At 61.2% G+C, this 56,343-nt stretch carries 52 protein-coding genes (1 of these 52 running past the window's edge); 32 read left to right on the top strand and 20 right to left on the bottom strand.

Annotated elements, in window-relative coordinates; genetic code table 11:
• From MEFOE_RS02580 to MEFOE_RS02575, 3 genes are all read left to right on the top strand, one after another.
• On the top strand, nt 1-351 hold the end of the coding sequence (locus MEFOE_RS02580) for a hypothetical protein (protein ID WP_153015847.1). 867 nt of this gene lie to the left of the window's left edge; 351 of the gene's 1,218 nt are visible here — the last part of the coding sequence; its start codon lies beyond the left edge, outside the window; its stop codon occupies nt 349-351.
• Nucleotides 333-599 (top strand): hypothetical protein, encoded by a 267-nt coding sequence (locus MEFOE_RS13590; RefSeq protein ID WP_235809540.1) that lies wholly within the window; start codon nt 333-335, stop codon nt 597-599. The genes MEFOE_RS02580 and MEFOE_RS13590 overlap by 19 nt, the downstream gene beginning before the upstream one ends.
• Nucleotides 600-704: 105 nt before the next feature.
• Complete coding sequence (locus tag MEFOE_RS02575; protein ID WP_067047824.1) at nt 705-1,691, top strand: hypothetical protein; 987 nt, start codon at nt 705-707, stop codon at nt 1,689-1,691.
• A 228-nt stretch (nt 1,692-1,919) separates the two neighbouring features.
• On the opposite strand, the gene MEFOE_RS02570 is transcribed toward MEFOE_RS02575, so the two are convergent.
• Genes MEFOE_RS02570 through MEFOE_RS02560 form a run of 3 tightly spaced genes read right to left on the bottom strand, consistent with a single transcriptional unit; the run spans nt 1,920 to nt 5,206 of the window.
• Entirely contained in the window at nt 1,920-4,112 is a 2,193-nt protein-coding gene (locus MEFOE_RS02570; protein WP_067047822.1) for an elongation factor EF-2, read from the bottom strand.
• A 30-nt stretch (nt 4,113-4,142) separates the two neighbouring features.
• Nucleotides 4,143-4,775, bottom strand: a complete 633-nt coding sequence (locus tag MEFOE_RS02565) for a 30S ribosomal protein S7 (protein ID WP_083523293.1) — start codon at nt 4,773-4,775, stop codon at nt 4,143-4,145.
• A gap of 2 nt (nt 4,776-4,777) precedes the next feature.
• Nucleotides 4,778-5,206 (bottom strand): 30S ribosomal protein S12, encoded by a 429-nt coding sequence (locus MEFOE_RS02560; protein ID WP_067047818.1) that lies wholly within the window; start codon nt 5,204-5,206, stop codon nt 4,778-4,780.
• Nucleotides 5,207-5,372: 166 nt separating this feature from the next.
• Here MEFOE_RS02560 and MEFOE_RS02555 point away from each other — a divergent pair, with 166 nt between their 5' ends.
• The 9 genes from MEFOE_RS02555 to sepS are packed head-to-tail and all read left to right on the top strand — an operon-like array spanning nt 5,373 to nt 13,905.
• Entirely contained in the window at nt 5,373-5,786 is a 414-nt protein-coding gene (locus MEFOE_RS02555) for a 6-carboxytetrahydropterin synthase (RefSeq protein ID WP_067047816.1), read from the top strand.
• The gene (locus MEFOE_RS02550) at nt 5,773-6,387 is read left to right on the top strand and encodes a 7-carboxy-7-deazaguanine synthase QueE (protein WP_067047814.1); all 615 of its coding nucleotides are present in this window, start codon (nt 5,773-5,775) and stop codon (nt 6,385-6,387) included. The genes MEFOE_RS02555 and MEFOE_RS02550 overlap by 14 nt, the downstream gene beginning before the upstream one ends.
• 2 nt (nt 6,388-6,389) lie before the next feature.
• A complete protein-coding gene (gene queC, locus MEFOE_RS02545; RefSeq protein WP_067047812.1) occupies nt 6,390-7,061 on the top strand; it encodes a 7-cyano-7-deazaguanine synthase QueC in 672 nt (223 codons plus the stop codon).
• Nucleotides 7,058-7,555, top strand: coding sequence for an NUDIX hydrolase (locus tag MEFOE_RS02540; protein ID WP_067047810.1), 498 nt, complete (start codon nt 7,058-7,060; stop codon nt 7,553-7,555). The genes queC and MEFOE_RS02540 overlap by 4 nt, the downstream gene beginning before the upstream one ends.
• Entirely contained in the window at nt 7,552-8,394 is an 843-nt protein-coding gene (locus MEFOE_RS02535; protein WP_067047808.1) for an alpha/beta hydrolase, read from the top strand. Before MEFOE_RS02540 ends, MEFOE_RS02535 begins: the two co-directional genes overlap by 4 nt.
• A 54-nt stretch (nt 8,395-8,448) precedes the next feature.
• Nucleotides 8,449-9,732 (top strand): peptide chain release factor aRF-1, encoded by a 1,284-nt coding sequence (prf1, locus tag MEFOE_RS02530; protein ID WP_067047806.1) that lies wholly within the window; start codon nt 8,449-8,451, stop codon nt 9,730-9,732.
• Entirely contained in the window at nt 9,733-11,397 is a 1,665-nt protein-coding gene (argS, locus tag MEFOE_RS02525) for an arginine--tRNA ligase (RefSeq protein ID WP_067047803.1), read from the top strand.
• The gene (gene twy1 / locus MEFOE_RS02520; protein WP_067047801.1) at nt 11,378-12,307 is read left to right on the top strand and encodes a 4-demethylwyosine synthase TYW1; all 930 of its coding nucleotides are present in this window, start codon (nt 11,378-11,380) and stop codon (nt 12,305-12,307) included. The genes argS and twy1 overlap by 20 nt, the downstream gene beginning before the upstream one ends.
• Nucleotides 12,304-13,905, top strand: coding sequence for an O-phosphoserine--tRNA ligase (sepS, locus tag MEFOE_RS02515; protein WP_067047800.1), 1,602 nt, complete (start codon nt 12,304-12,306; stop codon nt 13,903-13,905). Before twy1 ends, sepS begins: the two co-directional genes overlap by 4 nt.
• A gap of 41 nt (nt 13,906-13,946) precedes the next feature.
• On the opposite strand, the gene MEFOE_RS02510 is transcribed toward sepS, so the two are convergent.
• On the bottom strand, nt 13,947-14,174 hold the full coding sequence (locus MEFOE_RS02510) for a hypothetical protein (RefSeq protein WP_067047796.1): 228 nt from the start codon (nt 14,172-14,174) through the stop codon (nt 13,947-13,949).
• 167 nt (nt 14,175-14,341) lie between these two features.
• Between MEFOE_RS02510 and MEFOE_RS02505 the strand changes: the two genes are divergently transcribed.
• From MEFOE_RS02505 to MEFOE_RS02480, 6 genes are all read left to right on the top strand, one after another.
• Entirely contained in the window at nt 14,342-14,533 is a 192-nt protein-coding gene (locus MEFOE_RS02505; protein WP_067047789.1) for a hypothetical protein, read from the top strand.
• Nucleotides 14,530-14,859, top strand: coding sequence for a type II toxin-antitoxin system PemK/MazF family toxin (locus MEFOE_RS02500; RefSeq protein WP_067047785.1), 330 nt, complete (start codon nt 14,530-14,532; stop codon nt 14,857-14,859). Before MEFOE_RS02505 ends, MEFOE_RS02500 begins: the two co-directional genes overlap by 4 nt.
• Nucleotides 14,860-14,989: 130 nt before the next feature.
• The gene (locus tag MEFOE_RS02495; RefSeq protein ID WP_067047782.1) at nt 14,990-15,283 is read left to right on the top strand and encodes a nucleotidyltransferase family protein; all 294 of its coding nucleotides are present in this window, start codon (nt 14,990-14,992) and stop codon (nt 15,281-15,283) included.
• A complete protein-coding gene (locus MEFOE_RS02490) occupies nt 15,276-15,620 on the top strand; it encodes a HepT-like ribonuclease domain-containing protein (protein WP_067047779.1) in 345 nt (114 codons plus the stop codon). Before MEFOE_RS02495 ends, MEFOE_RS02490 begins: the two co-directional genes overlap by 8 nt.
• Before the next feature lie 420 nt (nt 15,621-16,040).
• On the top strand, nt 16,041-16,580 hold the full coding sequence (locus MEFOE_RS02485) for a cache domain-containing protein (RefSeq protein ID WP_067047776.1): 540 nt from the start codon (nt 16,041-16,043) through the stop codon (nt 16,578-16,580).
• Between the two features lie 121 nt (nt 16,581-16,701).
• A complete protein-coding gene (locus tag MEFOE_RS02480) occupies nt 16,702-19,074 on the top strand; it encodes a hypothetical protein (RefSeq protein ID WP_394326507.1) in 2,373 nt (790 codons plus the stop codon).
• 332 nt (nt 19,075-19,406) lie between these two features.
• Here MEFOE_RS02480 and MEFOE_RS02475 read toward each other — a convergent pair whose 3' ends face one another.
• Nucleotides 19,407-20,690: an ABC transporter substrate-binding protein gene (locus tag MEFOE_RS02475; protein WP_067047768.1), complete on the bottom strand. Its 1,284-nt coding sequence runs from the start codon at nt 20,688-20,690 to the stop codon at nt 19,407-19,409.
• 154 nt (nt 20,691-20,844) lie between these two features.
• Here MEFOE_RS02475 and MEFOE_RS02470 point away from each other — a divergent pair, with 154 nt between their 5' ends.
• From MEFOE_RS02470 to MEFOE_RS02460, 3 genes are all read left to right on the top strand, one after another.
• Nucleotides 20,845-22,299 (top strand): RNB domain-containing ribonuclease, encoded by a 1,455-nt coding sequence (locus MEFOE_RS02470; RefSeq protein WP_067052854.1) that lies wholly within the window; start codon nt 20,845-20,847, stop codon nt 22,297-22,299.
• Between the two features lie 41 nt (nt 22,300-22,340).
• The gene (locus MEFOE_RS02465; protein WP_067047765.1) at nt 22,341-23,459 is read left to right on the top strand and encodes a deoxyguanosinetriphosphate triphosphohydrolase family protein; all 1,119 of its coding nucleotides are present in this window, start codon (nt 22,341-22,343) and stop codon (nt 23,457-23,459) included.
• 104 nt (nt 23,460-23,563) lie between these two features.
• Nucleotides 23,564-25,552, top strand: coding sequence for a magnesium chelatase subunit D family protein (locus MEFOE_RS02460; RefSeq protein ID WP_067047762.1), 1,989 nt, complete (start codon nt 23,564-23,566; stop codon nt 25,550-25,552).
• A 10-nt stretch (nt 25,553-25,562) separates the two neighbouring features.
• Here the strand turns inward: MEFOE_RS02460 and MEFOE_RS02455 are convergent, their stop codons facing one another.
• From MEFOE_RS02455 to MEFOE_RS02440, 4 genes are read right to left on the bottom strand one after another with little or no spacing between them, the layout of a single operon-like run.
• Nucleotides 25,563-26,288, bottom strand: a complete 726-nt coding sequence (locus MEFOE_RS02455) for an ABC transporter permease (protein ID WP_067047754.1) — start codon at nt 26,286-26,288, stop codon at nt 25,563-25,565.
• Nucleotides 26,285-27,241, bottom strand: a complete 957-nt coding sequence (locus MEFOE_RS02450) for an ATP-binding cassette domain-containing protein (RefSeq protein ID WP_067052852.1) — start codon at nt 27,239-27,241, stop codon at nt 26,285-26,287. Before MEFOE_RS02450 ends, MEFOE_RS02455 begins: the two co-directional genes overlap by 4 nt.
• Before the next feature lie 13 nt (nt 27,242-27,254).
• Nucleotides 27,255-30,908, bottom strand: a complete 3,654-nt coding sequence (locus MEFOE_RS02445; RefSeq protein WP_067047753.1) for a cobaltochelatase subunit CobN — start codon at nt 30,906-30,908, stop codon at nt 27,255-27,257.
• Nucleotides 30,905-31,087 (bottom strand): hypothetical protein, encoded by a 183-nt coding sequence (locus MEFOE_RS02440; protein WP_067047752.1) that lies wholly within the window; start codon nt 31,085-31,087, stop codon nt 30,905-30,907. The genes MEFOE_RS02445 and MEFOE_RS02440 overlap by 4 nt, the downstream gene beginning before the upstream one ends.
• A gap of 252 nt (nt 31,088-31,339) precedes the next feature.
• Here MEFOE_RS02440 and MEFOE_RS02435 point away from each other — a divergent pair, with 252 nt between their 5' ends.
• Together MEFOE_RS02435 and MEFOE_RS02430 are read left to right on the top strand one after the other, a co-directional pair.
• Entirely contained in the window at nt 31,340-31,765 is a 426-nt protein-coding gene (locus MEFOE_RS02435) for a pyridoxamine 5'-phosphate oxidase family protein (RefSeq protein WP_067047751.1), read from the top strand.
• A gap of 117 nt (nt 31,766-31,882) precedes the next feature.
• Entirely contained in the window at nt 31,883-32,281 is a 399-nt protein-coding gene (locus MEFOE_RS02430) for a hypothetical protein (protein ID WP_067047748.1), read from the top strand.
• An 18-nt stretch (nt 32,282-32,299) separates the two neighbouring features.
• Here MEFOE_RS02430 and MEFOE_RS02425 read toward each other — a convergent pair whose 3' ends face one another.
• On the bottom strand, nt 32,300-32,569 hold the full coding sequence (locus MEFOE_RS02425) for a hypothetical protein (RefSeq protein WP_067047746.1): 270 nt from the start codon (nt 32,567-32,569) through the stop codon (nt 32,300-32,302).
• Between the two features lie 175 nt (nt 32,570-32,744).
• Here MEFOE_RS02425 and MEFOE_RS02420 point away from each other — a divergent pair, with 175 nt between their 5' ends.
• From MEFOE_RS02420 to MEFOE_RS02410, 3 genes are read left to right on the top strand one after another with little or no spacing between them, the layout of a single operon-like run.
• Nucleotides 32,745-32,957, top strand: coding sequence for a hypothetical protein (locus MEFOE_RS02420; RefSeq protein WP_067047744.1), 213 nt, complete (start codon nt 32,745-32,747; stop codon nt 32,955-32,957).
• Nucleotides 32,954-34,336, top strand: a complete 1,383-nt coding sequence (locus MEFOE_RS02415; protein WP_067047742.1) for a hypothetical protein — start codon at nt 32,954-32,956, stop codon at nt 34,334-34,336. Before MEFOE_RS02420 ends, MEFOE_RS02415 begins: the two co-directional genes overlap by 4 nt.
• Nucleotides 34,337-34,344: 8 nt before the next feature.
• Nucleotides 34,345-36,498, top strand: a complete 2,154-nt coding sequence (locus tag MEFOE_RS02410; RefSeq protein WP_067047740.1) for a sulfatase-like hydrolase/transferase — start codon at nt 34,345-34,347, stop codon at nt 36,496-36,498.
• 118 nt (nt 36,499-36,616) lie between these two features.
• On the opposite strand, the gene MEFOE_RS02405 is transcribed toward MEFOE_RS02410, so the two are convergent.
• On the bottom strand, nt 36,617-37,507 hold the full coding sequence (locus tag MEFOE_RS02405; RefSeq protein ID WP_201785168.1) for a glycosyltransferase family 4 protein: 891 nt from the start codon (nt 37,505-37,507) through the stop codon (nt 36,617-36,619).
• A gap of 21 nt (nt 37,508-37,528) precedes the next feature.
• On the opposite strand from MEFOE_RS02405, the gene MEFOE_RS14135 reads away from it, so the two are divergent.
• Nucleotides 37,529-37,894, top strand: coding sequence for a hypothetical protein (locus MEFOE_RS14135; RefSeq protein ID WP_235809539.1), 366 nt, complete (start codon nt 37,529-37,531; stop codon nt 37,892-37,894).
• Nucleotides 37,895-38,556: 662 nt separating this feature from the next.
• Here MEFOE_RS14135 and MEFOE_RS02400 read toward each other — a convergent pair.
• Entirely contained in the window at nt 38,557-39,612 is a 1,056-nt protein-coding gene (locus tag MEFOE_RS02400) for a glycosyltransferase family 4 protein (RefSeq protein ID WP_067047735.1), read from the bottom strand.
• Between the two features lie 90 nt (nt 39,613-39,702).
• Between MEFOE_RS02400 and MEFOE_RS02395 the strand changes: the two genes are divergently transcribed.
• Nucleotides 39,703-40,806 carry an RNA-guided endonuclease TnpB family protein gene (locus MEFOE_RS02395; RefSeq protein WP_067047733.1) on the top strand — a complete coding sequence of 368 codons (1,104 nt, stop codon included), beginning with the start codon at nt 39,703-39,705 and terminating at the stop codon, nt 40,804-40,806.
• A gap of 46 nt (nt 40,807-40,852) precedes the next feature.
• Here the strand turns inward: MEFOE_RS02395 and MEFOE_RS02390 are convergent, their stop codons facing one another.
• From MEFOE_RS02390 to MEFOE_RS02360, 7 genes are all read right to left on the bottom strand, one after another.
• On the bottom strand, nt 40,853-42,022 hold the full coding sequence (locus tag MEFOE_RS02390) for a glycosyltransferase family 4 protein (protein ID WP_067047731.1): 1,170 nt from the start codon (nt 42,020-42,022) through the stop codon (nt 40,853-40,855).
• Nucleotides 42,023-42,085: 63 nt separating this feature from the next.
• Nucleotides 42,086-43,627, bottom strand: a complete 1,542-nt coding sequence (locus MEFOE_RS02385; protein WP_160329475.1) for a methionine biosynthesis protein MetW — start codon at nt 43,625-43,627, stop codon at nt 42,086-42,088.
• Between the two features lie 5 nt (nt 43,628-43,632).
• Nucleotides 43,633-44,829 (bottom strand): ABC transporter ATP-binding protein, encoded by a 1,197-nt coding sequence (locus MEFOE_RS02380; protein ID WP_067047727.1) that lies wholly within the window; start codon nt 44,827-44,829, stop codon nt 43,633-43,635.
• On the bottom strand, nt 44,829-45,608 hold the full coding sequence (locus tag MEFOE_RS02375; protein WP_201785166.1) for an ABC transporter permease: 780 nt from the start codon (nt 45,606-45,608) through the stop codon (nt 44,829-44,831). The genes MEFOE_RS02380 and MEFOE_RS02375 overlap by 1 nt, the downstream gene beginning before the upstream one ends.
• On the bottom strand, nt 45,598-46,668 hold the full coding sequence (locus MEFOE_RS02370) for a glycosyltransferase (RefSeq protein WP_067047722.1): 1,071 nt from the start codon (nt 46,666-46,668) through the stop codon (nt 45,598-45,600). The genes MEFOE_RS02375 and MEFOE_RS02370 overlap by 11 nt, the downstream gene beginning before the upstream one ends.
• The gene (locus MEFOE_RS02365; protein ID WP_067047721.1) at nt 46,665-47,894 is read right to left on the bottom strand and encodes a GDP-mannose 4,6-dehydratase; all 1,230 of its coding nucleotides are present in this window, start codon (nt 47,892-47,894) and stop codon (nt 46,665-46,667) included. Before MEFOE_RS02365 ends, MEFOE_RS02370 begins: the two co-directional genes overlap by 4 nt.
• Nucleotides 47,895-47,929: 35 nt before the next feature.
• Complete coding sequence (locus MEFOE_RS02360) at nt 47,930-49,081, bottom strand: glycosyltransferase family 4 protein (protein WP_235809538.1); 1,152 nt, start codon at nt 49,079-49,081, stop codon at nt 47,930-47,932.
• 105 nt (nt 49,082-49,186) lie between these two features.
• On the opposite strand from MEFOE_RS02360, the gene MEFOE_RS02355 reads away from it, so the two are divergent.
• Nucleotides 49,187-51,715, top strand: a complete 2,529-nt coding sequence (locus MEFOE_RS02355) for an oligosaccharyl transferase, archaeosortase A system-associated (protein ID WP_067047719.1) — start codon at nt 49,187-49,189, stop codon at nt 51,713-51,715.
• Between the two features lie 9 nt (nt 51,716-51,724).
• Here MEFOE_RS02355 and MEFOE_RS02350 read toward each other — a convergent pair whose 3' ends face one another.
• A complete protein-coding gene (locus MEFOE_RS02350; protein ID WP_067047716.1) occupies nt 51,725-52,867 on the bottom strand; it encodes a glycosyltransferase family 2 protein in 1,143 nt (380 codons plus the stop codon).
• 265 nt (nt 52,868-53,132) lie between these two features.
• On the opposite strand from MEFOE_RS02350, the gene MEFOE_RS02345 reads away from it, so the two are divergent.
• From MEFOE_RS02345 to MEFOE_RS02335, 3 genes are all read left to right on the top strand, one after another.
• The gene (locus MEFOE_RS02345) at nt 53,133-53,801 is read left to right on the top strand and encodes a glycosyltransferase (protein ID WP_160329474.1); all 669 of its coding nucleotides are present in this window, start codon (nt 53,133-53,135) and stop codon (nt 53,799-53,801) included.
• 13 nt (nt 53,802-53,814) lie between these two features.
• Nucleotides 53,815-54,390 carry a DUF2115 domain-containing protein gene (locus MEFOE_RS02340; protein WP_067047714.1) on the top strand — a complete coding sequence of 192 codons (576 nt, stop codon included), beginning with the start codon at nt 53,815-53,817 and terminating at the stop codon, nt 54,388-54,390.
• A 337-nt stretch (nt 54,391-54,727) separates the two neighbouring features.
• On the top strand, nt 54,728-56,254 hold the full coding sequence (locus tag MEFOE_RS02335; RefSeq protein ID WP_067047712.1) for an MFS transporter: 1,527 nt from the start codon (nt 54,728-54,730) through the stop codon (nt 56,252-56,254).
• Nucleotides 56,255-56,343: the final 89 nt, after the last annotated feature.

The following is a 56,343-nucleotide window of genomic DNA, read 5'->3' as shown; positions in this document are numbered from 1 at the left end:
CTGGCCACAGATCCGTTGCACTTTTTCACGACCCTTGAGATCATAGGCATCCAGCCGCTGGAGAATGAGACCCAGTGGCATCTGCTTACAAGAACCAGGATAGACATGGACGGCGGTTGGGCAAGGATCGGGTGGCTGGTGTACGAGACGACGCCGGCGTCGCCCGAACGCTGGGGCCACGCCCTCCTCGTCCGCACGGTGCCTGAAGAGAGCATGCACCCGACTAATGAGACGACCGATCTCAATACCACGACAAAGACTGAGGTGATCCGGATCGCCCTTGCGAACGCCACCGTGCAGGACTATCTCCCTGAAAACGACGAGATCACGGCGTGGACTATACCACCATAACACGCGCCTCCAGAGGCGTGGAAACGTCGGACACCGTGCTGACCGTCGCAATAGAAACAAAAGACGCACAACTCCGGGTGTACGTGGACCTGGAGACGGAGACGGTGAGCGCAATCGCAAAGAATTACCTGCGGACGCCGGTCATCATGCCTTCGGCAACGCAGCCGACATCGACGCCGCCGGGAGGCGAAACACCCACGGTACCACCCACGGTGCCTCTCCCCACCCCCGCCGGGACGCACCGGTAGAACGCAGGGGCACATCAGGAGATCGTCGAGCCCCGAAGAGACGACGACAGGACTCGCCATAACAAACCCGGACAACCCTATATATGTTCCGGGCACACGGGAACTATGACCGGATGCTCCAGGTATGCAGTCCTCATCCTCTTCCTTCTCGTATTGATCCCTCCTTCGTCGGCCGTTCTCTTTTTCTCAGGCTCAGACGTCGTGATCACCGAACCCTCCGATGACGACGTCGTCGCCTCTGGGGGCCGCGTCACCGTGGAGGCGCCTGTCGAAAGCCTGGTCGCCGCCGGCGGAGAGGTCGTCGTCCGCGCCCCGGTCAGGGGAGACGTGATCCTCGCAGGGGGCACGGTCACCATCGACGCCGACGTGGGCGGAAAGGTGGTCGCCGCAGGCGGCATGATCGACATCAACTCCCCGGTCGGGAGGAACGTCGTCTGCACCGGCGACACGGTAACGATCGGGAAGAACGCCTCGGTCGGCAGGGACGCCCATATATCGGGGCGAACCGTCTCGAACGCCGGAGCGGTCGCCGGCGTGTTGAGCGTCAGTGCGGAAAGTCTTGAAAACAGCGGCACCGCAGGTTCGGTCGAGTTCCAGCGGCAAGAGCCTGACGACTCCCTGATCCCTGGACCGGTCTCGATCATCACGGCCATCGGTTTTCTGCTCCTCGGCCTGGCGCTCATCAGGTTCATGCCGCTCCAGTTCGGCGCGGTCGTCGGCACCCTCAGAGAACGGCCGATCATCAACACGCTGGTCGGCATCGGCCTGACCCTCGGCGGTGCGCTCGCCTGCCTTGTCCTCGCGATCACCATCATCGGCATCCCCTTCGCCGCTATCATCGGCATGCTCCTGATACTCTCCTTCCTGATCTCAGGGCTCTTCGTCTCCGCCTGGATCGGCGGCCTGATCGCCGACCGGTTCTCTCCCTCAATGAACCCTTACTGGCGGTTTGTGAGCGGATTCGTCCTCTTCCAGATCGTTCTCTTCATCCCCGTCCTCGGCTTCCTCGTGCAGGTGCTCGCCCTCTTCCTGGGGACGGGGGCGGCATTCGAAACGCTCTGGAGATCATCTGAAACAGAGATTGCCGGATAACCCGAAAGAAATCTTTTTTTATCCCGCCATTGTGTGCAGGAAGAGTTATTGCAACGGGTTCGAACAGGAGAGATCCACGACAGGGAAACAGAAGACATCACCATCGAAACACCCTGAAAAAAACAGATCACACCCGCCCCTGCCGGGCAGAAAAGAGCAGAACGACACCCCTCCCAAAAAAGATTGGTGGGGAGGGTATTCCCCGGGAACGGTTGTGCGCTCCTCTGCTCACGCCAGATAATCGTCAGGCCTCGGGATCTGTTCCTTCAGACCCTTCCTCTTCCGGATCGCCTTGACGACCTCGGGGAGGAGACCCTGGGGAACAACCTCGAAACCGGCGAACTCGGTGGACCACATCGCACGGCCCTCGGTCGCGGAGCGGATGTCGCCGGCAAAGCCGAAGAGTTCCGCCACCGGCGCCTTGCCGGAGACAGTGATCGTGTCGCCCATGCTCTGCATGTCGAAGACCTGACCGCGCCGTCCCTGGATCTGACCGGTTGCGGCACCCATCTGGTCCATCGGGACAGTGATCTGGATCTTCTGCAGCGGCTCGAGGAGGGAGTCGCCGGCCATCAGGATGCCGGCCTTGACCGCGGAACGGACCGCGGGGATGACCTGCGCCGGACCACGGTGGATCGCGTCCTCGTGGAGCTTGACATCGACGAGGCGGATCTTCAGGTTCTGCACCTGTTCCTCGGCAAGCGGACCGCCCGCAAGGGCCTCGCGCCAGCCTTCGAGGACAAGTTCCATCGTCTCGTTGAGGTACTGAATACCCTTGGTCATGTCGAAGAACATGTTCGTCGCTTCGATGGCCCTGAGGTTCTTCGCCTCATCCTTCTCGAAACCGGCCTTGATCAGGATGTCACGCCTCTCGATTTCAGGGAGGTTCATCGTGATCTCGCCGTCCTTGATCAGCTGCACGACCTCGTCGCTCAGGGGCTCGAGCTCGATGTAGAACCTGTTGTGGCGGTTCGGGGACTTACCCTCGACCGGACCCGCCTTCTGGGTGGGAGTCTCGCGGTACACCACGATCGGCGGGGACGTGACGATCTCGACGCCCTTGTCGCGCTTGATACGACCGGTGATGATCTCCAGGTGGAGTTCGCCCATGCCGGAGATCAGGTGCTCGCCGGTCTCCTCGTTGATCGTGACGCGGACAGTCGGGTCTTCCTTCGCGACCTGCCGGAGGACGGTGACGAGCTTCGGAAGGTCCTTCATGTTCTTCGCCTCAACCGCAACGGTCATGACAGGCTCGGAGTAGTGCTGGAGAGACTCGAACGGCGTCATGTCCATCATCGACGTGACGGTGGAACCGACGATCGCGTCCTTGAGACCGGTGACGGCGGCGATGTTGCCGGCGCAGAGGCTCTCGACCTCGATCCTCTCGGGGCCCATGAAGATACCGACCTGCTGGAGGCGGTTGGACTTCCCGGCGGTGCCGGAGATGTAGACCTCTTCGCCGCGGCGGAGAGTGCCGGAGAAGAGACGGCCGGTGGCGACCTCGCCCGCGTGCGGGTCGAAGGAGATGTCGGTGACCATCATGGCGATAGGACCGTGCGGGTCACAGCCGATCATGGACTTGCCGACCTCAGACTCGTAGTCGCCGTGCCAGATGATGTGGACACGGCGGTCCTGTGCCTGGATAGGGTTTGGCAGGTGCTTGACGACCATGTCAAGGAGAACGTCAGCGAGCGGGCTCTTCTTGGCGAGAGTCTTCATGTCCTCGGCGCGGCAGCGGTCAAAGACCTCGCCGAAGTTCACGCCCGACGTCTTCATGTACGGGACAGAGACGGCCCAGTTGTACAGCGCGGAGCCGAAGGCGACGGTGCCCTGTGCGGCGTCGAGCTTCCAGCCATCGTTGTACATCTTTTCGTTCATGCCCTTGATGAGTTTGTTCACCTTGTCGATGACACGCCCGAGGCGGATCTGCATCTCGGTCTGGTCGACCTTGATCTCGTTGATCAGGCGGTCCACCTTGTTGATGAACAGGACAGGCTTGACACCCTCCTTGAGGGCCTGGCGGAGCACCGTCTCGGTCTGGGGCATGGTGCCCTCGACAGCGTCCACGACGACGACCGCACCGTCCACCGCACGCATCGCACGGGTGACGTCGCCGCCGAAGTCGACGTGGCCCGGAGTATCGATCATGTTGATGAGGTACTCCTGCCCCTTGTACTCGTGGACCATCGAAACGTTCGAGGCGTCAATCGTGATGCCGCGGGCCTGCTCTTCCGCGTCGGAGTCCATGAAGAGCTGGTGACCGGCGAGCTCCTCGGAGATCATCCCGGCGCCTGCAAGCAGGTTGTCAGAAAGGGTGGTCTTCCCGTGGTCGATGTGTGCTACGATACCAATGTTGCGGATCCGGTCCGGCTTGTCCATCAGCTCGGTGACCCGCTCTACCATCTTTTTTCTTCGTGTCATGGGAGTGCCTCAGAACCAAAAAAAAGGGTTTTACCGTGCAGCCTTTGCAACACGTTCGCGTTCTTCTTTCTTCGAGACGGAGTAGGCCTTTGCATCGCCCTTCGCCGCAGCGATAATCTCGTCTGCGAGCACGTCGGCAGCCGAGCGCTTGCTCTTGTGGGAGCCGTTGTAGGTGGCGATGGCGAGGAAGCCGAGGGCGGAGTCGACCCGGCGCTGCGGGGCGGTGTCGACCGCCTTCGGGACATTGATGCCGCCGTACTTCAGGCGGACGGTCTCCTCGCGGGGGCCGGCATTGGCGATCGCGTCGACAAGCACCTGGACCGGGTTCTTCTTGGTCTTCTTATTGACCCTGTCGAAGGCTTCCTCGACGATCCCGATCGTGACCTGCTTCTTGCCGGTGTTCTGTTCCTTCTGCATCAGCTTGTTGATGAGCCGCTCGACGATGAGCATCTCACTCTTGGCAAACTGCTGCTGGGAGAGCTTGCCGCAGGAGTGCGGGACGATCATCGAGGTGAGGTTCACGTAGCGGAGAAGGCCGGGGTCGGCGATCTGGACTTCGGAAAGGTCCCACTTGTTGAAAAGGAGCCTCGGTACGCCGGCTTCCTTCTCTTCTACCTGTTCTACCTGTTCCTGGACAGGAGTTTCTACTTCTTCCACCATCATGATCACCTGCGCGGCTTCTCCTTACGGCCGAGGACCATTTCCTGGAGGCATACGTCGTTCACCTTGGTGACACAGAAACGAACACCAGGAATATCACCCTTCGACCTGCCGAGACGGCCACCGATACCTTCGATGGTGACCTCGTCGTGCTCGTCGATGAAGTTGATCGCGCCGTCGCCGACGGCGAAGGCCGAGACCTGGCGACCGTTCTTGATCAACTGCACGCGGACACACTTACGGATGGCCGAGTTCGGCTGTTTGGCTTCGACACCGACCTTTTCGAGCACGATGCCACGGGCCTGCGGGGCGCCCTCGAGGGGATCAGACTTGATATCGAGCATCAGTTCGCGGCGAGCGTAGTTCTTGTCGCTCCACCGGGTGCTGTTGGCGTCACGCTTCAGCTTTCTGGCTGCAAATTTACCCATTCCCATTGAATACCCTCTTTAGAGTAGATTTTCTCGATGTGGAAACTCCTCACTGTGGTATATACCAAAGCGCGGAATGAATTTATATATTCTCCATCATCTCGAAATCTTGTAGTATTCATGGGACGTCCACTATAATAATCTTATATCCTCACCCGCCGAATGATAGGTGATGGTCACCTGTATCTACAAAGAAACCTACTTCGACGCGAGTCACCGCCTCCTCCACTACCAGGGGAAGTGCCACCGCCTCCACGGTCACAGGTGGAGGGTCGAGGTCTGGATCAGGGGGACGCCCGACGAGACGACCGGTATTCTCATCGACTACAATGATATTAAAGAGGTCGTGGACCGGTTCGACCACCAGGTGGTCCTCAACGAGGATGACCCGATGGTGGCCTGCCTGCGGCAGTTCCAGGACGTGGTGACCACGACCGGCGACCCGACGAGCGAGGTGCTCGCCAGGGTGATCGCCGGTCTCATCAACGAGATGTGCGGCACGGACGGGAGAGACGCACGCGTCGAGAAGATCCGGGTCTGGGAAGCGGAGACCTGCTACGCGGAGGCGACCGATGCGGATCTGTGAGGTCTTTTACTCTCTCCAGGGCGAGGGGACAGAGCAGGGCAGGCCGACCGCGTTCGTGAGGCTTGCAGGCTGCAACCTGGCGTGCGCCTGGTGCGACACGCCGGAGGCGCAGGACGCAACCGCCGGGAAAGAGGTCGCGGCCGATGCTCTCCTCGACCACCTCTGGCGCAAAAAGTGCCGGACGGTCTGTTTCACCGGCGGCGAACCTCTCCTCCAGATGGACGAGGTGGTCGAGGCCTCCCGCCGCCTGTCGGGGATGGGTTATGCCGTCGAGATCGAGACGAACGGGACGGTGGACTTCAGGCCTGTCCAGCCCTTCGCCTCTGTCTGCATGGACGTGAAGTGCCCGTCGTCGGGGGAGACGAGCGACCTCTCCCTCCTCCCGTATATCAGGGAGAAGGACAGCGTGAAGTTCGTCGTCGGCACGAACGAGGACCTCGCCTATGTCGAGAAGGTCCTCAAACACTGCCCGATAAAGGGCGAGGTCTTCGTCTCGCCGGTGTACGGCGCGGACGAAAAGGGGATCGCGCGCTGGGTGCTCGAGTCGGGGTTCCCGGTGCGTTTCCAGATCCAGCTCCACAAGTACCTGGAGATGAAGTAAGGATGAAAGCGGTATGCCTCCTCTCGGGCGGGATGGACTCGTCCACCCTCGCCTATGTGGCGAAAGATATGGGCTACGATGTCCTCGCCCTCCACCTCAACTACGGCCAGCTGACAGAGAGGAAGGAGCGCGAGTGCGCACGGACGGTCGCCGGCCTCCTCGGGGCGAAGGAGTTCCTCGAAGTGGACGTCGGCTACTTCAGGCAGTTCGGAAAGAGCGCCCTTGTCGACGAGGAGATCCCGGTGAACGATTTCAGGGAGGAGCACGCGGGTGTCCCGAAGACCTACGTCCCCTTCAGGAACGGGAACCTCCTGGCGATGGCGACGAGTTTTGCCGAGTCCCGCGACGCCGACGCGGTCTTTATCGGGGTGCAGTCCTCAGACTTCTCGGGCTACCCGGACTGCCGGGAAGAGTTCATCCGGGCCTTCCAGCGTGCCGTCGACCTCGGCACGGCGCAGGAAAAGCCGATCCGGTTGATGACGCCCTTCGTGCACATGAACAAGACGGAGATCCTGGAGAGGGGCCTCGCCCTCGGCGTGCCGTACGAGCACACCTGGTCCTGCTACAGCACCAACGATACCGCCTGCGGGGTCTGCGAGTCCTGCCACTTCAGGCTCGAAGCCTTCCGCGCCCTCGGCATCGAGGACCCGATCCCGTACGAGGTGCGGCCATGACCGTGATCTACACAGGAAAGAGGCTCTCGGTCGAGTTGAACAGGTACACCCTCCCGAACGGGAAGGAGAAGGAAAGAGTCGTCGTCAAACCCGGCAACGCCGCGGTGATGCTCCCTATCGAGGGGGAGGACTGCTACCTTGTGCGGCAGTACCGCTTCGCCATCGGAGAGTACATCTATGAGGCGGCGGCCGGGACTCTGGAGCCGGGCGAGGAACCGATCGAGACGGCCCGGCGAGAACTCGTCGAGGAGTGCCGGATCGCCGCCGACGAGTTCATCCCGCGGGGCTTCATCTACACCTCGCCGGGTTTCACCGACGAGAAGGTCTACCTCTTCGAGGCCCGCGGCCTCACGCCGTCGCGGGAGTTCGACCCTGACGACGACGAGGTGATCGAGGTGGTCAGGATGCCCCTCGCAAAGGCCGTCGCCATGTGCCGGGACGGGCGGATCTCGGACGCGAAGACGATCGCGGCCCTCTGCCGGTGCCTGCGATGAGGGAGGGCGTTCTCGGCGTCCTGCTGGTCGTCGTCCTGGCGGCCGCGGGGTGCACGGCGGCGCCGTCCTATGGAGTGGACGGGGACGGTGTCCTCTCCCTCTCCGTGCCGACGCCGTCTTACGACGAGACGGTCCAGAACACGACCGGGAATGTCACCGTCTCGGAGATCGTCCTCCACCGCGACGTCGAGGTCGCCTGCCTGCTCGCCGCACCGGCAGACCCGCGGGCGGGGATCGTCTACGCACCCGGCGCCGGGGTGAAGAAGGAGGCGCACCGCGACCGGGCAATCGAGTACGCGGAGAACGGCATCGCCTTCCTGATCGTGGACGTCCGCGGCAACGGCGGCGCAACACCCGGACACCCCCTGGACTTCGACGCCGACTTCGAGGTGTTCGAGAAGGGCGACTGGCCGCAGATGTACGCGGTCGCCGCGGACATGATCGCGGCGCGAGAGGTGCTGGTGGCACGCTGCCCCGGCACGCCCGTCCACGCGATGGGGGCGTCGAACGGCGGGAGATACGCGGCGATGGCGGCGGCGGCCGACCCGGCCTTCGCAGGCTATATCGGGGTCTCGACCTCGGGCTTCTGCCGCTCCGGCGACAGGTACGCCGGGGACGCACGGCGGTTCCTCCTCTCCGTCGACCCCTCCGTCTCGGTCGCCTCGATATCGCCGCGGCCTGTCACGGTCTTCCACGCCCCCGACGACCCGGTGATCCCCTTCGCCGACGGCCAGGCCCTCTCCGACGCGGCGAAAGAACCAAAAGAGTTCGTCCCGTTCAACGGGACGCATGGCGTCAATGCCGAGGTGGACGCCCGCGTGATCGCCGTATGCGTGTGATTTATAGGAATCTGAAGAGAACAAGTACTAGCTTTGATGACTGGTGAATGAGAGATGACCGAAAACGCCGAAAATATAGTGGAGATGGACTCGGCGAGGCTGCGATACGAGTTCAAGAAGATGCTCGAACGCCTCGAAGCGAAGCAAGGGAGCGGCACCGAGCTCATCTCCCTCTATATCCCCCCGGACAAGCAGATCTATGACGTGACCGCCCAGTTACGGGACGAGTTCGGGCAGTGCGCGAACATCAAGAGCAAACAGACCCGAACGAACGTGCAGAGCGCCATCTCTTCCATCCTCTCCCGGCTCAAATACTTCAAGAGGCCGCCGGAAAAGGGCATGGCCGTTTTCTGCGGGACGGTCAGCACGGTCGGCGACCGCACCGACCTCCAGTGCGAGATCGTCCACCCGCCCGAGCCCATCAACCTGTACATGTACCGCTGCTCCTCGAACTTCGAGCTCGAACCCCTCAAGCAGATGCTCGAAGAGAAGCAGGTCTACGGTCTTCTGGTCATCGACAGGCGAGAGGCGTACTGGGGCTTCCTGCGGGGCAACAGGATCGAGCCCATCGGGGGGTCCACCTCGATGGTGCCGGGCAAGCAGCGTAAAGGCGGTCAGTCGTCGGTGCGATTCCAGCGTCTGCGTCTCATCGCCATCAACGAGTTCTACAAAAAGGTCGGCGACCATGCGAGCGACACCTTCCTTGCCGAGAAGGACTTCTTCAACCGTTTCCAGGGCCTCCTGATCGGCGGCCCGTCGCCGACGAAAGAGGAGTTCAACGAGGGTGGCTTCCTCCACCACGAGGTCCAGAAGCGTGTGCTCGGCCTCTTCGACGTCGCGTACACGAACGAGAGCGGCCTTGCCGAACTCGTCGACAACGCACAGGACGCCCTGAAGGGCGTCGAGGTCGTCAAGGAGAAGGAAGTGATGAACCGCTTCCTGAAAGAACTTGTCAAGGACGACGGCGTCGCCGCCTACGGCGAGGAGAGCGTGCGAAAGAACCTCGAGGACGGCGCCGTCGCGGTCCTGATCCTCTCCGACAGGCTGCGCGAGTCCCGCCTGAAGATCAGGTGCGGGAACTGCGGCTACGGCGAGGAGAAGACGGTGAAGACCGAGCCCGGCAAGACGACAAAGGATATCGACCTCGGGAACTGCCCGAAGTGCAGTTCCCCCCTCCAGATCGAGGAGGAAGTCGACATCATCGAGGAGATGACGACCCTCGCCGACCAGAGCAGTGCGAAGGTCGAGATCATCTCAGACGACTTCGAAGAGGGCTCGATGCTCTACTCCGCCTTCGGCGGGATTGCAGCGATCCTCAGATACAGGACGGGATACTGAATGTTCCTTGAAACTTACCGGCAGATAGAAGAGGCGCTCCGGGCGTGCACCGGAGAAGAGACAGTCGAACTCACAGACGGCGGCGAGCACGCGGACTATGCGACCACCGTCGCCTTCTCCCTCGCGAAGAAACTGAGAAAGTCCCCGATGGTCATCGCGACCGACCTTGCGGCAGATCTCACCGGGCGTCTTGCCGACGCAGGGATCACGGTCGAGACGAAGGGCCCGTACATCAACTTCCACGTGGACGCCGCATACGTGCAGGACGCGGTCAGGGAAGCCCTGGAGCCCGGCTACGGGAACCTCCCGGCACATGCCGGGAAGGTGATCCTGGAGCACACGAGTGCGAACCCGAACGGCCCCCTCCATGTCGGCCACATCAGGAACTCGATCATCGGCGACACCCTGGCCCGCTGCTTCCGGAAGGCGGGCTACCCCCTGGAGGTCCAGTATTACGTGAACGATATGGGCCGCCAGATCGCCATCGTCTCCTGGGGCTTCGACCATGTCCCGAAGGAGCGCCTTGAGGACGAGAAGGAGGACCACCACATCGCCCGCGTCTACATCGCCGCGAACCGCGAGATCGAGAAAGAGCCCGCGATCACCGGCGAGGTCGACCACCTGATGCAGCTCATCGAGCAGGGCGACCCGGAGACGCAGAGGAAGTTCCGCGAGGTCGTCTCCCACTGCCTCGACGGTTTCAAGGTGACGATGGCGAACCTCAACGTCGTCCACGACCGCTTTGTCTGGGAGTCGGACTTCGTGCGGAACGGCGACATGGAGAGGATCATCGACCGGATCGACCGCCTGCCCCAGGCGAAGCACGAGGGCACGCTCTCTCTCGACCTGACGGAGTGCGGGTTCGAGAAGGACTACGTGATCCGCCGGTCTGACGGGACGTCGGTCTACGCGGCCCGCGACCTCGCCTTCCACACCTGGAAGGGCCGGAACTCCGACCGCATGATCGACGTGCTGGGTGCCGACCACAAACTGATCGGTTCGCAGCTCCAGTGCACCCTGAAACTCCTGGGCGAGAAGGCCCCGGAGATCGTCATCTTCGAGTTCGTCTCCCTGCCCGAGGGCTCGATGTCGACGCGGGCCGGGAAGTTCATCTCGGCCGACGAACTCGTCGCCGAGGTGACGAACAAGGCCTTCGCCGAGGTCTCGGAGAGGAGGCCCGAACTCCCGTCCGAACAGCGCGAGGAGATCGCCCGCGCCGTCGCCATCTCCGCGATCCGCTACGATATCGTCAGGATCTCGCCGGAGAAGTCGACGGTCTTCGACTGGAAGGAGGCCCTGAACTTCGAACGCCAGAGCGGCCCGTACATCCAGTACTCTCATGCCCGCGCCTGTTCGATCCTGGAGAAGGCCGGGGCCTTCGACGAGGCCTTCGCGTACGCGGACGAGCACGAGATCGCCCTTGCCAAACAGATCGCCCGTTTCCCCGCGGTGATCGACCAGGTGGTCCGCGAACTCCGGCCTCACCTCCTCGCCACCTATGCCCGCGACCTCGCCGACCAGTTCAACACCTTCTACCGGTACGTGCCTGTGCTGAAGAGCGAGGGGGAGACGCGGGCGAGCAGGCTCACTCTCGTGAAGGCTGCAGAGAACACGCTGAAAGAATCTCTCGAAACCCTTGGTATCGATGCGATCTCCACGATGTGAAGACGCACGGGTCGCCCTGCAAAAGCAGGGCTACCAGTTTTTTTCCCCCGACGCCACGGCGGCCGTGAAGCCGTGCATGTGGAACAAGCGCGCCCTGAAGGGCGGCGAGATGTGCTACAAGCACCAGTTCTACGGGATCGAGAGCCACCGCTGCGTGCAGATGACACCGACTCTCCGCTGCAACCAGCGCTGCCTCTTCTGCTGGCGGTCCTTCGAGCACGATGTCTCCGCGGAGAGGGAGTGCACGCCCGCGGAGATCCTTGAAAAGGTCCGCGGCCTCCAGAAGAGGGCGCTCTCCGGGTACAAGGTCTCGCAGTACGTGACACCCGATCGTTTTGCCGAGGCCCTCGACCCGACGATGGTGGCGATCTCCCTCTCCGGCGAACCGACCCTGTATTCGGGCCTGCCCGAGATGATCGACCTCTTCAACGCGGAGGGCTTCACCACCTTCCTGGTCTCGAACGGGACGCGGCCCGACGTTATCGCTCGCTGTCACCCCTTCCAGACCTATATCTCCCTGGACGCACCGGACGAGGAGACCTACCTCCCCCTCTGCAACCCGGCGGAGGAGGGGTCGTGGGAGAGGATCCACGAGAGTCTCAAACTCCTCTCCGGCCGCAGGTCGGCGGTCAGGACGACAGTCGTGAAGGGTATCAACGACATCGACCCGGCCGGATATGCCGAGCAGTACGAGGCGTCGGGCGCACGTTTTATCGAGATCAAGGGATACATGTATCTCGGATACAGTCGTAACCGCCTGTCGCGGGAGAACATGCCGGCGCACGAGGAGATCCGCCGCTTTGCGGAGGAGGTCGCCGGACACTGCACAAACTACCGGATCGTGGACGAAAGCCCCATATCCAGGGTCGTCCTGATGGAGAGAACAGAGAGAGGGGATGAAACAGAATGAGATTTGATCCAGAGGAAAGGAAGGAACTGTCGAGGAAGGACTTTGAAGAGGCATGGCACCGGGGCCCCGAGGTGCTGACGCCGCCGGCCCTGGCGGAGACGTACCCGCGGAAGGCCTACACGCGTGCGAGGCCGCACCCGATCGCGGAGACGATCGAGAGGCTCCGCCAGGTGTACCTCTCGATGGGCTTCGACGAGGCCCGCGTCCCGGTGATGATCGAGGAGTCGGACGTCTACAGGCAGTTCGGCCCCGAGGCGAGCGCGGTCCTGGACCGGGTCTTCTATCTCGGCGGCCTGCCGCGGCCGAATATCGGGATCTCAGACCGCCAGATGGAGCAGGTGATGGCAATGATCGGTGCCGAGTACGCGGAGGCGCCGGTGACGACCGAGGAGGCGAAGGAGAAACTCCAGAAGATCTTCCACGCCTACAAGAAGGCCGAGATCGACGGCGACGAACTGACCCACGAGATCGCCGGTTCTCTCTCGGTCGACGACGGCCTGGTGGTCCGGGTCCTGGATGCGGTCTTCCCGGAGTTCAGGAGTCTTGAGCCCGAGTCCTCGCACACGACCCTCCGCTCCCACATGACGAGCGGGTGGTTCCTCTCTCTCGGGTCGATGTGGGAGCACTACGCCCACCCGATCCGCCTCTTCTCGATCGACCGCTGTTTCCGCCGGGAGCAGGAGGAGGGGCCGACCCGCCTCATGACCTATCACTCGGCCTCGTGCATCATCGCGGGCGAGGACGTCACGATCGAGGACGGCAAGGCGGTCTCCGAGGCCCTGCTCTCTGCCTTCGGCTTCGAGGACTTCGAGTTCCGTCCTGACGAGAAGAGGTCGAAGTACTACATCCCCGACACCCAGACAGAGGTCTATGCGAAGCACCCGGAGATCGGGTGGGTGGAGGTCGCCACCTTCGGCATGTACTCGCCCTCGGCACTGGGCGAGTACGGCGTCGGCGTGCCTGTGATGAACCTGGGCCTGGGGGTCGAGCGTCTGGCGATGATCCTGTACCAGGCGAACGACGTCCGCAAACTCACGTATCCGCAGTTCTTCCCCCGCACTCTCACCGACCGCGATATCGCGGCGGCGATCGGTCTCCGCGAGGAGCCGCGGACCGTCGAGGGGCGGCGTCTCGTCTCCGCGATCATGGCGGCGGCGACCGAGCACGCCACGGCGGTGGGGCCGTGCTCCTTCGTCGCCTTCGAAGGGGCGTTCGCGGGCCGAAACATCAGGGTCTATGTCGAGGAGCCGGAGGAGAACTCGAAACTCTGCGGCCCGGCGACCTTCAACGAGGTCTTCGTGCAGGACGGCAAGGTGCTCGGCGTCCCTGACACCGAGAAGTTCGCGGACGCGCGGGCGAATGGCGCCCCGACCGGGATCTCGTACCTGATGGCAGCGGCGAACCTGGCGGCGGCACGGATCGAGGAGGCGGCGAGGGTCGGCGAGGGCGTTGTGGTGCAGACGAAGATGGCGAAGACGCCCTCCGACATCAACGTGAAGATACCCGAATGGGCGATGCGGTATATCACGGATAATAAGAGGAAGGTGGATGTCCGCGGGCCGGTGTTTTTGACGGTGCGGGGGGAGATCGGGGAGTGATCGGCCAATCCATCACGCCGGGCCCGATACATCCCCACCTTTTATGAAGAGGACCCTGAATCGTCCTCTCCCGTGTCCATTTTCCGGTAAGACGTTTTTTCCAGTTCCTCGGGCGTGAAGATGACGGAGCAATCCCCCGCGCCGCCTATCGCCATGGCACTGCTTCCTGGCTCGCTCGCCGAGGCCTCGTCGGGGATAGCGACCTTGCAGAAGGAGAAATAGTAGACCTGCGACGGCGCCCGGGTCGACCTGGTGACGCCCGCCGCCATCAAGCCGGTGATGAAGGAGAGGATAACACGCGAAACGGCCTATGTCTGAGCCCACCGGAGAGTCGTACGATCCCATTCCCCTGTCCTGCCGACAATTGCATCCCACAACGCAAAGATTGATAGTTCCGTCCCGCCGATCATCTGCATAATTCCCGGAGAGGTACACCATGAGCGGTATCGAAGCGGACGTCAGGGAGATCAAGGAGAGCATCAGGGTGCTCACCGAAAAGCTGGACGAACTCCTCCAGGAGAGGGAGACCGCAGCAATGATGAAACTCTCGGAGCGGTCGCTCTCCGCATTCCTGGAGGAGGAGCCCGACCTCTATACCGTCAGGGACCTGAAGGTCGTGTACCGATGAAAGGAAAGATCGTCCTGATACCCTTCCCTTTCACCGACCTCACCGCGGCAAAACTGCGTCCGGCACTCGTCCTCCACGAAGGGGACCGCGACGTCGTTCTCGCATTCATCTCATCAAAAATTCCTGCCAGAGCGGGTCGGGCAGAGATCATCGTCACCACGTCACACGCAGGCTTCTCGAAAAGCGGCCTGAAGGTCAATTCGGTGATCAGGCTGGACAAGATCGCAACAGTCCTGAAAGACCTGATGGTCGGCGAACTTGGAGAACTCGACGACGACCTCAGGGACGAGGTCAATGCTAAACTCGCCGCTCTTTTCACGATCTGATCCGCGGCGAAGAGATCCCGACCAATAAAAATTCTACCAAAAATACAAACGACCAAGACTTACGCCAGAGATCCTCTCATCCGCCCCACACCCCACAACATTTATCCCGCTCCCCCGCCGATCACCCCTCATGCACTCCCGGTCGACCGTCCTCGCCACCCTTGCAGACCTCAAGGACGAGCTCGCGACCCGCTTCCACGTCGCGAAGATCGGCGTCTTCGGGTCGGTCTCCCGCGGCGAGCAGACGCCGGAGAGCGACATCGACATCCTGGTCGAGTTCTCCAGGCCGGTCGGTTTTTTCACCTTCATGGAGCTGGAGGCGTTCCTCTCCGAACAGCTCGGCGCCCGGGTCGACCTGGTGACACCCGCCGCCATCAAGCCGGTGATGAGGGAGAGGATAGGACGCGAGACGGCCTATGTCTGAGCCCGATCCCCTCCTCTATTGTCATGACATTCTCGAAGCCATCGACCGCATAGAACGCTATACAGGCTCGATCACTCTCGACGATTTTCTCGGAGATACAAAGACTCAGGACGCCGTCATACGAAACCTCGAAATCATCGGGGAGGCGGTGAAGAATCTCCCGGCCGATTTCAGGGAGGCGCACCCCGGGGTGGAGTGGCGGGCCGTCGCGGGGATGCGGGACAAACTCATCCACCATTACTTCGGTGTCGACATGAGGATCATCTGGGAGACGACCCGCACCGACCTCCCGCATTTCAGGAAACAGATCGAGACGATCCTCGGAGAGATATCGTAAGACCGGCGAAGTTTCACACGTTTCATCGAGGGGATGAACTGCCCGATCGCGTATCAAAAATGTATACGGCCGTATACAAAATGTGTTCAATGGGGAGACAGTTCACGATCATTCCGGCGATCCGACCAGGACACAAAACGTGATCGCCGCCCCGGCAGGATCAATTCTGGAGAGGACAGATCATGACCGGCATCGAAGCGGACGTCAGGGAGGTCGAAGGCGAGCACGATCCCGCTGTCCGGAAAAGTTCGGCAAACCTGACCGCCGCGTAGACCGGGAACGTCGAGGACCCCATGATGACTCCAGAATAGCCGATATTGCGGATAATAGCCCTAGATAGAGCGGAATTATCGATAATAACTCCCTCCCGGACATTCGTTGAGACAGCATCTTTATCAACGGAAAAATCGCATTAATATCATGCAAAAATCGTCGATTTCATTCCTGATTCTGCTTGTTCTCGGCCTGTTTCTTGTAACAGCCGGGTGCACACAGAACCAGCCCGGCGTGGCCACTCCAACGCCGGGAAGTACTGACATTCAGCAGGAGAACTACACCTCCAATGAAACGCTCGTCGCCTTCGTTGAGAGTGCAGCCGCCTATGTGAAAGCAAACGGCAAAGAGAAAGCTCTTGCAGAATTTAACAACCCGAATGGTTCATTTGTCAGGGGCGAACTCTATATCTACGCCTACGACTTCAACGGCACGACCCTCGCCCACCCGGTCAATCCCGAGAAGGTCGGAGTAAACCGTATGGATGAGGGAGAGACAGGGACATTCCTCCGGGGTACCATCGATGCAGTCAGGAATGGAAGCGGGTTTTACCCGATAAAGTATGTCAATCCCACACACAACCGGACGCTCGAATCAAAACTGGTGTATGGTGTGAAGATCGATGATGACTGGTGGCTTGGTTCCGGAATATACACCGGCCCGGTAAACCAGTCTCCAGTGCAGTAACGATTTTTCCCACCGGCATCCGCCCCGGACAGTGTCCGGACCCGGGGCGGAATAACAACCGGGACATCTATTTTAACCCCGGTTAAGTCAGGCTTAAGACCCCCGTCGCCGACGGAGAGGCATGCACAGCACGAAAAAAATACACGGCAGCCTTCACGATCCCCCGTGCGCCAACACCAGACCCGGGAAGACCGCCGCGTCTCCGTCGACCGGAGACACCCCGGCTCAGGCCCTTGCCGCCCTGTTCTCCGGCGGCGTGGTGGAGGTGCGGGCGCTCGGGGACTATGCGACGCACTCCGGCTACTTCGACGACTTCGCAAGACTCGCCGCGTGTGCGGAGGCACTCGACACCGACCCGGAGGTCCGCGGGATCTACGTCACCCTGAACGAGGTGGACCCCGCCCTCCTGGCCCGGCGGGCGAACAGGGTGAAGATGCGGCTAACCCGTTCCGACGCCACGACCTCGGACGCCGACATCGTGCGCCGCCGCTGGTTGCCTGTCGACCTCGACCCGGTGCGGCCGGGCGGGGTGTCGTCGACGGAGGAGGAGCACGCCGCCGCCCTCAGGCGGGCGGACGCGATCGCCCGCTGGCTCGACGAGCAGGGGTTCCCCGAACCCATACGCGCCGACTCCGGGAACGGGGCCCATCTCCTCTACGCGGTCGACCTCCCGAACGACGACGGGGGACTCGTCAAAGGGGTGCTCGCCACCCTCGACGCGTTGTTCTCCGACGAAAAAGTCACCGTCGACACCGCGAACGCGAACGCCGCACGGATCTGGAAACTCTACGGCACCTGCTCGCGCAAAGGGGACAACACGGCGGAGCGACCGCACAGGCGGGCGAAGCTCCTCTCGGTGCCGGAGCACGCGGAGATCGTCACGGCCGACAAACTTCGACAGATCGCCACCCGCCTCCCCACCGAGGCCCCGACACCGCCGACAGGGGGGAAGATCGACCTTGCAACATGGCTTTCGGAGCACGGCCTCGCCGTGCGTTCCACCCGCCCCTGGCAGGGCGGCACCCTCCACGTCCTCGCCGACTGCCCCTTCTCGACCGCCCACCGTGACGGCGCCTTCGCCGTCCAGTTCCCGAACGGTGCGGTCCATGCCGGGTGCCACCACGCGAGTTGCGGCGGCGGGAAGCAGAGGTGGCCGGAACTGCGGGCCATGCACGAGCCGAAGAAAAAGCGGAAGGAGGCGCCGCCACCGAACCCTCCGGCGCCCGACCCTGCATATCGCGAGAAGGCCCTCGCCATCCTGGAGGACGGCGACCCGATCGCCTTCCTCCTCGACACCTTCCACCGGGAACACGTCGGCGACACCATCGTCGCCGAGTGCCTGATCATGTCGGTCGCCTCGCAGTCTGTCGAGAACACGAACGGCCTCCACGTCGCCATCTCCGGGAACTCCGGCAAGGGCAAGACCCATGCCTGCACCACCATGCTCACCCTCATCCCGGAAACCTTCAGGCTCACGGGCACCGTCTCCGACAAGGCCCTCTACTACCACGACTCCCTGCGGCCGGGCACCGTCTTCCTCTTCGACGACGTCTCCCTCTCCGACGACATGCAGGAACTCCTGAAGAGCGCCACCGCCGGTTTCCGGGAACCCATCGAGCACCGCACCCTCACCACCGAAAGGCGCCTGCGTGTCTGCACCATCCCGGAGAGGTGCGTCTGGTGGCTCGCGAAAGTGGAGAGTGTCGGCGACGACCAGGTGATGAACCGCATGCTCACCGTCTGGATCGACGACTCGAAGGAACAGGACGAGAGGGTGCTCGCCCACATGAAGATGGCCGAGGCAGAGCGCCGCGGCGACGACGAGGACGCCGACGTCCATGTCTGCCGCGCCATCTGGGAGATCGTCAAGGAACAGACCTACCACGTCCGCATCCCCTTCTCGACGCGGATCTCTTTCCGGACCGCGAGGAATCGCCGGAACCCGGCCATGCTCTTCGACCTTATCAAGGCCTCCGCCCTCCTCCACGCCTGCCGGCGGGACCGGGACGAGGACGGGAGCCTCATCGCCGACCGCGAGGACTTCGCCTATGCCCGCAGGCTGTTCCTTGCGATCAACGGCGACACCGGCGGGCAGGAGACGAAGCTGACCAGGAACGAGGCGGCGGCCCTGGAGACCGTTAAAACAATGGGCTGGAACGCGTTCACGGTCCATATGTTGCAGGAGACCCTCGGCCTCTCGTACCAGCAGACCTACCGCCTGCTCCACGGCTACACGAACAGCAGGGCGACCCATGCCGGCATCCTGGACAAGTGCCCGGCCGTGAGCCTCATCGACGCCACGGTAGCCGAGGAGCGTTTCGGTATCGAGATGAAAAGGCGGGAGCATTATTTTTCGTTCGACCACCGGGCCTACCGCGACTGGATGGCAAAAGCGGATGTCTGGATCGACGATGACCCCGACCCTTCCACCTTCGCGCCCGGTTTGCACCAGGGCGGTGGAAATGATCCGGCCGCAGAAGGGGAGCGTTCCTGAGGTGTATCTGCGTACAGAGTATAGAGAGAGAAGTGTGTACAGATACCCGGGGAAATTTACACACGATCCGGAGAACATACGGCACGCCCGCGGGAGTGGCGTATGGTGCTGCGATACGCGGGCTGGTGCAAACGTCGGCGGGCACCCGGCGTGCACGGCCCCGTTGCCTGATCAACGGCTGCCGGCGACGGATCTCCCCGGTGCAATACCGGCGCGAAGGAGAGAAAACAGGTGCAATGGTGCAAAACCCCGCCGGAAAAGGAGAGGCACGCCGATCATGTTCGACCGGCGGAAACAACAAAAAAAGGGGGCCTGGCATTCCCCCGCGACGTTCAGGCGTCGACCCGTACGAACTTAGAGGGCACACCCGCAGACCAGATATCGTACCTGGCAACCTGCATCCACCTGTATGCATCGCCGTCGGCCTTCACCGACCAGAAACCATAGTGTGCGGTCGACCGATCGCCGGCCTCGTCAAGGTCAACCTTTGCACACAATTTTCCGCTGAACATAGCCGTAGTACCTGTTAAAGCAGCTTTCAACTCAGACGGATCCTTAGAATCGGTCTGGGTTTCGGTCAGTGCGACAATCCAGAGCGTATCGTACGATGCCAGGCCGGAACCGTCGGGCTGCCGTCCCAGGCGGCCCTGGATCGTCTGGAGGGTGTCCTTCCAGGAGGCACTGACGCGAGTGGTCCAGAACGTCGGGGCGGTGAAGTTCGTCTGCGCCGCAAAGCGGGCCGCATCCCCCGGCCTCGTCAGCGTTTCGAGAAGGATGTTGCCGTCGCACCCGTACCACCTGACCTGCGTGAGGTTCTCCGTTTCTGCCGCGGCCGCCATGATCGCCGACACCTCTTCGATGGTGACTGCATAGACGCCGACCTTCTCTGCGCCATGCGTTGCAATGGCCTCGCCGACCTCGCGATCGAGTGCCGCAATCACGCCGGTGTAGTCCTTCGAACCCGGCGTATACCTGACCCCGTCGAGGACCGTGCCGTTCCTGGTCTTGAACGCCGTCGCCGTCAGGATCTGGAGTTCGTCGCCCCAGATGTCGCCGCGCCAGACCGGGACGATTGCCGCGATCCCGTCCTCTTCCAGGCACCGTGCCATCGCATCGGCCTGGCAGGTGTCAGGCGGCACGAACCGGAAGATGGTGTCACCGGCAATCGCAAGTGACGGCGCCGTGCTCATGGTGCTGGCGATCAGGATCCCGTGCTCGTCGGCATAGGTGCGGATCGCCTCCAGTTCGGCACTGGAACCCGGCCCGATGACGGTCCTGATCCCCTGTTCGTCGAACGCCTTCACCTTTTCAAGGGCAACGGCGGGATCGGTCGCCGTGTCCTCGACGACAAGCCGTACCCGGTGGTCAGACCCGATCGAAAGGAAGTACTCGTTGATATCCTCGGCGGCAACCTCCAGGGCGACGCGGCATGCCTCGCCGCCCTCCGCAGAGTCGCCGGTGAGCGGCAGGAGGACTCCGACGACGTTCACCTGTACGACGACGTTCTCCTGCATACTCCCCTCTGCAACGGAGGGGTTCGCCGTCCCCGTACATCCACAGGCGAAGATGATCGCTCCCAGAATGATGAGAGTGATTGCTGATTTGCCTGATTCCATACGTATTTTCCGCATATAAACGATTTAATTATTACTATCCTGTATCTGGCGCCCATGAGGGATTTTTTCGAGACGTCATCATACACATCGGGCGCCCATCCCCGTGGGGCATGCCAGAAGATAATTATGCTCGCGGGTCTCCCCTTCCCGTATGATGACCACCCATCCCCCCATCGACCTGCAGGCGATCGCACGGGAGGCCATGCAGGAGTACGGGTTCAAACCCCGGTTCCCCCCGGCCGTCGAGAGGGAGGTCGAGGCGATCGCAGCGCCGGCCGTGCCGCACGGCGTCCGCGACCTCTCGTCCCTCCTCTGGTCGTCCATCGACAACATCGACTCCCTGGACCTCGACCAGATCGAGTGCTGCGAACGCACAGGCCGCGGCGAGATCCGTGTGCGGGTGGCGATCGCCGACGTCGACGCCTCCGTGCCGAGGGGGTCGGCGGCCGATCGGCACGCCGCCCATAACGGCACCTCGGTCTACACCGGGGTCGAGACCTTCCCCATGCTCCCGGACCGTCTCTCGAAGGGGATCACCTCGCTCCTCCCCGGCCAGGCCCGCCTCGCGGTCGTCATCGAGTACACCGTCCGCCCGGACGGGAGCACCCGGCCCGGCGGGATCTCCCGGGCGGTCGTCCGCAACAGGGCGAAACTCGTCTACGAGGAGGTCGGGGACTGGCTGGAAGGCGTTGGAGATCCGCCCGCAATTTTCGCCGACGTCCCCGGCCTGGAGGAGCAGGTCCGCATGCAGGACGAGGCGGCCCGGAGACTGAGACGACACAGGATGGAGCAGGGGGCCCTCGACCTCGAAACCATCGAGGCGGCGCCGGTGATGGAGGAGGGAAGGGTGACCGACCTCGTCGTCCCGCGGCAGAACGCGGCCCGGCGCCTCATCGAGGAGTTCATGATCGGGGCGAACGGGGCGGTGGTGGAGTACCTGGGCAGGGCCGGGGTCCCCATGGTCCAGAGGGTCGTCCTGACGCCGAAGAACTGGGACGGGATCGTGGCGACAGCCGCGGATTACGGCTGGCGCCTCCCGAAGAAACCCAGCGCGAAGGCCCTCTCGACATTTCTCCTCCGGCGGAAGACGGCCGACCCCGAACGCTTCCCCGACCTCTCCCTGACGATCGTGAAACTCATCGGCCACGGCATCTACCTGCCCCTCGACCCCGGCGAACCGCCATACGGCCACTTCGGCCTCGCGGTCACCGACTACACCCACGGCACCGCCCCGAACAGGCGCTACGTCGACGTGATCATTCAGAGGCAGGTGAAGGCGGCCCTCCGGGAAGAGGGGACCCCATACACCCGCGACGATCTGGAAAGCCTCGCCGCATGGCTGACCGACAGGGAGAGGGCGTCCGAGAAGGTGGAGAGGTTCATGCGCAAGGCCGCGGCCGCGGTGCTCCTGGAGGACCGGATCGGCGAGACCTTCGACGCCCTCGTCACCGGTGCCTCGGAGAAAGGGACGTACGTCAGGATTGTCTCGCCCCCCATCGAAGGGCGGGTCATGGAGGGCGAGGAGGGCCTCTCCGTCGGCCGGAAGGTCCGCGTCCGCCTGGTACGCACCGACCCGTACAGGGGCTACATCGACTTCGAGAGGGTGTGAGGGCGAAAGCCCCAAATACCGCCCCCGCCCTCCCCCCTCCTATGGACATCTCCCCCGCCATCCTCGAAGAAGTTCGCCGCCGCCAGGCCGCGGTCGAGAGGACGTACTCCCCTTATGCCGCACAGAACACCTCAGCCATCAGGAAGAGGGGCGCAAGAGCGGAGGAACCCGTCATCCGCCCGCCCTTCTCCCTCATCGACAACGACCACATCACCCACCGCGTCCTCCACGTGCAACTCGTCTCCAAGGTCGCCCGCACCATCGGCCGGGCCCTCGGCCTCAACGAAGACCTGATCGAGGCCGTCGCCCTCGGCCACGACATCGGGCACGTCCCCTTCGGGCACACGGGGGAGGAGTGCCTCGACGCGATCTGCCGGCGGGCGGGGGTCGGCGCCTTCAGGCACAACGTGCAGAGCGTCCAGTTCCTCGACGTCATCGAAGACCTGGACCTCACCCTCCAGACCCTGGACGGCGTCCTCTGCCACGACGGCGAGAGTTTCGTCGGCCGCCTCGTCCCGGCAGGGCCCCTCACGCCGGCGTCCCTCAAATCGAAATGCGAGGAGATCCGGGGAGGGGAGTCCGTCCTCCCGTCCACAATGGAGGGGTGCGTCGTCAGGGCTGCGGACGTCATCGCCTACCTCGGCCGCGACCTCCAGGACGCGATCGAGGTCGGGCTGATCGACGCGGACGACGAGGACCTGGCGACGACCTGCCGGGAGACCTTCGGGATAGACGATTATCGGACGATCACCAGGACGGCCATCGACACCCTCATCAAAGATCTCATCACGGAAAGTTTCGGGAAGGAGGAGGTCACCTTCTCGGACGACGCAGCCGAAGGGGTGAAACAGATGCAAAGGTTCAGCATCGACCGCGTCTACAACCACCCGCGGCTCACCTCGCAGAAGGCGAAGATCAGGAGGATGTTCGCCGCCCTCTTCGAGCACTACGCCGCCGACCTCGCGGAGGAGAAGAGGGACTCGCCCATCTACACCGACTACCTCGACGCCCCCTGGGTCTCGCGGGAGTACCGGGAAGAGGCGAGCGAGGGGGAGAAGGTGCGGGACTTCATCGCCGGGATGACAGACCGCTACTTCGCCGAGAGTTTCCGGGCGGTCGTCCTGCCCGAGAGGGTCAGGGGGACGTACAGGGCGGAGTGAAGGCATGTCACAATAGCACGGAATGCGCAATTGTGATGCCATTATGGATACATACTTCATTTTTGTGGCAAAAAAGTAATACCAACAATACCAAAGGTAGGAGTATGGCACTCACCGACCGACCTCCCACCCTTCCGTTCACGGCCATCATCGGCCAGGACCAGATGAAACTCGCCCTCATTCTCAATGCCATCAACCCGCGGGTCGGCGGCGTGCTGATCCGGGGGGAGAAAGGGACAGCGAAGTCCACCGCCGTCCGCGCACTCTCCGGGGTCCTGCCCCAGATCGCCGTCGTGCAGGGGTGCCCCTTCTCCTGCGACCCGGACGACCCTGCCGGATTCTGCCCGACCTGCGCCGGGAAACTTCGCGAGACCGGCGGCCTCGAACGGTCGGAACGCCGGGTCAGGGTCGTCACCCTCCCCCTCGGCGCCACCGAAGACCGGGTCGTCGGGACTCTCGACCTCGAACGGGCGATCCGCGAGGGCGTGGCCGCCCTCGAACCCGGCGTGCTCGCCGACGCCCACCGCGGCATCCTCTACATCGACGAGGTGAACCTCCTCGACGACCATATCGTCGACGTCCTCCTGGACGCGGCGGCAATGGGCGTCAACACGGTCGAGCGCGAGGGGATCTCCGTCACCCACCCCGCCCGCTTCATGCTCGTCGGGACGATGAACCCGGAGGAGGGGGAACTCAGGCCCCAGTTGCTCGACCGCTTCGGCCTGATGGTCACTGTCGAAGGCTTCACCGACCCCGACGCCAGGATGGCGGTCATCGCCGCCGCCGAGGCCTGGGACCGTGACCCCGCAGCGATGGCAGCGTCATGCGCCCCGGCGCAGGACGACCTCAGGGCGGCGATCGTGCGGGCCAGGACGCTCCTGCCCGGCGTCACGATCGACGACCGCCTCGTCCGCACCGTCGTCGAGGCCTGCATCTCCCTCGGGATCACCACCCACCGCGCCGAGATCACGGTCGTCAGGGCGGCCCGGACGATCGCGGCTTTCCGGGGGCGGGAGACCGTCCTCCCGGCCGACGTCCGTGAGGCGATGGCCCTCGCCCTCCCCCACAGGATGCGGAGAAAACCCTTCGAAGAGCCGGAGATCGACCCGCAGACCCTCGACGACATGGTGCCCGACCGCGACGACCAGAGACCGCAGGACAGCCGCGACGAGACTGGCGGCGGCGGCGAGGGCGACGCCGTCCCCCCGCCCGACGGCGGCAGGACGGAGACAAAGGGCATCGGCGCCCCGATCGCAACAGACCCGGTCTGGAAGGAGACCACGCCCGACCGGACCCTCAGGAAGACCGCACGCGGCCGAAGGATTGCCACGCCGACAGAGGACCGCCGCGGCCGCCGGACCACCGTCACCACGACCGACACCTGGCGCGACCTCGCCCTCGACGCCACCCTCAGGGCGGCCGCACCCGCACAGCGGTTCAGAAAGCCCGGCCCCGGTCTCGCCGTCACCGTCCTCCCGCAGGACCTCAGGAAGGCCGGACGGACGGGCAGGGCAGAGGTCGCCTGCGTCTTCGTCGTCGATGCAAGCGGTTCGATGGGTGCGGAGAAAAGAATGGAATGCGCGAAGGGCGCCGTCTTCTCTCTCCTGGAAGACGCGTACGTCCACCGCGACCGCGTCGGCCTCGTCGCCTTCAGGGGGACGGACGCCGACCTCGTCCTCCCCCTCTCCCGGAGCGTCGACCTTGCCTACCACCGCCTCGCCGAAATCCCGACAGGCGGGCGGACCCCCCTCGCTGCGGGCCTTGCAAAAGGGATGGAGGTCCTCCAGAGGGAGAAGAGGAAACGCCGCGAGGTGATCCCCCTGATGATGCTCATCTCCGACGGCCGGGCAAACAGCGGGACAGGGCCGGTCAGGGAGGAACTCGCCCGCGTCTCCGGCGAGATCGCGGGCGCCGGCATCAGGACAGTCGTCATCGACACGGAGGCGGTGGAGAGCGGGCGGCCCCTCACCCTCGGCTACTGCCGCGAGGTCGCGGAGATGTGCGGGGGGCGGTACTATGCCCTCTCCGACCTCTCCACCGGCGAGATCGAGACGATCGCCCGGTACGAGGGCGGGCGACTCTTCGAGACGTGACGCCCCCCTCTCACACCGTCGCCTTCCGGAACGTCGTCATCGAGACCGCGAGCACGACCACCGCCCCGAGACCGAGGAGGAGAAGGGCCGCCGCCGGGAAGACCCCGACCTGGAACGCACGTATCGCGTCGATCGCATAGGAGACCGGGTTGAGGTGAGCGAGCACCGCAAGCCATCCCGGCATCACCTCGTAGGGCATCAGCGCACTGCTCGTAAAGAAGAGCGGCATCGAGACGACCGCATTGAAGGCGGCATAGGAGTCGTGGTCCTCGAGGACGAGGGCCATCGTCGTCGTGAACGACGAGAGGAAGATGCCGAAGAGGAAGAGGACCCCGTACATCTCGACCAGCAGGACGGGGTCGAGGAGATGCGCCCCGAGGACGAGCGCTATGAGAAGGATCACCGTGGACTGGAGGAGGCCGCGGAGCGTGATGAAGAGGATCTTGCCGGCAAGGATGCTCTCGCGCGGTGCGGGCATCGCCAGGAACTTCGGGAGGAAGCCCAGGATCTTGTCGAACATCAGCAGAGACCCGCCCTGCATCGAGGTGCCGAGCATGGTGAGCACCAGGATGCCGGGCGTGATGAAGTCCAGGTAGTTGTCGGTGAACCGGGTCGGCAGGGCGAGGCCGACAAAGATCAGCCAGGTCGCCGGCATCACCAGGGCCGAGACGACCGACGTCCGCCCGCGGACCCAGCGGAGGAAGTCCCTCTCGATGTACGTGAATGTCCGCCTCATCGCCGCCTCAGGAGCATCGTCCGGAAACTGTGGAAGTCAAACGCGGTCGTCTCTTCCTGGGACCCGACAAGTGCCAGGAAGACGTCGTCCAGGGTCGGTTGCCGGATCGAGATCGAACTGACATGCATCCCGGCGGCGGTGAGGGCGCGGGCGAGTGCGATCCCGGCCTCCTCGCCGCACTCGGCCCTGAACCTCACCTCGTCGCCGTCGCACCCGAGAAACCGGGTGCCGTCCACGCTCGCCCCGGTGTACTCCCCCGTGGCGCGGATTGTCACGATATCGCTGCAGAGGCGGGCCTTCAGGACCGCCGGCGTATCAGACGCCGCAACGGCGCCGTGGTCGATGATCGCCACCCGGTCGCAGGCATGGTCGGCCTCGTCCATATAGTGGGTCGTCACGAAGACCGTCATCCCCCGGTCCTTCAGCGTGGTGATGTGCGCCCAGATCTTCCGCCTGGCCGCGACGTCCAGACCGATCGTCGGTTCGTCCAGGAAGAGCACCTCGGGGTCGTGCACCAGCGCCTGCGCCAGTTCAAGCCTCCGCCGCATCCCGCCGGAATATGTCCGGACAAGGTCGTTGGCCCGGTCGGAGAGGTCCATCAACGCGATCGCCTCGTCCGAGGTATCGTACGGGCTCTCGATCCCGTAGAGTTTTGCAAAAAAGACGACATTCTCCCGGCCCGTCAGTTTCGGGTCGAGCGCCATGTCCTGCGGGACATAGCTGATCCGCTCGCGGACCTGCTCGGGGTTTTTCGTCACAGAATACCCGCAGACCCTCGCATCTCCGCTCGTCGGCCCGAGAAGGGTCGTCAGCATCTTCACCGTCGTCGTCTTGCCCGACCCGTTCGGCCCGAGGAGACCGAAGATCTCGGTCCCGACCTCAAGGTTCAAACTGTCCACGGCCCTGAGATCGCCGAAGGTCCGGGTCAGGTCCTCTGTCTCGATCACTGCCATTGTCATCCCTGTATTACTCGTGCCGCCGTGTCGCCCTGATCTCGTCGAGGTTCGTGATGGTCACGCCGCCGCCCTGCACGGGGCCGTCGGCGCCGTCGATCCGGTCTTCAAGCCACCCTTCCGTCTCCAGATAGGCGTCCCTGAGGCGTTCGGCCACCTCGGGGTCAGGACTCCAGAGGCCCCTGCCCTGCGCCTCAAGAAGCCTGCGGCCGATCTCTTCGAGGGCGAAGGGGTTGCTCTCCTGGAAAAAGGACCTGTTCTCCGGGTCGAGGACGAAGGTCCGCGCGATCGCATCGAAGATCCGGTCGTCCACCTCGCCGGTCGCCGCTTCCCAGCCGTAGACCCTTCCCACTCTCTTTGCAATGTCTCCGGCGCCCTTATAGCCGTGCCTCTTCATCCCCGCGATCCAGGCCGGGTTGAGGAGTTTCGTCCTGGCCACCCGGCCGAGTTCCGCGGCGAGGGTCCTGACCTCCACCTGCGAGGGTTTCCTCGTGTCGCCGTAGTACGCGGGGACGCGCTTCCCGGAGAGGGTCCGTGCCGCGGCCGTCATGCCGCCGTGCGTCCCGAAGTAGCAGCAGCACCCGCAGAGGTCGTACTCGTCGGTCGCCGTCTTGTTGAAGGTGGCGTCCGCACCGGCAAGGAGGCCGGAGAAGGCCTCGCGTTCGTCGCGCCCGGCGTTGTCCCTGCCATAGGCGTATCCGTTCCATTCGATAAAAATCCCGGCGAGGTCCTTCTCTTCCTTCCATGCCGAGGAGTAGACCGCCAGGTTCACGCCGTTGCCGTAGGTGCCCGGCCTGCTGGAGAAGATACGCGCCGTCGTACCGGTCTTCAGGGCGTTGGCGCGGACCGGGTTCATCTCGTCGGGTTCGTCGAGGGCGGCGACAGCGGCGATCGCATCGTCGAGCAGTTCGATGCAGCGGAAAAAGCAGTCTCTCAGGATCCCGCTTGCCCGTACCGTGATGTCGATACGCGGCCGGCCGAGGTCTTCGAGGGGGACCACCCGGAATGAGACGACCTTCCCGCCGCGCCAGACCGGTTCGACCCCGATGAGGGCGAGCATCTGGGCAAGTTCCTCGCCGTCGGCCCACATCAGGTCGGAGGACGTCCAGTACATCGCGACAGAGCGGGGGTCCTCCCCGTGCTCCTGCCGATACCCGGCGATGAGCGCATCGGCGAGTCTCTTCCCGACGGCCCACGCCGCACGGGTGGGGACGGAGGCGGGGTCGAGGGAATAGAAGTTTCGCCCTGTCGGGAGGACCTCGGGGTGGCCGCGGGTGATCAGGCCTGCGGGACCGGGTTCGACGAAGCCACCGTCCAGCGCGTGGAGGAGGCTCTCGGTCTCGGCGGAGGCGTCGAGCGCTGCGGCCATACTCCGCGCCTGCTCTGCCATCGCCGCGACGGCGTCTGCGGTGCCGGGGAGAGGGGGCCTGCCGCAGGCCTCTTCAACCGCCGTCCGGGCGTCGGCACCCCGGAGGACGGCATCGACGAACGCGGCCTCGGCCCCGTCACGCGTCCCGACCGCCGCCGGGTCGTCGTCGGGGCCGAAGAGGGCCGAACCGAGGGCGTCGTCGAACCTGAGCGCCGCCTGGATGAACCTGATGCGGTCGGCCCCTTCGGGGCGGGAGCCGAAGATGTGCATGCCGTCCGGGATGCGGGAGGACGCCACCTTCGCGAGTTCCCGGTGCGTCCGGGCGACGAAGGCCGGAAAGTCCTGCCGGCCCGCCTCCAGTCCGGCGAGATCTGTTTCTTCTTCCAGTCCGGCCTCGTGGATGGCGTCGAGGATCTGGTGCTCCAGGGCGTGGGCACGGGCAGGGTCGTTCCCTCTGGCCCGGCCGTACTCGTCGAGCAATGCCTCAAGGTCCTTGAGGGCGCCGTAGAGGCCGGCGGCCTGCATCACGGTCTGCATGTGGTCGACGAGCGTCGCATGGGCCCGGCGTTTGGCGATGGTCCCTTCGGGCGGGTTGTCGGCATTGTAGATGTAGAGGTGCGGGACCGTCCCGATCGCGATGTCCGGGAAGCAGCGGCCGGAGAGTGCGACCGATTTTCCGGGCAGGAACTCAAGGTTGCCGTGCGTCCCGACGTGGACGATAGCGTCGGCGCTGAAGACCCGCTCCAGCCACCGGTAGGTCGCCAGGTACTGGTGGGTGGGCAGCGTCTCCGGGTCGTGAAGGATGCGGCAGACCGTGCCGTCGCACTTCGCCCCGGCGCACCCCCGCTTCGGCTGGACGCAGACGACGGCGTTCCCGAATCTGACGCCGGTGACGACGATACGTCCCTCGTGGACCATCGCAGGCGGGATGCCGTCGACCTCCTCGCCCGGCGGCCGGCCCCATGCCTTTTCCATCGTCTCCCTGACTGAGGGGTCGAGTTCGGCAAACCATGCCGCGTACTCGTCGGGGGTGACCTCCGCGAGCGCCCCGCCCGACCTGACGATCGATCCGACCGAGGTCCACCTGAAGTCGCTGATCGCCCGTTTCGCCATGATCAGGTCGATGAGCGCCTTCCCGTCTGTGGGGGGGTCGACAGCGTAGCCCCTCTCCCGGAGTGCGGCGAGGATCCGGGCGACGCTTTCGAGGGTGTCGAGGTGGGCGCCGGCGCCGACGGTCGCCTCGACCGAGGAGCAGGGGTTGTTATGGAGGATGAAGGCAACTTTCCTCTCGGCGGCCGGTTTTTCCCGGAGAGAGAGCCAGGCCGCGACGCGGCGGCAGATCCTCTCGACCCGGTCGGGGATCGGGTCGTGGGTCCCCTCGCAGGATTCCTCCGTCCCGGCGGGAAGCATCTCGATCATCCCCTCGAACTCGGGGAGGGCGATCGACCACCCGACCTCGGCGGCGGGAAGGCCGAGAGAGGAGGAAAGCCATTCTTCCCGGCTCCTGTGGTAGAGGAGCACCGGATGGGCGACAGGGCAGTCGACCTGCCGGGGAAGAGCGCCGGCCGCGTCGGCGGACGGGGCATGGAAGACGGGCTGGAGGTTCAGGACAAAGTCTGTCCCCCCCGCGAACCACTCTGCCGCCACCTCGGCGCCGGGCCGTGCGCCGAGTTCCCGGTCGCCCATGGAGAGACAGAAGACCGGGACAACGTCGGCGAAGGTCTCGATACGCCTGACAAGGGCGTCCACGACCTCCCGGTCGCCGTTCGCCCAGTAGGTCCGGGAAAAGACGATCCCGACGGAGGAGGGATGGCGCCGGGGCCGCCAGGCGCGGTAGGACGCAAGGTCGACAAAGGGGTCGGGTGCGTCGGGGTGATAGATCCCTTCCCAGGGGAGAGGGTGAGGAGGCGCGGGTTCGTCGCCCGACCCGTCCGCGACCGCACGGAGGTACCGCACCATGAGCCGGAAATTTTCGATGCCGCCGTGGACGACATATGCCGAGACGGCCGCGGCGACCCTGAGCGGGACGGTGGAGAGCGTCCAGAACGCCTCGTCGTGCCCGAAGGAGACGACCGGGATATCGGTGCGTATCTTCGGGATCAGGTCGTCCCAGGCCCGGTCCCGTGACGGGTGGAGGAGGACGAGGTCGGCATCGGCCTGGTCGGCAAGAAAACGGTCCCGTGCCGCGGGGTCGTCGACCTCATGGGTGCCGGTGACGGCGCAGGAGATGCCTTCCTCCGCGGCCGCGGCCCTGAGGAGAACGGCGTCGCTCCCCCACACGATTGCGGCGATCTTCATGCCGCCCCTCCTGCAACCGCAAGGCAGGTCGAACCCGCATCACGGGGGATGCCGAGATCGCACGTCCCCCGCGGCCGGGCGGGAGAGAGAACTGGCAGCACCCCGGACGTCGGGATGCGATCGATTCCATCGTCGGGGCGGAACAGGAGAACAGGGACAATGAGGCGCGGGTCGTCCATAGGAGTATATCTTTCAACGTCCGATAAAAACATATCACAATTATCCGAATGATAGTGACACCAAATCACACCACAATAAAATACGTAGCACCACCACAAAAACAGAGGTTTATCAGGCGCGGGACAATTCCAGTCCCGGAGTGCCGGTGCCCGAGGGCGGTAGGGACTTCGCCGTGAACGCCACTGCGGCCGCCAGCCCCCTTATTATTTTAAGCAGGGGCGGCAAGGCCCGGTTCAAAGGGGGGAATAGCCATGTCAACCAGACTGATGGACTACTTCAACAAACAACCGAGGATAGGCGTCCTCAGCACCGCGAGCAAAGATGGAAAGGTCAATGCAGGAATCTTCGGCTCGCCGCAGATGATCGATGAGAAGACCGTCGTTGCAGTCTTTGGAAAGAACCGCACATTTGCCAACCTGCAGGAGAACCCAAACGCCGTCTTCACGATCGTGGAGCAGGGCGAGTTGGGCATGATGGAGGGATGGAAGGGAGTCCGCGTCTACATGACGATGAAGGAGTACGAGACGTCCGGAGAGACGCTGGACGCCTACAGGAGAGAGATCGCCGGGACCGCGGGAGAGGAGGCGGCAGCGATGATCCACGCCTCGGCGAGGTTCGAGATCGGAGAAGTACGGCCCCTCATCGATAGGGGCCAGGGCTGGGAAAAATCCATCTGAACTTTTTTTGGGGGAGGGCACCCGCGAGAGGACTCACCCGGTCTATCTTCAATTCCCATCTCTCAACGGCGCAGATACGATAGCCTCATCATGCCGGTCGTCTGAGGATCTCGTATCATGGAACAGAGACTGAAAAAAACGGGCAGGCTCCTTCTCTACGGCGCTCTGACATGGCTGGTCCCGCTCCTCGTTGCAATCCCCTTCTACGGCCCCGGAGGCGGCCTCCTCGTCGACGTCTTCCTCTTCAAGAGCGTCATGATCGTCGTCGGCGGGGTCACGGGAGCTCTGCTCCTGGTCCACTGGTTCGACGGCGTGCAGGCCCGCCACCTCGGGGAGGGCGTGACCGTCGGCGGCGTGTGGCTCGCGATGAACTGGGCGCTCGACCTCCTGGTCCTCGTCCCGGTCTCAGGCATGGACATTGCGACGTACTTCGGCCAGATCGGCCTTCGGTACCTGCTGATCCCGACGATGGCGATCGCGATCGGCTACAGCACCGGACGGGCGGCGGCGAGATAACAGGCAGGGACTCCCCTCTCACGCACCCCAGAGCACGCACCCGATGCAGATCGCAAGTTCGAGGACGATGATGCCGCCGACCTCAAGCCAGGCCACGCTGTCGGGCAGGGCACCGGTCTCCCGCCAGACCGCCAGGACCATGCCGACCATGAGGAGGATGAGGGCGTTCATGCCGGCGTTGACAGGGGAGCCAGCGGCGACGAGACACGCCGTTGCGGCGACGCCAAGAGGGAGGCCGGTCGTGGCGCCAAGGAGGACAGGGGCATTCCTGGGGGAAGGGGCGATCATAGATGGCGGGAGTGAGGTGTGGCGAGATTTAAATATTATGGAATGATGGTCGAAAAGACAGGGCAGATAAAACAAAAATAAAATAATAAAGATTAAATGTTGCTATAAAAACCACGTACCGATAAAAAAAGCCGAGATATCGATCTATTCAGAAAGAATATTACCTTCCAGTCCCATGGAAGTGACGGGGGATAGAGTGAAGGTTCACTATCTTTTGCTGGGAGGCCTGCTGCTGCTCGTACCACAGGCGGCATCCGCGTATCTGGACCCTGGCGTCGGGAGCATGATCTGGCAGATGCTCGTCGCCGTCGCACTGGGGGCGGTATTCACCCTGAAAGTATACTGGAGCAGGATCAAGGACTACGTCAGGGGTCGCCGTGAGATATGACAGGAGACGCAGGCGTGCTGGAGAGTTCTTTCAGGGACCCTTCGGGTTTTCTCTTTCGACGCAACGGCACCCTCTACCGGCAGATCAACAGGTCATACGCGGAATCCTATGAGATACTCATCGCTTCCGGACTCTATGACGACCTGGTCAAACGGGGACTGCTGATCCCCCACAGGGACGCCGAAATAGAACCGGAAAGACCGGAAGAGGCGTACAGAGTCATCGAGCCCGAGGTCGTCCCCTTCATCTCCTATCCCTACGAGTGGTCGTTCAGTCAATTGAAAGAGGCGGCGCGTGCAACTCTTGAGATCGAAAAGATCGCCCTCGGCCACGGCCTCACCCTTAAGGACGCCAGCGCCTACAACATCCAGTTCCTCGACGGACGACCGGTCTTCATCGACACCCTCTCCTTCGAGGCCTACACACCGGGAGAACCGTGGGTCGCCTACCGACAGTTCTGCCAGCACTTCCTCGCCCCTCTGGCGCTCATGGCCTACCGCGACATCAGGCTGAACCAGTTGCTGCGGGTCCATATCGACGGCGTCCCCCTCGACCTGGCAGGTTCTCTCCTCCCGAGACGGAGCTGGCTGAACGCCCGCATCGCGATGCACCTGCACATGCACGCACGGAGTCAGGCGCAGTACGCCGACACCCATACAAAGATCGAACCGCCGAAGGTGAACCAGAACGCACTGATGGGCCTCATCGACAGTCTCTCTAATGCTGTAGGATCTCTCACCTGGCGACCCGAGGGGACGGAGTGGGCGGAGTATTACAGGGAGACCAACTATACGGCGGCAGGGCTCGATCACAAGAAACGGATCATCGCCAGTTTCCTGGACGAGATTGGACCGGGAACTGTATGGGACCTCGGCGCGAACGTCGGGGTCTTCTCCCGCCTTTCAAGCGGACGGGGAATACCTACCGTGGCCTGCGATATCGATCCCGCCTGCGTCGAAAGAAATTACAGGGATGTCAGGGAAAAGCACGAATCCCATCTTCTTCCCCTGGTGGTAGACCTCACCAACCCGAGCCCCGCAATCGGCTGGGACAACGCGGAGAGGAGGTCGATGATCGAGAGAGGGCCGGCGGAGATGGTCTTCGCCCTCGCCCTGGTCCATCACCTGGCCATCTCGAACAATGTCCCGCTGGATAGGATCGCCGCATTTTTTGCGGAGATCTGCACCTACCTTGTCGTCGAGTTCGTCCCGAAGGATGACTCTCAGGTCAAAAAACTGCTGGCGAACCGGGAGGACATCTTCGCAGGATACACAGAGGACGCATTTGAAGAGGCGTTCGGCGGGTTCTTCGATACGCTCAGGAAAGAGTCGATCACGGATTCCGCACGCACGCTGTACCTCATGAAAAAACGTACCTGAGGGGGAGCATGTCCAACGATCAGTCCAGAAAAAAAGAAAAACTCGCCGTATCGATCAGTGCCCCGTTCCTTCTTTCTCTGACCCTCTTCTTTTTCGGACCGGCGCACCTGTACTTCACCAATAATCTCGAAATGCCGTTTTTATTTTCAGATATCTGGTACATGCTCGTTGCCTTCGCGCTTGTCGTCGCACTGCCGCTCGCGCTTCTCATGGCGTTGCTGAAAGATCCTTGCCACACAAAGGCGGCGGCGCTGATCTTTGCCGTGGGACTCCTCCTCTGGATCCAGGGGAACCTCCTGGTCCGGGACTACGGCCTGCTCGACGGCCACGAGATCGTCTGGAGCGACTATGTCTGGCAGGGGGTCGTCGACGCCCTCGTCTGGGTCGGCGTCATCGCCGCCTCGTTCCTGAACGCCGAAAGACTGTACAGGCACATCGCTCTCCTCTGCGCCGCCCTGATCGTCATCCAGGCGGCCGGACTTGCCGTCACCGTATTTTCCGCGGAGGGCGAACCAGAGTGGAAGTATGCGGAGGGGTTCGACGATGGGGGGATGTACAGGTTTTCGACGGGCCCGAATGTGATCATCATCATCCTGGACACCTTCCAGTCCGACCTCTTTCAGGAGATCGTCGACGAGGACGAAGAATATGCAAAGATGTTCGACGGGTTTACGTATTACCGGAACAGCGCCGGCGGGTTCCCGACGACATATCCCTCGATCGATTATATCCTGACCGGGGAGTTCTATGACAACTCGGTGCCGATCCAGGAATTTATTCGGGCAACAACAATGGAGAGATCGCTGCCCCTTCTCCTGAAAGAGAACGGAGCGACAACAGAGATCAATCCGAAGGTCATGAAGGCGATCTATGCCAACGACACGGTGTACGATACCATAGAGAGCGGCGGCACGGCGGAGACAGGAAACAAGGGCCTTTCATCGCTGTATCACCTGACATTTTTCCGGTATCTCCCCCAGGAGATGAAAAAAATATTTTACAACGATCTTCTGAGAGAGAGCGAGGAAGGTCAAAATTCGGACCTGCAAACCTATCAAAAATTCCGTTCGACGGTACATGTCTCGGGGAACGGGACAGACTTTAAGGTGTTCCATCTGCAAGGCCCCCATCGTCCCTATACCCTGAACGAAGACCTGACGATTGAAGACCTGCCTCAGAACAGGAGCGGGTGCCTCGCCCAGGCCAGAGCAAGCGTAAAAATAGCCCATGCCCTCCTCGAATCCCTCAAAGAGCAGAATATATACGACAACTCGGTGATCTTCATCATCGCGGATCATGGGACACATAAAAACCCGGTCGGAATAAACACTTCAGGCATACCCGCCTCGACATCCCCGGGGTTTGTGTCGGAGGAGGTGGTCGCCGGGGGCATCCCCCTGATGCTGGTCAAACCCTTCAATTCTACCGGGGCCCTGAACGTCTCGGACGCACCCGTATCCCTGGGAGACATCGCAAAGACCGTCGCCGACGAACTGAAGATCGAGAACGATCTTCCCGGTTCGTCCATCTTTTCGATCCCTGAAAACGAGTCGCGGGTGCGGATGCACTACTACTATGACTGGAGTCCCGAGTACTTCGACTGGCACAAAGAGTATCTCCCCCCTCTGGAAGAGTACAGGATAACCGGATTTAGCTGGGACAGTGCCTCCTGGCAACCGACATACCGGACATACACTCCCGACGGCGCCGGATATACTCCTCCGCCCGATTATGAGATCGGGTCGGTCATGCGCTGGGGGTCAGGGGGCAATGCCGAACGCTATCTCACACGGGGCTGGAATCACCCGGAAAACGGGTTTACCTGGACGGACGGCCATGCCGCGGCGCTGGCGTGCTCTCTCAATGAGACGGACTCCGACCTGGTCCTTACGATGAGCTTCAGCACCTTCCTGGTGAAAGGACAGATAGAAAACCAGGACCTGCGAGTCTGGGCAAATGGATACGCCGTCGGGAATTATACTCTTTCGACTGAAGGATTTCAGAAAAAATCCATGGAGATCCCCCAGAGCCTCCTGGACGGGAAGACCCTGAACATCGTGTTCGAGTTGCCGGATGCTGCATCTCCCTCCAATGCCGGCCTGTCGACAGATTCCCGGGATCTCGGCATAGCAATGCAGACGCTGCGGATCGACCGTGCGTGAGAGAGACAGGGAGGGTAAGCCTCAGACACCATATATTTTGACAGGCAGGAACGTAGAGTAGGGGATAGTTCTGTCAAACACCATTCATGAAAGAAGACGGGCACAACAGAAACGATGCCTATCTCCTGCTTGCAATAAATTTCCCGATGCTTTGCAAATATTTTTTCTCAACGATCTCCCAGTTATAATTCGCCTCCACAAATTTTTTACCCTGCTTTCCCATCAGATCTCTCAATTCTTTGTGTCGAAGAAGAAGATCCAGGCATTCCTTGAATTCATCGTAATTCCTGTACCACAGACCGGCGTTGCTCCGGGAGCACTGGCCCTTCAGCACCGCACAGTTTCCATTCGCCAGAACGGGCCGGGTACAGTGCCATGCCTCAAGCAACACTATAGAGAGACTTTCGAACGGTGACGGCATGACGAGCAATTCGGAGGCCAGAATGCCGCCATATTTATCCTGATCCGAAACAAAACCCAGGGGTACGATATCAGGGTTTTCTGGAACATCCATCACTGCTTTGCCCATCAAAACGAGTTTTATCGGGGAGTCAGTTTCCGATTTGTATCGAATAAAGTAATCGAATAGTTCTTTACAACCCTTTGATTCATCTATTCGCCCCACATAGATGATGAAATTGCGTACTCCATATTTTTGCTCGAAAGCAGAGGGATCGATACCCTCAGGAACATCGATGCCTGTCCCTATAATATCAGATGGGATTGCACCGGTATGAAATTTTGATGTAACAAACTGTTGCTCTTCCTCGGTGTTGTAAAGGATCATACGGGGCGCATGGAAGAGACCTTCAAAAATGGACAGATAAATAGGGAGTTCATCATGTGCGGCCGGGACCAGCAGAGCCCTGTCACCAACCAGAGGCAGACCAAAAAAGGTGGTGCAGTAGAGATAGGTAAAAAATATGAAGGCATCATAATTGGTTCGATTTTCCGATAGAAACTCCAGCAGAGGGCCGGAATATGGCCCTTGCAGTTTCATCCATTCCATCTCGTCTTCATACGAATGGGGATGACAGAAAACCCCTTCGGAGAACGTGTTGAACCTGACGATATCGCGCTCGTGATCAACCGGGAAACGCCTGACAGTGACGCCATTCTGAGTTTTTACGCCGGGAGCGCATTCATTCTTCCATGTAACATAATCTACGGCACAGGTCGTGACCACATCAACAGCGACATACTTCGCCAGGTGCTCTGCTACTTCACGGCAGAGAGACTCCGCCCCTCCATTAACCTCACGACCATAACGCTGAACTATGAAACACAGGCGCATTTAAGATACCTTCACATCACACCGATTGCAACGCCGGGATTCTTCAGGTCTCCATTTCTCGGAATGTACTGCCGGGCAAATGCCATGCCGACCGAAGAGTGACGTTGCATCATCCTTCGACACGAACGCAACACCATTTATCCGATCCCCCCCATGCAGTCTTCCGGTCTAACCTGACAGAGTGCCGCTTCTAATTTCCTTCCCTGATTATATCAGTTGTCGAGGTCATCCCAGAACACGTGATCGTCCTCTCACTGAGGTCATCCCAGAACGGATCCGAACCTTCATGCACGCCGATGAAAGGACGCACATTCGGTTCTGAAAAATCCTGTTCTGGCGTCTTGTCCGGGGGGTTTCACCCCCCGACCCCCATCATTGCGATAGGGGGTGGAGGGCAATCTCCTTCATCAGGATCTCTCTCTTCTCCGACCCTATCCTGTTTCGGGGGTCAGGGGGCGTCAGTCCCCGGGTGAACGGGACGGCAGAGGATCAAGCACGCACCATCAACCTATGGAGGAGGATTTCTCCAGAGCCAAAAAAACCCCCACAGCCAAATTGTTCAGAACTGAATACGAGCCATGTCATCGGCGTGGTTGAGGAGTCTGACCGGTTTGGGGATATGCTCGTCCCACAATATTCTCCGGCACAAATAATCCGGCCCATCTCAGGACCCACGATTTGAACAACCCTGCTTCACGATCATGCCCCTCCAGTCACGTTCGATGTCCCGACAGGGCATACACTCAGAAATATGGAGAGGGCGGTCATTCCGGTTCAAACCCCTTAACTATGGCATAGAACTGCGCCGCCACCTTCTCATACTCAAATTCTTTTAAACGTTCTCTCTGGTGAGCGATCAGCCGATTTCGAAGACCGGGATCCTCCAGGATGATATTCATCAATTCTGCGATTTCCATATAATTTTTGGACCGAACAAGGACCCCGGCGTCCCCCAGGGTGTACGGGATTGCAGAAGACAGATAGGCAATAATTGGCAGGCCAAAGAACATGCTTTCCACCAGCGGGACGTTGAATCCTTCGTGCTCGCTCATACACAGGAAAATATCGGAGGCCATGTAATACGAGACAAGATCTCTGAAAGGCACCTTTCCGGGAAAGTATATATCAGATAGCCCCAATCTCCGGGCCAGATCCTGAAGTTGCCGAAGATAAGGCTCACATCCGTCATACCCCCCCGGCAGGAGCAGCCGTGCCTTCGGGTTGATACGCTTGTAATAATAAAAAATACGGAGAAGATCATCATGTTTTTTGTTTGGAGATATACGCCCTACAAAAAGTATATTCGTCCAATCATCGGAAAATGCATCAATAATATCCTGATTACAGGCCCCGTACTTTGAAAAATCGATTATGAGTGGCAATACGCCGGTATTATGATATCCTGCCCGCTCTAACTCGATCCGATTATATTCGGAATCGGCTACGGCGAGATCAAAGTCCCCGGAGAGCGATTTAAGTTCTTCACGTCCCTTTTCCAGCAGAAAGACGAGGGTGTCGTTTATACCGCAGAAAAAATGCGAGGGCGTGATATTATGGTATATCAGTACTTTTTTATCGGGAAGACCCCGGACAAAATCGGAAACCTCGGAACCGATCGAAAAATGATATATCAGAAGATTGTCAGGAGATGATTCCCATTCATACTCCCGATAGGGGCGGGCCCGCATGGCCGGGGAAATATTCTGAGCAAAAATCTCAGACTCATAGCCCCAGCTCCGCAGGAGGTCACGCATCAGCAGCACTTCATTCCCGATCGCGTCCCCGGGAGAAAATGAAGGTAAAATCTGGTGGATCTTCATCTAAATGGGCAGGGAGACCCCGGCCAACAGGTGCGGCGAGGTATTGCCCTTTTCACCTCCGATATCGTTTTGTGCTACCATGGTCCCCATATGCATGTGATCAGGACGAGCACGTTCAAACTTCAGTTGCCCGATGGCGGCTCCTCTGCTCTCCTCGATACGATGAGAGCCTATTCCACCGCGTTCTCTGTCTCCGCACAGTGGGGGTTCGAGAACCATACGTGGAACAAGGTGGAGAACCACAAGGCGACCTACAAGGGTGTTCGTGAGTCTGTTCCTGATCTCCCGTCCTCTCTGGTGCAGGGTGCGCGAGACTGCGCGTGTGAGGCACTGAAAGCCACCAGGTGCAAGACCATACCAGAACGAAAGCCGCTCGCCGCTATGCGGTACAACCAGCGGGTCATCACGGTGAATCTGGTGCATGGTCTTGCGACCATCGCATCGGTGCGAGGACGGATCAAGGCGACGGTCCCAATCTCCGGGTATCATCGTAATTACCTCTCCTGGACTGTCACCTCTTCGACGCTCTCCTATGATAGGAGGAAGAAGGTGTTTTACCTCCACATCTCGATGGAGCATCTGAATGTAGAGCCGGTACAGCGGGTCGAGGTGCTCGGGATCGACCGGGGGATCGTGAATGTTGCTGTTTGTTCTGACAACACTTTTTTCAACTCTCGGCAGGTGAAGTGCGTTCGGTCGAAGTACGCCCGTCTCCGTCAGGAGTTGCAGTCCGGAGGCACCCGGTCGGCACAGCGGAAACTCCGCAGGATGGCCGGACGGGAAAGACGGTTTGTGACTGATACAAATCATTGCATCTCGAAGCAGATTGTGAACTCTGAGTACACGGTCTTCGCACTGGAAGACCTCTCGAAGATCCGGGTCCAGAAGAGGAGAGGCACGGGGTTCAACCGAAAACTGAACACCTGGTCGTTCTACGAACTCGAACAGTTCCTCCGGTACAAGGCCGAGGCTCTGGGAAAGCAGGTTGTCCTTGTCGATGCCCGGTACACCTCGCAGAAGTGCTCGGTGTGTGGGCATGCCTGCAAAAGAAATCGGGATGGCTCGTCGTTCCGGTGCCGGAAATGCGGGTTTCAACTCCATGCTGACCTCAATGCTGCTCGAAACATTGCTCAGGTGGGTATATCTTGCCTGAGCAGGCTGTCTGTCAACCAGCCGAATGTAGCGCATTCGTAAGAGTGCAGGTACAAGCCCTGGCCAAACAGGCGCGGAGCGGTTGACATTATCTCTCATAAAACAACCGTATGTATTCAGACACGACCGTGTTCCAGCCATAATTTTCAATCACGTATTTTTTTCCATTCTGGGCCATCAGGTCTGAAATGTGCGGATTTTGAAGAATAAATGAGAGACATGCCTCAAATTCATCATAGTCATTATAATACAGACCACCATTGCTTCGAATGCAATGACTTCGTGTCACCGTGCATCTTCCATGAACAAGTACAGGAGCCATACAGAGCCAGGCTTCCATGATCACAAGAGAAAAACTCTCGTTAAGCGAAGGCAGACAGAAGAGAGTCGCGGCCCCATACGCATCATATTTGTCCTGAACGGGAACAAAGCCGAGATCGATGATATCTTTCCGGTGTTCGATCGGAACCGGGCTAACACCTTTGCCAATAAGTATCAGTTTAAGACCGGTGCCATGCCTCTCTTTATAGTCGCAGAAGAATGAGATCAGTTGATCCACGTTCTTCCCGGCGTCCCGCCGCCCGGCATAGAGAATAAATGGGTCTTTAATACCGTACGTATCCCGGAACCTTTGCGGATCCGATTCTATGCCGGTATCGACACCTGTACCGAGGGTGTATTCCTTTCCGGTTATTTCATAGATCTGATGTGCAATCCGTCTCTCCTGCTCGGAAAGATAAATAATTCGCCCAACATTCCTGAACATGGAACGGTATATGCCCATGTGCGCATAACTCTCGTCGTGAAGGCAGGGAATTAAAATCGATTTTTCAGGGTGGATCTGAGATCCGGAAACAGTTGTCCCGAACATATAGGGAATAAAGAGGAGGAAATCGTAGTTCTCACCGTTTTCAGCGACATACGAATATAATTTTTCACTGTGGATCATCTCGCGAAGAAACACGCCTTCCTCCGCAGGGGTCACTATCCGATTATTGATAAGTTTGAAATTTACCGCATCAAACCGTTTTGTGTCCCTTTTTCGGACAGGGAAACGCCTGACAACAATCCCGTCTTCGTGGTATACCCCCTCCCTGTAGTAATTGGTATTCCAGTCGCTCAAGAACTCCTTCACACAGGTCGTGAGAACATCGACCTCAATGCCGGCGCGTGCCAGATGCAATGCAGTATCCCTGCATGCCGCTTCTGCTCCCCCGGGAATGTCCCCATACCAGGGAATAACAAATGCAACTTTCATGGTTCCAGAACACCCGGATGTCAGAACCCGGGCCCATTTACCAGAGGGAAGGGTGTTTCCACATCATTTCTTTCCTACCACCGCGTAGTCCTGGGCCCCGTACAGGATCCCGTTCAGCAGGTCGATATTCCGGTTATACGACTCGACGAACGCCGTCGAAATCCCCTCTGGTGGAGACAAACGCTGCAGCCTCCCCTCCTCGGGCACCGGTGAGGAGAACCGTGCCTCGACCTCCCTGAAACCGGCAACCTCGAAGAGAAACTTCAGGGTCTCGGGATGAACCGGCCGCACATGACTGATGTCAATATAGAAGTTGGCCAGCGAAACGAACGAGAGAGGGTTCACCGTCTCGGCAACGAGGTAATAGCCGTACTGGAGTTTTCGATAGCAGAGGTCAAGGAGACGGACAAGGTAGGCAGGTTCGAGATGCTCGACGACCTGGTCGATAAAGATGCCGTCGAGGCTCCGGTCTTCGAGGGTCTCCAGATACGAGACTGCATCCACCTTCTCGACGGCCAGACCCTTCGACCTGCAGAACTCCACCATCGTATCATCGATATCGACGCCCCGGGCGTCGACCCCCCGCTCCTGTGCCAGTTCGAGGAATTCACCACGGCCGCAGCCGATGTCGAGAACATTCCTGCAGTCCTCGAAATAGGGGAGGAAGGCCTCCTGCCGCGCCTTGATATCCTGCCGTGAGCCCCGGAAACGTTCCTCGAAGACGAAGTAGTTCAGGCCGGTCTCACCAGCGTCTTCAGAGGCCCCGGCAATGCCCGCACCTTCCCGGGAGGCACGGGTGATCCTCTGCTCCAGGACGCGGGCAAGTCCGGCCCTGTCCCTGATCTCGGCATCCATCCCGGCAAGTCTCTCCCTGACTTTCTCTTCGACAAGGGATTCCACCTCGATCTTTGTCCGGGCGACGGCATCGGTGACAGAAGAGATCTCGGACCGTATCTCCTCATCCTCACGTCGCAGACACTCCTGCATGATCGCCTTGAAGTCGCTCTTCATGCCCGCGATGATATCACGCACCTCTGCCCCGGTCTGCCTCTGGACAGAGGAGATCTCGTCCCTGAGTTCGACCTCGGTCTGCTGGATCTGGCCGCCGACATCCCCCCTGACCTCGGCCCTGATCCGGGTGAGGAAGCCGAGGACCTGCCGGGTGACACCATCCCGTACCGTACTGACAAATGCACCATCAGGGTGCAACCGGGATTCCAGATCTGCAAGCCGCGCATCCATGTCATTGAAGACCCGGACGGCACTCCCATTGAACTCGCTCTGCCTCCAGAAGACCGGGTCCACGTACCGCCGCACCTCGCCGTGGACGAGTTCCCGCCCCTTCACCAGGAATTTTCCCGTCACGGGCCGGTGAGAACTGATGAGGTAACTACTGTTCCGGATATCGGAGGTGGTGTTCAGGCGGGCACGATCCCATGGGAGATCAGTCGCTCCAGCAGCAGTTGTCACATCCCCCGCGGGGAGAGCATCACCTCCGGGATAGATTCCGGCCTCCTTCCGCCGCCTGACGTTCTCACGGATCTGCTCCATGATCTCCTCGACGTCGATCTCGCCGTCGTGGATCTCAAAGGTATTCTCGTCCATCTCTCTCATCTCCGCCAGATACAGGGGATATCAACGATCCCGGCATCCCGTCCCGTCGGGATGACATCGAAGGTATATTCCCGGTCATGCCAGTCATAGGGCTGCTGGTTGTGGGTGTGCACCGCCACCGTGAGGAGGAACCTCCCCGTAAGCATTGGCACCTTCTCGACCTGGAGATCGATATATCCTTTTCCCTCCAGGTGCCCGAGAGAGATGTTTTTCAGTTCGGTGTTCGTCCCGTACATGTGTGCTCCCTGTTCTGAATAGAGCGCGATCCCGAAGACAGGGTCGGGGATCCGCTCGTGGGCGTCATAGAAGATCCTGATGGTCATGGGATCGAAGGAGTTGAAACGCACGCCCTCCCTGCCGAACTTGTCCAGGAACGTCACGCCGGTGATCTCGACCTTTTTATTTCCCCGGCGGCCCTCGGACTCCTCGGCCCGTGCAGGCTCTTCCACCTCTGCAGGTCCCTCCTCAGTCCGCCCATAGACATAACTGTCGATCACCTCGTCCGTCTCCCCGAGGGCGACCTGCTCGCCGTGGTTCAGGAGGAGGGTCCGGTCGCAGAACCGGCGGACAGACCCGAGATCGTGGGAGACGAAGATGATCGTCACCCCCTCCTTCCTGTACCTGTTCAGCACGTCCAGACACTTCTGCTGGAACTCCATGTCGCCGACCGCGAGCACCTCGTCCATCAGAAGGACCTCGGGATCGGTCTGGATAGCGGTCGAGAAGGCGAGGCGGACCTGCATCCCCGAGGAAAAGTTCTTGAGCCGGGTGTCCCGGAACCGTTCGAGCCCTGCAAAGTCCAGGATCTCGTCGATCCTCCCCTCGATCTCCCGCTTCGAGAGGCCCATGATCGTGGCGTAGGTCCTGATGTTCTCCACTGCGGTGAAGTCGGGGTTGAAACCGACGCCGAGTTCAAGGAAGGGCGTCACTTTCTTGTGGACCGAGACCTCCCCCCGCGTCGGCCGCATGATCCGTGCAAGGAGTTTGAGGAGGGTGCTCTTCCCGCTCCCGTTCTCGCCGATGATCCCGAACATCTCCCCCTCCTCCACGGAGAAGGAGACGTCCTTCAAGGCCGGGAAAGTCTCGTATTGTGTCGGCCGCAGGAGACCGGTCAGGGCCTCGAAGACTGTCGTCCTCTTCTCGTGCGGGATGCGAAAGACCTTCTCTACATGATCGACGTCGATGACTCTCATTACATCTCCTCCGCAAAGCGCGGCTCATAATGTGCAAAGATGAGGTATCCCACACCGAGGGCGATGACGGCCATAGCCCCTGCATAGAGCAGTGACCCCGGTGCCGCGGGGGTGGAATAGATGATCGTGTCCCGTGCGGCCGTGATGATATGGGCCATGGGGTTGAGGAGGAAGACCTTCTGCAGGCTCTCGTCGAAGATGGTGATCGGGTAGAGGATCGGCGTCGCAAAGAACCCGGCCTGGAGAATCACCGCCCAGATGAACTGGACGTCGCGGTAAAAGACGTTGAGAGCGGCAAGGGCGAGGGAGAGGCCCATGGAGAGGAGGAAGAGGAGCGCGATGATCAGGGGCACGTAGACAAGGTTTGCCGAGAGCGGGACCTGGAAGTACGCCATGAAGATGACGAAGATCACGGACTCGAAGATACTCATCAGGAGGGCCGTGATGCAGGACGAGATCACCAGGATGTCCCGCGGGAAGTATATCTTCTGGACCATGCTCGGTTTTCCCAGGATGGCGTTGAGGCCCATCGAGGTCGCCCGCGAGAGGAAGTTCCAGAGGATGATGCCGAGGAGGAGGAAGAGCTGGTAGTACTCCACCTGGACCCGCATCAGGTTCGAGAAGACCACGTACAGGACGATGAGCATCAGCAGGGGCTCAAGAAGGGACCAGAAGTAGCCGAGCACGGAGTTCTTGTACCTCTGCTTGAACTCTCCCCATGCAAGGGTCCAGATGAGGTTCCGGTGCCCGTAGAGTTCCTTGAAATGACTAAACACCATCATTCACCACGGCACGGATCTGGTCTGCGAAACGGGGGAGGGCGAAGGCCTCGGCCCGCCTGAGACAGGCGCCCCCGTACTGTTCGGGGTCTTTCGAGACGGCGAGGACGGCGTCGCGGATCCTCTCCACGTCCGCCTCCACGAGCACCCCGGTCTCCGGGGTCACGGTCTCCCGAAAGCCCCCTTCGTCCACGGCGACGACAGGTTTCCCGCTCGCCATCGCCTCGATAGGGGTGAGGCCGAAGTCCTCGTCCACCGCGGTGCAGACGAGGCCCCGGCACCGGGAGTAGAGGTCGAGCAGGTCCGCCTCCGGGACCTCGCCCCTGACCTCCACATTCCGCGGGAGATTGTCCTGTATCTTCCGTGCATATCCGGCAGCGTGATCCCCTGCCGCATACCCGCCGACAATGATCAGCCTCTCCTCCGGCATCCGGCGGAATGCCTCGATCTGGAGTTCGATCCGCTTCTCCGGGTACAGGCGGTTCACCGAGAGCCAGAAGTCCCCGTACTCCCTGCAGGAGAACTTCGCGGTGTCCACCGGCGGGTAGATGACATCCGCCTCCCGCTGGTGGTAGGCACGGACCCTTTCACGGGTCGTCTCCGAGATCGCGACGATGCGGTCGACCTGCCGAACCGACCGCTGGTCCAGCCTCCGGTGAACGCCCGCCCAGAGGCGGAAGGCCTGCCCGGTCACCGGGTCCTGACGCCGGAGGAAAGTGTCATACAGGTCGTAGAAGGCCCGCACCGGAGTATAGCAGTACCAGAGATTCGGGTGATGACAGTGCGCCGCGTAATGGCTCCAGTTCCCGGTGAAAATAAAAAAATCATAGTCGTCCGAGAGATCACAGGAGGAAAAAGATCGTGTTGCGGAGATCTGCTTCAAAGGGGGAAATTGTATCGTCTTCCCCAGGCTGATGACCGGGACGGATGTGTCCATCTTCTCGACGGCATCGACGTCGGTGGTGATGATGTCGGCACCGAGCACCTCTGCAAGAGTGACGACGACCTTCTCCCCGCCGCCGATAGCCCCGAAATAGTCATGGAAGATGGCAGTCTTCATGCCCGCTTCTTCTCGTCCATGAAGTAGTTGAGCTGGTCCCTGACGATATCTCCAACACTGTACGTCGAGACAAAGCCGAGTTTCTGCAGTTTCGTGGTGTCGGCCATCAGGATCGGGACCTCGGCAGGCCTGAACCGCGTCTCGTCAAAGGAGATCCCGACCTTCCTGTCGCCGCAGACCGCGGTGATCCCCTGGTCGGCAAGCGTATAGTCGATCGATCCTTCGAGGAGCATGCGGTCGACATTTGTCTTGTCAAAGCGGACGCCAAACATCTTCGCCGTGTCCTCTCCGGTCGGGTTGTCCACGGCCTTCTCGCCCCCGAATGTCTCGATCCTGTCCACCGGCATCCCTGCCGTCTCAAGGCTGAGGAGGATATAGGAGAGGACCGAGGTCGTGCGCATCGAACCCTGGTTGTAGACCTCTCCCGGTTTCCCTTTCCCGGCAAGGAGACAGTAACCGTTGATGACGTCGCGGACATGCGACCAGTCCCTGAAGGCGTTCACATTGCCGATGGTGACCTGATCGATCTCGCCGGCAACGAGCTTCGCCACCTGGTTCGTGACGACCGAGGTGACGAACATGATCCCCCGACCGGCACCCTCGTGGTTGAAGGCACGGGAGACGATGGCCTTCGTGCCGTAGGTGTAGAAGTAGTTCCGCATCAGGTGGTCGCCATAGACCTTGCTCACCGCATAGGGCGACATCGGCCTGAGCGGGTTCGTCTCCTTGATGGGCACCTCGGGAAGGACAGTCGGCTGCGGGAAGATCGCACCGTACGTCTCCTGTGCCCGTGCATACTGCTCCTTTGAACTGAAGACCAGCCCGTATTCCTCTGAAGACCCGGCAAAAACAATGGTCGGGTCGCAGTCCTTCTTCCGGATGGCTTCGAGAAGGTTATTGGTGCCGATCGAGTTGATCTGCGCCGTCTCGACCGGGTGGGTGAACGAACGCGGGACATAGGACTGAGCGCCAAGGTGGAAGACCACATCGGGCTCGGCCACATCGAGGGCGGTGGCAAGGCCGGAGATATCTTCGAGGTTCCCTTCAATAAAACGTATCCCGCCATCTATATCTTTCTCGGCGATATTCTTCGGGACCGATCCGTCTGCCCGCCGGCGGATCAGGCCATAGACATTCGCACCCTCGTCCAGCAGGTGCCGTGCAAGATACGAACCGGCAAACCCGCTGATACCGGTGATAAGGACATTCTTTTCATTCCACTTCATTGAACCCCGACCTGCACTCCATGCACACCGTGTATCTATATATTTTTATACAGAGATTCGAGATGACACACTATGGCGTCCCAGGCATATCGTCCTGCCTCGTTCTGCGAGCTTTTTTTAAGATCAACCCAGCCCTGCAGGATAAAAAGCACTCGCGCCGCGATCTCTTCGGCCGAGAGGCCACAGACAAAACCGTTCACCCCCTCTTCCACCAGGTCCCGCACGGCATTGCCGGGGTGGTCCGCCGTCACCACAGGGAGGCCGCAGGCCATCGCCTCCAGGGCCGCGATCCCGAAGCCCTCCCGCGTCGAGGGGAGGACAAAGACCTTCGAGGCCTTCATCGCGGCGATGACAGACGTGTCGTCGGGGAGAAAACCGGTGAAGAATACCGAACCGCCAAGCCCGAGGTCGTGCACCCGTCGCTCCACGCTCGCCCTCTCCGGACCGTCACCGACGATAACGGCCCTGAGGTCGGGGACCTCCTCCCTGACCCGGGCCAGGGCCTCGACGAGGAGGTCGGCATGCTTCTCCCGGATCAGTCTCCCGACGAAGATGACATCGGTGCTCTCGGCCGCTGGCGGCACCGCCGCGATGCGGGCGAGGTCGATGCCGTTCGGGACGACCTCGACCCCCTCCCTGACCCCGAGGCCTGCGAGGGCCGACGCCGTGGAGGGAGAGACCGCGATGTGGCGGTCGGGCAGAGTTGCAACAAACCTCTCGACCGCCCTTCCGGCGACGCCCTTCCGGCCGAGGTACTCCTGCCAGTACTCGCCCCAGACTTCGTGCCAGGTGATGACCAGGGGGACCTTCCCGGCAGAGGCCGCCGCCCGCGCCGAGATGCAGGAGAAGTACGGAAAGTTCTGGCAGTCGATGAGATCGGCTCCAGAGGCGCGGAGGGGGCCGAGGACCGCCTGCCCGAAGCGGAGGGCCTGCGCAACAGATCTCCTCCCGCCTGCATAGAACGGCAGAGGCGCACAGACGCCGTGGAGCACCACGCCGTCCTCCTCGATCGTGTCGGGGCCGTCCCAGAACGTCATGCCATAGAGGTGGACCTCGTGGCCCCGCGCCGCAAGCCGGGTGGAGACCTCCCTGATCCGCTTTTCGACGCCCCCCATCACGTACGGGTAGACGGCATCATAGACATAGGCGATCTTCATGGGCTGAAGGATCACGTCCCTCCGGACCATGCATGCCCCGGGAGATGAAAAGGTATTCGCCGGGAGGAAAACATATCCCGCACGGCTGGGGGTCGGGAGGGAATTGCTATATAGGAAAGAGAGAATCATCCAGCGATGTCCCAGAATATCGGGGGGGGTTCCCGCAAGAAACAGACGATTCTTATCATCCTCCTTTTCGTCTTCATGCTCGTCGCACTCTGGCTACGAAGTCTGCCCGCGGCGTACCTCGTCAGGGACGGCGTGACCGTCGTCATCGGTTCGGACACCTGGTACACGCTCAGGCAGATCGAGGCAATGGCCGCCCATTATCCCCTGTACTCCTGGTTCGACCCGATGACCGCCTACCCCACGGGCAAAGAGATCGGCTGGGGCCCGCTCTTCCCCTTCATCGCCGCAACCGCGTGCGTCCTCACCGGGGCGACGGCACGGCCGGACTTCATCTATGTAGCCGCATGGGTCCCGCCCCTCCTCGGGGCGGCGATGGTGCCGGTGATATACCTCCTCGGGCGGCAGTTAGAGTCCTGGAAGACCGGGATCATCGCTGCAGGTCTGATCCCCTTCGTATCCCTGGCATTCTACTACCGTTCGGTCTTCGGTTTCGTCGACCACCACGTGAGCGAGGTGCTCTTCAGCACGCTCTTCTGTCTCTGCTCTATCACGGCGCTGGGGTACGCCTCAGGGCTCTCCTTCCCGTCTCCTGACAGCGCAGTCCTCAGGAACGCATTCCTTCTCTCGGCGGCGGCAGGCGTGGCATATCTCCTCGGCCTGCTGAACGCCCCCACGATGGTCCTCTTCGCCCTCATTGCCGGGGCATTCACCGTCCTCCAGTTCGTGCGGGAGCACGGAGAGGGACGGCACGGCGAGTACCTCCTGCTCGTCAACGGTGTCGCCTTCGGCATCCCGGCCCTGTATATGCTGCTCTTCGGGGTCAAGACAAACGTCCTCTCCTTCACGACCTACTCGGTCGCCCACCCCATCGCCTACCTGATGCTGATCGCGGCGACCGCGGCCCTGTACGCCCTTTCCCGCGTGCTCACCGGGAAGACGTGGGAGTATCCCGCGGCGATCGGTGCACTCGGGATCGGGTCGATTGTTCTCCTCGGCGTCGTCAACCCTGTACTGTCCGGGATGTTCTGGCAGAACCTGACGACCTTCTTCGGGACAGTCCACGAGACCTCGCTCATCAGGGAGATGGAGCCCTGGAACGCGGCACTCGCATGGACGAGCCTGAACTATGGCCTCATCCTCCTCGTCGGCGGCCTCGGGGTCCTCGGGTACCGCACACTCAAGAGCACAAGGCCGGAGTCCCTCTTCGTCCTGGTCTGGTCGGCCCTCATCCTGGTGGCCGCGGTCCAGCATATCAGGTACGAGTACTACCTCTCGGCCGTCGCCGCCCTCCTTGCGGCACTCGTCATCGCCGCCGCCGTTGAGTACGGCGGGCGGGAGACGGTCGGCTACCTCCGCGGATTCGGGGGGGGGAAAAAGAGAACGGAACCCTTAAAGAAGGGATCAAAAAAGAAAGTGCCCGCAAAAAAAACCCATCCGGGAAAGATGGCGGCATTCATCGTGGTCATCGTCCTTGCCGCCGCCTTCGTCGTCACCTCTGCCGGCAACGACATCACCCTCGGGAGCCATGCAGAGAGCACCGCCATCGTCTCGAACGAGTGGCAGGAGACCCTGACGTGGCTGGGCACACACACACCCGACCCGGGCGTGAACGTCCTCGGGGTCTATGAGAAGGAGACCTTCCAGTATCCTGAGCAGGCCTACGGGGTCATGGCATGGTGGGACTTCGGCCACTGGATCACGTATCTTGCGGGGCGTATCCCCAACACCAACCCCTTCCAGGACAATGTCATCGGCCCGGGCGGCGCGGCCACCTTCTTCATGGCGACGACCGAGGACGAGGCCGAGGACGCGGTCGGGGTGGCGGGGTCGCGCTATATCATCACCGACGGCAGGACCATGACAGGAAAGTTCGCCACCATCGCGTCCTGGATAAATCCCGGAGCAGGGATGCGCCCGTACGCGCGCGGTTTCCTGCCGCCGAACGCCGCCCGGACAGAAGGACAGAAGATAGCGTGGGTCTATGACGCTCCCTACTATCACACGATGGCGATCAGGTTGCAGATACTGGACGGGTCGATGACAGAACCGTCAGACGCCTATTGCATCGCATATGACAACATCACGCTCGCCACGCGGGGGTACCCCCAGATCAGGCAGGTGTTCCGCGGGCCGCTGGACGAGATCAGGGAGAAGGCCGAGGTGTATACCCTCAGCGCACCGGCGGGACAGGGCGCCGTCGTGCTCAGCGACAGCCCGACCCTGCCCCTCGACACGGTCCCGGCCCTCGGACACTACCGGTTGATCTATGAGTCGTCGGCAGATGTGGCGACGAGCATCAAGGTCTTCGAGCATGTGCCGGGTGCAGTCGTGAAAGGAGAGGGTGTCGTCGAGCTGCCCCTTGTCACAAACAGCGGCCGTGCATTCACCTACAGGCAGCAGAGCATGAACGGGACATTTGTCCTGCCGTATGCCACCGAAAGCGAGAACGGCGGCGTCAGGGCGACGGGGCCGTACAGGATCGCCGGAACAGACACCACCTTCACGGCGACGGACGAGGCTGTCCTCTCCGGGTAAAATCCCCTATCAATCCTCTTTTTGATCAGCCTTGAGGAGCATCATGCTGACGAAGACAGCCGCAAAGAGAACCTGGATCCCGGCGAGGAAGAGGGCGAGGGCCCAGACTGCATTCGCGATCTGGAAGAGGGAACCGAAGCCCGCGGCGGCCCACTGGTAGACGATGCCGAGGCCGACGATGACGCCGGCCGTCATCATGAGACCGCCGCCGGCGATCCCCCACTCCAGGATATTGTAGTTCAGCAGCCTCGATATGGCCGCACTCTGCCGCCCATAGCCGTGGACAGTGGAGAAGACCCTGATGATGAGCCCCATCAGCATGCCCTCCAGCCCGCCGATGAAGGCCAGGGACGCAAGGATGAAGGAGTGGAAGCGGTAGGTCTCGACATCGCCCCGCACAAGGAAGAGAAGCATCAGCGAGAGGCCGAAAAAGGCGAAGAAGAGGCCCGGGACCGCGAGGAACGGCACGGGCCGGTAGAGGAGCATGAACCTGACATGCCGCCAGCCGTCGGAGAAACTCTGGAGTTTCGAGGGGGTGAGGCGGGGGTGGTAGGTGATCGGCACCTCTTCGATGCGGAGTCCGGCGATCGCCGCCTCGATGATCATCTCGGATGCGAACTCCATCCCCCCGGTCTTCAGGTGGAGGCACTCCAGGGCGTCCCGCCGGATCGCACGAAAGCCCGTATGGGAGTCTGAGATGTGGGTGTGGAAGACCCGGTTCAGGAGCCAGGTCAGGACGGGGTTGCCGACATGGCGGTGGAGGGCGGGCATGGCGCCCGGGAGGATCGTCCCCCGGAGACGCGAGCCGAGCACCATGTCGGCCCCGGCATCCAGCGGCACCAGTAGTTGCGGGATCTCAAGAAAGTCGTAGGTGTTGTCGGCGTCCCCGATGACGACGTACGTCCCGCGTGCCCGTGCGAGACCGGCAAGATACGCGTTGCCATAGCCCATCTTCTCGGGCCTGACGACGATGGCCCCGAGAGAGGCCGCAATCTCGGGGGTCCGGTCCCGGGACGAATCGGCGATGATGATCTCCCCCTCGATACCGAGGTCTGCAAAGACCTGCCTGATCTTTGTGATGCAGTCGGCGATGGTCTCTTCTTCGTTCAGGGACGGAAGGACCACAGAAAGCGCTGGAGGAGATCTGCCCATAGGTATGCGAGACCAATAATAATACAACACATATATAGTGTCGCCGGGGACATGCCCGGGAACAGGTGTGCCCGGAAGGGGATGTGAAGACGGGCAGGTGTCGGTTACCCTGAAAAATATCCCGTTTTTCAAACCCGTGCCAATTCGTCCGGTACGAAACCGTATATATGGTTACGCCGATGATCTGACAGGAAGGATCGTCCTCGCGTTCACCATCGAAACAGGGCGGATTGAGGCATACATGGGGCAGAAAGACCTTTATTCAGTGATCATACCCGCATATAACGAAGAGACCAGGATCAGGTCGGTCCTCACTACTTTTATTCAGGCTTTTTCCGGGCACGAGATCATCGTCGTCTGCGACGGGGCCGACCGCACTGCGGATATCGTCGATGAGGTCTCGAAGGAGAATCCGATGACCAGACTCCTGCGATATCAGGAGCGCCTGGGAAAGGGAGGTGCGATCATCGAGGGCTTCAGGGCGTCGCACGGACAGAAGATTGGTTTTGCCGATGCCGACGAGTCGGCCGAACCCGCCGAGATAAAGGGGATGTTCGATGCCCTGGACGGAGCAGACGGGTTGATCGGTTCGCGGAGACTGAAGGGATCAAAGATCACCATCAAACAACCTCTGGTGCGGAGGGTCGCAAGCAGGGCATTTAATATCGTCTTCGTGCGCATCCTCTTCGGCCTTCCCTTCAGGGACACGCAATGCGGCGCGAAGGTGTTCACGAGGGAGGCGGTCATGGATATCATCGACGACCTCGAGGGGAGGGGCTTTGAAACCGACCTCGAGATCCTGTGGCGCCTGGAACAGAAAGGGTATCGGGTGAGGGAGTATCCGATCACCTGGAAACACTCGGAAGGGTCGACTTTCAGATTGTCGTATTCGTGGAAGATGTTTGTCAGCCTCATGAAGATCCGGTGGGGATGACCCCGAGAATTCCATGCCCGACCCCACCGACCGCATCAATGCCGCTGCCGACCGCCTTGCCCGGTGCAGGAGCCGCGGCGACCTTGCGGAGGCGATCGCCGCCGAGGCGGAGAGGTACACCCTTTTCGACCTCCAGCAGATCGGCGGGGGGGTGAAGAGGGAGGTTGACCGCCTCCCCGAACCATACCGGTCCCGCGTGCGGCCGTACTTCGAGGCGCAACTCTTCGGCGCCTACCACCGCCTGATGCTCGGCCACCGTTCAGGATCTTTTGCACGTGATGACGGCCCGATACAGGAGCGGGACCGTTTCGACGCGTTCGTCATCCTCATCGTCCCGGGATGTCTGGACGACGGGGATACGGACTTCGGCCTGAAAAATCCCCACCACACACTCTTCTACTACCTGATGGCGGGCTTTGCGATGTTTGTCGAGGGGGGGCCGGGGCACCCTGTCGGCACACCCTTCCCCGGCGGCTTTGTCGTCGAAAAAAAGGGGGAATACTATTACTGTCCGATCCGGGAGAAGGAGGAGGCGGTGCTCTTCTCCATCTGCAATGTCTGTCCGGCGAAGCAGATGGAGGGGGTGTGAGACCCCCACCGGTCGTCGGATAAATCGTCCAGATCCGCGAGGGTGCCGATCCCGGACATGAGGAAGGTATGGCAGAGCACGCCTGTTTCCGTGTTTTTCATGCTGGCTTCGGGCCTCGCAACGATTCAGACCACAAAATATTGCCAATGAGACATATTTCTGGCCACCAGGAGAATCTTACCTATCTTCTTCGCCAGATATCCCTTGAAATCCAGAATTTTGTTAAGAATAGCGGCACATCATCAAGGCCGCCTCACATATAAATCATTCTGATCCCTTCACAACGCTTTCATAGCGCGGTACAGACCCTTCACGTATACAGGGGGAACGTGCGGGAATGTCAGATCTGAGCCCGACCGAGAACATGAGCATGGACGAGCGGAGGCGCGGACTCCGCCTCGTCCTGCAGGAGGGGATGGTCACCCAGGCGATGGTCACCCTCACCGGCGGGATCTTCCTCGTCGCCTTCGCCCTCCAGCTCGGGGCATCGAACACGATCATCGGGCTTCTCGCCGCCATTCCGCCTCTCGCGGAACTCTTCCAGATGCCGTCGGTCTACCTGGTGACGCGGATCAAGAACCGCCGGCGCCTCACGGTCACGGCCTCTTTCCTGGCACGATCATTCTGGGTCGTCATCGCCGCCATCCCCTTCGTCGTCCCGACGTCGGCAGCGATCTGGGCACTCGTCGGGGCGATGTGCTGCTACTCCATCCTCTCCGGGATCTCGCACTGCGCATGGAACTCATGGATCCACGACCTCCTGCCGCAGACCGAGATCGGGGACTTCTTCTCCAGGAGGATGCGCCTCTCCACCATCCTCGCCATCATCCTTTCCCTGGCCGCCGCTTTCTTCATCGACTTCTGGAAAACAGAGGCCGGGGGGGAACTCACCGCCTACTCCGTCCTCTTCTTCGGCGGCTACATCGCCGGGATGGTCGGCGTCTACCTCCTCTCCAGGACGCCCGAACCCCTGATCCGGGAGGAAGAGGCCCCGAAACTCCGCACGATCCTGAAGGAACCGGCCTCCGACAGGAACTTCCGGAACCTCCTCGCCTTCCTCGGCTCCTGGAACTTCGCCATCAACCTCGCCGCCCCCTTCTTCACCGTGTATATGCTCCAGAGACTTGGCATGAACATCGGGTGGGTGATCGCCCTCGCCGTGCTCAGCCAGGTCGCCTCGGTCGCCTCGTTCAAGGTGTGGGGGCATACCGCCGACCGCCTCAGTCATAAGTCCGTCCTCCAGATCAGCGGCCCGATCTTCATCATCGCGATCCTGGCATGGACCTTCACCACTCTCCCCGAGCCGTACTTCCTCACCATCCCCCTCCTCATCATCATTCACATCCTCACCGGCATCTCGACGGCAGGGGTCACCCTCTCCACCAACTACATCGGCCTCAAACTCGCTCCCCAGGGTCATGCCACCTCGTACATCGCCGCCGCGAGCATCACCAACTACCTTGCCGCGGGGATCGCCCCCATCGTCGGCGGGCTCTTTGCCGATTTTTTCGCCGCACGGGAGGCCTCCCTCACCCTCACCTGGACAGACCCGGCAGGCACGATCGTCCTGAACACCCTCGACTTCCAGCACTGGGACTTCTTCTTCTTCTTCGCCTTCGTCATCGGACTGTATTCCCTCCACCGGCTCTCGGCCGTCCATGAAGAAGGGGAGGTGAAGGAGAGGATCGTCATCCACGAACTCCTCGCAGAAGTGCGGCGGGAGATGCGCAACCTCTCGACTGCAGGAGGGCTGCGGACGATGATACGGCCGCCTGTCGCCAGGATACTCACGTCACAGGAGAAAAAAGAGAGGGGAGAAGCATATGATCTGGAGAGCAGGATTTCAGGCGTTCCGGAAGAGTGATTTTCCGGGCCTGTTCGGAAGACACGACCATCGTTGGCAAATTATATAATAATTCCCATTCCCCGGTCGATTGAAAAATCAAATATTAT

It is taken from the genome of Methanofollis ethanolicus, from assembly GCF_001571385.1.
Lineage (GTDB): Archaea > Halobacteriota > Methanomicrobia > Methanomicrobiales > Methanofollaceae > Methanofollis > Methanofollis ethanolicus.
Note: the sequence above shows the minus strand (reverse complement) of the source record. Positions and strands in the feature narration are given on the sequence as shown.

What these genes read in the sequence shown, in the direction of transcription:
- MEFOE_RS02575 (WP_067047824.1), top strand. Translation starts at nt 705, where the DNA reads ATGACCGGATGCTCCAGGTATGCAGTCCTCATCCTCTTCCTTCTCGTA.
- MEFOE_RS02570 (WP_067047822.1), bottom strand. Translation starts at nt 4,112, where the DNA reads ATGACACGAAGAAAAAAGATGGTAGAGCGGGTCACCGAGCTGATGGAC.
- MEFOE_RS02565 (WP_083523293.1), bottom strand. Translation starts at nt 4,775, where the DNA reads ATGATGGTGGAAGAAGTAGAAACTCCTGTCCAGGAACAGGTAGAACAG.
- MEFOE_RS02560 (WP_067047818.1), bottom strand. Translation starts at nt 5,206, where the DNA reads ATGGGAATGGGTAAATTTGCAGCCAGAAAGCTGAAGCGTGACGCCAAC.
- MEFOE_RS02555 (WP_067047816.1), top strand. Translation starts at nt 5,373, where the DNA reads ATGGTCACCTGTATCTACAAAGAAACCTACTTCGACGCGAGTCACCGC.
- MEFOE_RS02550 (WP_067047814.1), top strand. Translation starts at nt 5,773, where the DNA reads ATGCGGATCTGTGAGGTCTTTTACTCTCTCCAGGGCGAGGGGACAGAG.
- queC (WP_067047812.1), top strand. Translation starts at nt 6,390, where the DNA reads ATGAAAGCGGTATGCCTCCTCTCGGGCGGGATGGACTCGTCCACCCTC.
- MEFOE_RS02540 (WP_067047810.1), top strand. Translation starts at nt 7,058, where the DNA reads ATGACCGTGATCTACACAGGAAAGAGGCTCTCGGTCGAGTTGAACAGG.
- MEFOE_RS02535 (WP_067047808.1), top strand. Translation starts at nt 7,552, where the DNA reads ATGAGGGAGGGCGTTCTCGGCGTCCTGCTGGTCGTCGTCCTGGCGGCC.
- prf1 (WP_067047806.1), top strand. Translation starts at nt 8,449, where the DNA reads ATGACCGAAAACGCCGAAAATATAGTGGAGATGGACTCGGCGAGGCTG.
- argS (WP_067047803.1), top strand. Translation starts at nt 9,733, where the DNA reads ATGTTCCTTGAAACTTACCGGCAGATAGAAGAGGCGCTCCGGGCGTGC.
- twy1 (WP_067047801.1), top strand. Translation starts at nt 11,378, where the DNA reads ATGCGATCTCCACGATGTGAAGACGCACGGGTCGCCCTGCAAAAGCAG.
- sepS (WP_067047800.1), top strand. Translation starts at nt 12,304, where the DNA reads ATGAGATTTGATCCAGAGGAAAGGAAGGAACTGTCGAGGAAGGACTTT.
- MEFOE_RS02510 (WP_067047796.1), bottom strand. Translation starts at nt 14,174, where the DNA reads ATGGCGGCGGGCGTCACCAGGTCGACCCGGGCGCCGTCGCAGGTCTAC.
- MEFOE_RS02505 (WP_067047789.1), top strand. Translation starts at nt 14,342, where the DNA reads ATGAGCGGTATCGAAGCGGACGTCAGGGAGATCAAGGAGAGCATCAGG.
- MEFOE_RS02500 (WP_067047785.1), top strand. Translation starts at nt 14,530, where the DNA reads ATGAAAGGAAAGATCGTCCTGATACCCTTCCCTTTCACCGACCTCACC.
- MEFOE_RS02495 (WP_067047782.1), top strand. Translation starts at nt 14,990, where the DNA reads ATGCACTCCCGGTCGACCGTCCTCGCCACCCTTGCAGACCTCAAGGAC.
- MEFOE_RS02490 (WP_067047779.1), top strand. Translation starts at nt 15,276, where the DNA reads ATGTCTGAGCCCGATCCCCTCCTCTATTGTCATGACATTCTCGAAGCC.
- MEFOE_RS02485 (WP_067047776.1), top strand. Translation starts at nt 16,041, where the DNA reads ATGCAAAAATCGTCGATTTCATTCCTGATTCTGCTTGTTCTCGGCCTG.
- MEFOE_RS02480 (WP_394326507.1), top strand. Translation starts at nt 16,702, where the DNA reads ATGCACAGCACGAAAAAAATACACGGCAGCCTTCACGATCCCCCGTGC.
- MEFOE_RS02475 (WP_067047768.1), bottom strand. Translation starts at nt 20,690, where the DNA reads ATGGAATCAGGCAAATCAGCAATCACTCTCATCATTCTGGGAGCGATC.
- MEFOE_RS02470 (WP_067052854.1), top strand. Translation starts at nt 20,845, where the DNA reads ATGACCACCCATCCCCCCATCGACCTGCAGGCGATCGCACGGGAGGCC.
- MEFOE_RS02465 (WP_067047765.1), top strand. Translation starts at nt 22,341, where the DNA reads ATGGACATCTCCCCCGCCATCCTCGAAGAAGTTCGCCGCCGCCAGGCC.
- MEFOE_RS02460 (WP_067047762.1), top strand. Translation starts at nt 23,564, where the DNA reads ATGGCACTCACCGACCGACCTCCCACCCTTCCGTTCACGGCCATCATC.
- MEFOE_RS02455 (WP_067047754.1), bottom strand. Translation starts at nt 26,288, where the DNA reads ATGAGGCGGACATTCACGTACATCGAGAGGGACTTCCTCCGCTGGGTC.
- MEFOE_RS02450 (WP_067052852.1), bottom strand. Translation starts at nt 27,241, where the DNA reads ATGGCAGTGATCGAGACAGAGGACCTGACCCGGACCTTCGGCGATCTC.
- MEFOE_RS02445 (WP_067047753.1), bottom strand. Translation starts at nt 30,908, where the DNA reads ATGAAGATCGCCGCAATCGTGTGGGGGAGCGACGCCGTTCTCCTCAGG.
- MEFOE_RS02440 (WP_067047752.1), bottom strand. Translation starts at nt 31,087, where the DNA reads ATGGACGACCCGCGCCTCATTGTCCCTGTTCTCCTGTTCCGCCCCGAC.
- MEFOE_RS02435 (WP_067047751.1), top strand. Translation starts at nt 31,340, where the DNA reads ATGTCAACCAGACTGATGGACTACTTCAACAAACAACCGAGGATAGGC.
- MEFOE_RS02430 (WP_067047748.1), top strand. Translation starts at nt 31,883, where the DNA reads ATGGAACAGAGACTGAAAAAAACGGGCAGGCTCCTTCTCTACGGCGCT.
- MEFOE_RS02425 (WP_067047746.1), bottom strand. Translation starts at nt 32,569, where the DNA reads ATGATCGCCCCTTCCCCCAGGAATGCCCCTGTCCTCCTTGGCGCCACG.
- MEFOE_RS02420 (WP_067047744.1), top strand. Translation starts at nt 32,745, where the DNA reads ATGGAAGTGACGGGGGATAGAGTGAAGGTTCACTATCTTTTGCTGGGA.
- MEFOE_RS02415 (WP_067047742.1), top strand. Translation starts at nt 32,954, where the DNA reads ATGACAGGAGACGCAGGCGTGCTGGAGAGTTCTTTCAGGGACCCTTCG.
- MEFOE_RS02410 (WP_067047740.1), top strand. Translation starts at nt 34,345, where the DNA reads ATGTCCAACGATCAGTCCAGAAAAAAAGAAAAACTCGCCGTATCGATC.
- MEFOE_RS02405 (WP_201785168.1), bottom strand. Translation starts at nt 37,507, where the DNA reads ATGGAATGGATGAAACTGCAAGGGCCATATTCCGGCCCTCTGCTGGAG.
- MEFOE_RS14135 (WP_235809539.1), top strand. Translation starts at nt 37,529, where the DNA reads ATGACAGAAAACCCCTTCGGAGAACGTGTTGAACCTGACGATATCGCG.
- MEFOE_RS02400 (WP_067047735.1), bottom strand. Translation starts at nt 39,612, where the DNA reads ATGAAGATCCACCAGATTTTACCTTCATTTTCTCCCGGGGACGCGATC.
- MEFOE_RS02395 (WP_067047733.1), top strand. Translation starts at nt 39,703, where the DNA reads ATGCATGTGATCAGGACGAGCACGTTCAAACTTCAGTTGCCCGATGGC.
- MEFOE_RS02390 (WP_067047731.1), bottom strand. Translation starts at nt 42,022, where the DNA reads ATGAAAGTTGCATTTGTTATTCCCTGGTATGGGGACATTCCCGGGGGA.
- MEFOE_RS02385 (WP_160329475.1), bottom strand. Translation starts at nt 43,627, where the DNA reads ATGGACGAGAATACCTTTGAGATCCACGACGGCGAGATCGACGTCGAG.
- MEFOE_RS02380 (WP_067047727.1), bottom strand. Translation starts at nt 44,829, where the DNA reads ATGAGAGTCATCGACGTCGATCATGTAGAGAAGGTCTTTCGCATCCCG.
- MEFOE_RS02375 (WP_201785166.1), bottom strand. Translation starts at nt 45,608, where the DNA reads ATGGTGTTTAGTCATTTCAAGGAACTCTACGGGCACCGGAACCTCATC.
- MEFOE_RS02370 (WP_067047722.1), bottom strand. Translation starts at nt 46,668, where the DNA reads ATGAAGACTGCCATCTTCCATGACTATTTCGGGGCTATCGGCGGCGGG.
- MEFOE_RS02365 (WP_067047721.1), bottom strand. Translation starts at nt 47,894, where the DNA reads ATGAAGTGGAATGAAAAGAATGTCCTTATCACCGGTATCAGCGGGTTT.
- MEFOE_RS02360 (WP_235809538.1), bottom strand. Translation starts at nt 49,081, where the DNA reads ATGGTCCGGAGGGACGTGATCCTTCAGCCCATGAAGATCGCCTATGTC.
- MEFOE_RS02355 (WP_067047719.1), top strand. Translation starts at nt 49,187, where the DNA reads ATGTCCCAGAATATCGGGGGGGGTTCCCGCAAGAAACAGACGATTCTT.
- MEFOE_RS02350 (WP_067047716.1), bottom strand. Translation starts at nt 52,867, where the DNA reads ATGGGCAGATCTCCTCCAGCGCTTTCTGTGGTCCTTCCGTCCCTGAAC.
- MEFOE_RS02340 (WP_067047714.1), top strand. Translation starts at nt 53,815, where the DNA reads ATGCCCGACCCCACCGACCGCATCAATGCCGCTGCCGACCGCCTTGCC.
- MEFOE_RS02335 (WP_067047712.1), top strand. Translation starts at nt 54,728, where the DNA reads ATGTCAGATCTGAGCCCGACCGAGAACATGAGCATGGACGAGCGGAGG.